The sequence below is a fragment of the Candidatus Limnocylindrus sp. genome (genome assembly GCF_040397235.1).
Classification (GTDB): Bacteria; Chloroflexota; Limnocylindria; order Limnocylindrales; family Limnocylindraceae; genus Limnocylindrus.
Genome location: NZ_JBBAWH010000001.1, coordinates 157,551 through 214,570 on the forward strand (window position 1 = coordinate 157,551; position 57,020 = coordinate 214,570).

Below are 57,020 nucleotides of genomic sequence, written 5' to 3' on the forward strand. Positions count from 1 at the left end.
GCCGCCGACGCCACGCTGGTTGACCTCGTCATCGCGGCCGGACTTGGCACCTCAAAGAGTGAGGCGCGTCGACTGATTGAGCAGGGGGGCGTGAGCGTCAACGGCGCACCCGCGCCCGATGGAGCCGCCGCCGCCTCCTCATTTGCACCGCTGGCCGACGGCTCGCTCCTGCTGCGCAAGGGGCGCCGCGACTACCGTCTACTCCGCCGCGCCTAGCGCCCGACCCCTAGGGGGACTGCGCTCGCCTCGCCTATACTCCCCGCATGTCAGGACATTCAAAATGGTCAACGATCAAGCGCGCCAAGGGGGCGACTGACGCGAAGCGTGCCGCCCAATTCACGAAGGTTTCGCGCGAGATCACCATCGCCGCCCGCATTAGCGGCCCCGATCCAGCCGCGAACCCGCGCCTGCGTTTGGCGATCGACAAGGGGCGTGGCCTCAACATGCCGAACGACAACATCAAGCGTGCCATTGAGCGTGCCGCCGGCCTCGGACAGAGCGACGCCTATGAAGAGATTGTCTACGAGGGGTATGGCCCGGGGGGCGTTGCCGTGCTCGTCGAGGCGGCAACCGACAACCGCAACCGCACGGCATCTGAGGTGCGCAGCCTCTTCACCAAGTCTGGCGGCGCTCTGGCCAGCAGCGGCGCCGTCGCCTGGCAGTTCGAGGCACGCGGTGTCATTGAATGCATCGGCTCGTTTGAGGCGGTAGGGGAGGCAGCGATTGAGGCTGGGGCGGCCGATGTCGAGGCCGACGAGGGCTCTATCTTTGTCTACTCCGACCCGCATGAGATTCACTCGGTTCAGGGTGCCCTTGAGGCCGCCGGCATCAAGGTGAAGAGTGCTGAGTCGGGCATCATCGCGAAGTCTACGGTCGAAGTCTCTGCGGATGATGCCCGTAAGAACTTCAAGCTGATTGATGCCCTTGAAGAGCTTGATGATGTGCAGCGGGTCACGGCGAACTTTGAGGTGCCACCCGAGGTCTTCGCCGAGATCGCTGGATGAGCATGCGTGTCCTGGGACTTGACCCGGGAACGGCAACCTTCGGCTGGGGCGTTGTAGATGCGGGTGGCGCCCGTCCGACACATGTCGCCCACGGCGCACTCCGCACTGCAGCAACGCTGACACTCGGTGCTCGACTGAGCATCTTGAGAGATGGCGTCACCGCACTGATTGAGGAGCACCGACCAGATCGCATTGCCATTGAGCGCATCTTCTCGCAATCCAACGTGCAGACAGCTATCGCGATCGGCGCCGTGCGCGGCGTGGCCTTGCTCATCGCCGCGGACCACAACATTGAGGTGGTTGAGGCCACACCGTCGGAGATGAAGCGTGCAATCGCTGGTGAAGGTCGCGCGACCAAGGCGGCGGTGACGAAGGCGATTACGAAACTTCTTTCGTTGCAGACTGCGCCGACCCCAGATGACGCGGCTGACGCACTCGCCTTGGCACTCTGGGGCGCTGGTGCGCGCAAGATGGAACATCGCTCCGGCTCTTCGCGCCTAGATCGCTCTGCGGCTGCGGCAGTCGCCGCCGAGAGTGGATTTGATCGAGCGGTGCGCGCCGCCCTGCGCGCTGGGAGGTCGTAGCCATGTACGCCCACATCCACGGCTCCGTGCTCTGGGTCGAGGACGACGCCGTGGTGATCAGCGCAAACGGCCTCGGACTACGCATCCGCACGCTGCCAGCCGTCCTAAGCACCGCAACCGAGGGTGCTGTCCTTGAGCTCTATCTGCACCACATCGTGCGCGAGGACAGCGAAGCACTCGTAGGCTTTCCCACACGTGACCAGGCGCGGCTATTCGCCACCCTGCTTGATGTGACCGGTGTGGGTCCAAAGGTTGCGATTGCGCTCCTCGCCACGCACGGACCAGATCTCCTCCGTCGTGCGCTGGTTGATGGTGACGAAGCGCTCGTCGCTAAGGCCCCTGGGGTAGGGAAGCGACTCGCCGCGCGCATCATTGTCGAACTCGGTGACCGCATGAGCAGAGAGGCTTCAGCGGAGACTGAGGTTGGCGCAAAGGGCGATGCGGATCGCGACCTGCAAGGCGCCCTCCGAAGTCTTGGCTTCCCAGCTCGGGAGGCGAAAGAGATGGCAGGTGCCGTCTCTGCCAACGCTGCACTCACCACTGCGCCGCTCGCAGATCGACTCCGCGCAGCCCTCAAGGAGCGAGCATGAGCGACGAGTCGCGCACCGACGCCGCGGAGCTGAGCGCCGAAGCCACGCTGCGTCCCGCATCGCTCGGGGAGTACATCGGCCAAGTGGAGGCGAAGCGCTCGCTCACCACGCTGCTACAGGCGGCACGCGAACGCGGAGAGGCTGCCGACCACCTCCTGCTGCACGGGCCCCCAGGGCTCGGGAAGACCACCCTGGCAGCGATCGTCGCCAAGGAGCTCGGGGTCGAGATCCGCTTCACCTCAGGGCCGGCCATTGAGCATGGCGGACAGATGGCGGCGATCCTCACCGACCTGACGCCACGACAGGTGCTCTTCATTGATGAGATCCACCGCCTCGGCCGAGCGGTCGAAGAGGTGCTCTATCCCGCAATGGAAGATCGCTCTATTGACATCGTCATTGGCAACCGTGGCTCGGCGCAGTCGCTGCGACTCGACATTGCACCGTTCACCCTCATCGGCGCCACCACTCGTGTCGGCATGCTCTCTTCGCCGCTGCGCGATCGCTTCGGTGCCGTGCAGCGCCTCGACTTCTACGACGATGCCGATCTTGCTGCAATCGTCCGCCGCTCCGCCGGCATCCTCGGGATCGAGATCGCCGGTGATGCCGCCGCGCTGATTGCGGCGCGCAGTCGCGGCACGCCACGCGTCGCGAATCGCCTCTTGCGCCGCGTTCGCGATGAGGTGCAGGTCGCCGGCTCCTCCAACATCACCGTTGAGGCGGCGGCGCAGGCACTGCAGGGGCTGCAGATTGATGAGGCGGGCCTCGATGCAACCGATCGTAAGCTCCTCACCGTCATGATCGAGAAGTTCAATGGGGGACCAGTCGGCGTGGCTGCGATGGCGGCACTGCTCGGTGAATCCACCGACGCGCTCGAAGATGTCTTTGAGCCGTACCTGCTGCGAATCGGGTTCATTGACCGCACGCCACAGGGTCGCGTCGTGACCGAAGCGGCCCGCGCCCATCTCGGCAAGGATTCGGCCTCACTCTGGGGGAAACGCTGAACCGATCAGAGCAATTCGCTGCGCTCTCTGATCCAACCACGCTGCCTGCGCGCGCCGGTGGTGCGGCACAGTTCACGATTACCGCGCACGACAAGTCATCGCGCGCTCGAGCGGGCGAGCTGCGTTTAGGTCACGGTGTCGTGCAGACGCCAGACTTCATGCCCGTCGGCACGAACGCCACGGTGAAGTCACTCGATCCAGAAGAGCTGAAGGCGCTCGGTGCCCAGATCATCCTCGCCAACACCTATCACCTCTACCTGCGCCCAGGCCATGAACGGGTGCAGCGTTTCGGTGGCCTTCACGAGTTCATGCAGTGGGATCAACCGATCCTGACCGACTCTGGTGGATTTCAGGTGGTCTCTCTTGGTCCACTGATGCGCATCAACGAAGAGGGTGCGCGCTTTAGCAGTCATCTCGACGGCTCCATGCACCTCTTTACGCCTGAGCGATCTATTGAGGTGCAGCAGGCGCTTGCCCCCGATATCGCCGTTGCATTTGATCAGCCGGTGATGCCGGAGGGGAGCACCGACCGTGAGGTTCGACGAGCGATGGATCGCACGCATCGTTGGGCGGTTCGCTCGTTGCGAGCGCACAACCGCCCGGATCAGGCGCTATTCGGCATTGCGCAGGGTGGAATCAACCCAGAGCTGCGCGCCGAATCTGCCACCTACATCCGCTCACTCCCGTTCGATGGGATCAACCTTGGCGGCCTGGCGGGGGACGAGACGCCAGAGCAGCGCAACACCGCGATCGACGCCACCGTTACCGCGCTTGAGGGGGATCTTCGCGTTCGCTACCTGATGGGTCTCGGATCACCAGTAGATCTCCTTGAGGCCGTTCTTCGCGGCGTTGACCTCTTCGACTCCGTTTTGCCCGCCCGGGTTGCCCGCAATGGGCAGGCCTGGGTCACTGGGGGGCGCCTCAATCTGCGCAACGCGCGGCACCTTGATGAGCAGGAGCCCGTCGATGCCCAGTGTGACTGCAGCACCTGCAGGCGCTTTAGCCGTGCCTACCTGGCGCACCTCTTCCGAGCCGAGGAGCTGTTGGCATACCGCCTTCTCACGATCCACAACCTGCGCCATATGAGCGCCTTCATGGGGGAGGTTCGGAGAGCCATCGCGTCGGGTACACTCGCCGCTGAACTGCCGCGCCTTCGGGCTGCGGCTGGGGGGCCAGGGACCCCCCGACTTGGAGCCGGCGACGAGCCGGGCGCCGTGCCAGAGCGCGGTGCGATGCAGCCGCGGTACGCCGCGGCAGGCAGACTGCGAGGAGCTCAGCAGAAGAGGGCTGTAGCGTCGGAAGATAAGGAGTAACCCATGGCAGAGAAGAGCGAATCCAAGAAGAGCGCAGCCGTCGAGCCAAAGGAGGAGGGGAAGCCCTCCACTGAGCGCAGTCGCGCAGTTGAAGCGGCGATCCTCACCATTGAGAAGCAGTTCGGTCGCGGTGCGATCATGAAGCTCGGCTCACGCGAGCGACTCGCGATTGATTCCATCCCAACCGGAGCGATCTCACTCGATATCGCCCTCGGTGTTGGTGGCCTACCGAAGGGTCGCATCAGCGAAATCTTCGGGCCAGAATCGTCGGGTAAGACCACGATCGCCCAGCACATCATTGCCGAGGCACAGCGCCGCGGTGGCGTGGCCGCATTCATTGACGTCGAGCATGCGCTCGATTCAGCGTATGCCGCACAGACTGGTGTGAACGTGAACGAGCTGCTTGTCAGCCAGCCAGATACCGGCGAGCAGGCACTCGAGATCGCCGAAACCCTGATCCGTTCAGGCGGCGTTGACATCGTTGTCATCGACTCAGTTGCGGCACTCGTGCCACGCGCTGAGATCGAGGGGGAGATGGGTGACTCGTTTGTCGGTATTCAGGCACGCCTCATGAGCCAGGCACTTCGCAAGCTGACCGGTGCAGTAGCCCGTTCCAACACGGTGCTGCTCTTTACGAACCAGCTGCGCGAGAAGATCGGCGTTATGTACGGCAGCCCAGAGACGACCCCGGGCGGTCGTGCGCTGAAGTTCTACGCGTCGGTTCGACTCGACATTCGACGAATTGAGACGATCAAGAACGCTACTGAGGCGATCGGCTCGCGCGTACGCGTCAAGGTCGTAAAGAACAAGGTTGCCGCGCCTTTCCGCATTGCGGAGTTCGACATCATGTACGGCGAAGGAATCAGCATGGCGGGCGGCCTGCTCGACGTTGGTGTTGCAGCCGATGTGATCTCCAAGACCGGCGCCTGGTTCAACTATGGCGACGTGCGCCTCGGCCAGGGTCGAGAGCAGTCGAAAGAGTTCCTCAAGGCGAACCCTGAAGTTGCCGCAGAGATCGACGCGAAGCTTCGCTCAGTCTCCACGACGCTTGAGATTCCCGCCGCCGTCGCTCCCGAAGCGGAGTAACGGTGCGTCGTGGCGCGTCGCCGCGACCCTGAAGCGCAGAAAACCCGCCGAGCAGCGGCAGAGGCCTCCGATGTATTGGAGGCGGCTGCACGCTCGCTCAGCGGCGCACCGCGCTCGCGGAAGAGTCTTGAAGAGCGCCTGATCACCGCCGGGTACCCGGAAGAACATGTGCGCACCGCAGTTGCGCGCCTCGTTGAGATCGGCCTGATTGATGACGAGCGACTCGGCCAGGCGCTGCTCGATTCGCGTGACCGATCGCGACAGCGTGGCGATCGTGCGCTTCTGCAGGAGCTGAAACGACGTGGCATCGACGAGGAGCTCGCGCAGCGACTGCTGGCACAGCGCGCAGCGGGGGAGGCGCAGAGTACTGAACAGGTCTGGGGCGCCACGCTGCGGGTTACCGATGAGCACGCAGAGGGGGCCGAAGAGCGCGCCGCACGCGCCGCTCTGGCCAAGTTGCGCCTGCGTGGCGGTGATGCCCGCTCCGAGGTGCAGCGACTGGCTCAGGGGCTCGCCCGACGGGGTTTCCCGGGCGCCCTCTCCTGGCGCCTCGCCCGGGAACGCGTGGAGTCGGAGACTCGAACCGCGCTGTCGGAGGGGGGCACCGAAGAGGAGTAGCCTCGCCACGCTCAGCGCCACGGGCGTTTGACCGATCTGGCGGGTAGGCGTAGCCTCTCCTCTCCAGCCTTTGGCTGGGCATTTGACCTATTTACCGCGAGCCAGGCCGCGGGGCCAGCCTGGCAGGAGAGCGTCATGACTGATCTAAACGGGATCGCCCCCGTGTTGTTTGCTCTATTCGGCGTAGGGATCGGGCTCGCGCTGCGTAGCGTGATTGCCGCCGCCGCCATCCGTGCCGCAAACCGACGAGCCGCCGCCATCCTCGAAGAGGCGCGCCAGCAGCAGAGCTCCCTGGTGATTGGCGCAAAGGGAGAGATCTCACGCCTGCGAGCCGAGGCCGAACTCGCCCAACAGGCCGACCGTGAGGCGGCGACAGCAGAGGGTGAGCGCCTTCGCCTTCGCGAAGTCACCCTTGGTGAGCGAGAGAGCTTCTTTGCCGGTCGAGAGGTCGCCATCGCTGAGCGCGAGCGCACCCTCGTTGATGAGTCTGTTGCCCTTGATGTGGCTCGCGCAAACGTCAATACGCGCCTTGCAGAGGTCGCCGGGCTCGACCCCGAGGCCGCTCGGACCGAGGTCCTCTCGCGCTTCACCGAAGAGGCTGAGCGCGAGACGAAGCGACTGCAGGCAACCCTGGAGCGACGCGCCCAAGAGGATGCGGCCGACCGGGCACGCGACATGATCCTGACGGCGATGCAGCGCGTTGCAGCGGACCACAGTGCTGAGCACTCCGTGACCCACGTAAAGCTCGCGAGCGACGAGATGAAGGGCCGACTGATCGGTCGTGAGGGGCGCAACATCCGTGCCCTTGAGGCGGCCACCGGCGTTGAGCTACTCATCGATGAGACACCTCTGCAGGTCACGCTCTCATCGTTCGACCCAGTTCGTCGCCAAGTGGCGCGTGTCGCCCTTGAGCGCCTCATGCAGGACGGGCGCATTCATCCGATTCGCATCGAAGAGATTGTTGCGAAGGCGCAGGGTGAAGTTGATGCTGACTCGCTCAAGAACGGTGAGACTGCCGCACTCAAGGTTGGTGTCACTGGCATTCCAACAGAGCTGCTGCGCATCCTTGGTCGGCTGCAGTGGCGCACCTCGTTCGGTCAGAACGTCTTGCTGCACTCGATTGAGACCGCGCAAGTCGCAGGGGCCGTCGCAGGCGAGCTCGGCATGGACATTCGCGCCGCAAAGGTCGGCGGCCTGCTCCACGACATTGGCAAGGCGCTCGACCATGAGATTGAAGGAACGCATGCGGCGATCGGCGCCGACCTGGCGCGTCGCCACGGTATGCCAGAGGGGATCGTCAATGCGATCGCTGCACACCATCAGGAGGTGGAGTGCACCGCGCGTGAGGCCCCGATTGTGCAGGTGGCGGATGCAATCAGTGCCGCACGACCTGGCGCACGTGGCGACCAAGGCGAGGCTCATCTCCGTCGCCTCGAGGACCTTCAGCAGATCGCACTCGGGTTCGAGGGCGTTGAGAAGGTCTACGCGGTGCAGGCCGGCCGAGAGGTGCGCATCTTGGTTCGCCCTGATCAGGTCAGCGACGAAGAGGCGCGCACGATTGCCCGCGAGGTGGTCAAGCGCATCGAAGAGCAGCTTGCCTATCCGGGTCAGATTCGTGTCACGGTGATCCGAGAGACACGGGCGGTTGATTACGCCCGATAGCATGCCGACCCTACCGATCCTCGCGATCGGTGGTCCTACTGCGGTAGGGAAGAGCGCCGCCGCGCTTGCGCTGGTCGACGCTCTCGACGCTGCGGGGGTGAGTTCAATCTTGGTGTCGGCAGACTCACGCCAGGTGTTCCGTGGCTTCGACATCGGCACCGACAAGATCAGCGCCGAAATTCGTGCCGTTCGCCCGCATGCATGCATCGATATTGCTGAGGCGAGCGACGCATTCACCCTGTATGACTGGCTCGACGCAGCCCGCGCCGCCATCGCTGGCCACGCCCAGGCGAGTGGGGGAGCGGGGATCGCCATCGTGGTTGGCGGCACCGGCCTCTACCAGCGCGGCCTGCTGAAGGGCTTCCTCTCGGGTGGCGCTCGGCCAAGCAACCCCCTGATTCGCGAACAGCTTGAGTTGCAGTTCTCGAATGTTGGCCGCGAACCGCTCGACAAGGAACTCCGCGAACGGAATCCAGCGGCGGCAGACGCCGTTGCCACTGCGAGTGCTCGGCGCCTGATTCGAACGCTGGAGATCGTGCGCCTCGGCGGCGATCCGCTCGCCGAAGAGGAGAATCCGTGGGCTGCGCCAATGGCGTACGTGCAGATTGATGACACCGATTTTGAGCGACACCGCGCCGCCATCACAGCACGTGTTCGGGCGCAGTTTGATGGTGGCCTCGTGGAAGAGACTACACAGCTAGCAGCACGTCTTCCAGCTGAAACCCCAGCACTTTCTGGGATCGGCTATCGCGAGGCGCAGGCGTATATCGATCAAACAATGGATCGCGAGCGCGCCATCGGCACTGCTGCGACCCGGACGTGGGCGTATGCCCGCCGTCAGCGCACCTGGTACCGCGGTGAGGAGCTGATCGAGACGATCCCAACGGATGGGCGCCCAGCAGCAGAGATTGCGCAGAGCCTCCTACCGCACGCGCTGCGGATCGCGGTACGCTAGAGGGACAGTGACAAAGAAACTCGCACCGATTGACCTGACGCCTGCGCCAGAGCGTGCCTTTCTCATCGCAGTGGACACCGGTAGCGATGCTGGTTGGCCGGCCGAAGATAGCCTTCAGGAGTTAGCGAGCCTGGCTCGAACGGCAGGGGCTGAAGTAGTTGGCGCCGAATGGCAGCAGCGCCGACACCCCGACCCCGACACCTATGTCGGCGCTGGCAAGGCGAACGAGTTGCTCGCCGCCAAGGTTGAGACGGGCTTCACCGTGCTGATCGCCGATGACGAACTCTCACCCACGCAGCAGCGTGGCCTCGAGGAGGTGCTCGGCGTGAAGGTCATTGACCGCAGCCGACTGATCCTTGACATCTTTGCCTTGCACGCCAGAACGCGCGAGGGTCGCCTACAGGTGGAGCTGGCACAACTGGAGTATCAGCTGCCGCGACTGACAAAGCTGTGGACGCACCTTTCGCGGACGGGCGGCGGCATCGGCACCCGCGGCCCCGGTGAGTCTCAGCTCGAGACCGACCGCCGCCTGATTCGCGATCGCATCTCCGTGATGAAGGCGCGCGTCGACCAGGTGCGCCGCAGCCGCGAGACGGGTGCGAAGAGCCGCACCACACGCGGTGAGCCGACCGTTGCCATCGTTGGCTACACGAACGCTGGGAAGTCGACGCTCCTCAACAGCCTGGTCGGGAGCAGCGTGGTGCTCGCGGAAGATCGGCTCTTTGCCACCCTCGATCCCACCAGCCGTAGGGTCCGCTTGCCTGGTGGCCTCCATGCCATCGTTACGGACACCGTGGGGTTCATCCATAAACTGCCGCACCAGCTGGTCGACGCATTCCGCGCCACCCTCGAAGAGGTCGCCCGCGCCGACCTGCTCCTTGAGGTTGTTGACGCCTCAGACCACCACGCCCTGGAGCACCGCGCCACGGTGCAGGCCGTCCTCGACGAACTCGGCGCCGCTGAGAAGCCCCGCATCATTGCCGCTAACAAGATCGACGCGGCGCAGATGCACGCGCGTGACATTGACCCCGCGGCGCTTGGCGTTTCAGCGGCGACGGGGCTCGGCCTCGGTCCGCTCCGCAGCGCCCTCGAAGAGGCGCTACAGAGCCAAGGGACCCCTGTCGACCTCCGCCTCCCATACACGGCGGTGGGGGAGGTTGAGGCGATTCGCGCCCGGGGCGGCATCCAGGTGGCCTACGACGAAGATGCCCTCCATGTCACAGGTTTTGCCACCGCCGAGCTGGCCAGCGAACTGAAGCGGCTGAAGCGCAACTCGACGGCGAAGCTGCTCTAAGCCGGAACCCGAGCCCGCGCACACGTCAGCGGGGTAGTTACAGGAGGCGGCTCCGTGCCTGGGCCTCTCCTATCTTGGTTCCGATAATGATAGTTATGTGACGAAGCAGGCTGGGCGCCGAGCACGAAACCTCGCTATCCTCCACCCATGCGGATTGAGTTCATCGCCCAGGCCGGAGTTAAGATCCACACCGCGCACGGCTCGATCCTGTGCGACCCCTGGTTCAATCCTGCGTATTACGCCGGTTGGTTCCCATACCCCCGAAACGACAAGCTCGACCACGCCGCCCTCGGGGCCACCGATTACCTCTATATCAGCCACCTGCATCGGGATCACTTCGACCCTGAGTGGCTGAAGGCCTACTGCAACAAGGATGCTGTGGTCATCCTCCCCGCCTACCCGCTCCCAGAGCTCAAGGAGGCTCTACAGGGGCTTGGATTCCACCAGTTCATCGAGACTGCGTCGGGCGTCCCTGTGCAGCACGGCGGTCTCAGCATCGTCGTAGAGGCCCTGACGGCCCCGACAGACGGCCCCATTGGTGATTCCGCGCTGCTGATCGACGACGGCGTGGAGCGTCTCCTGAACCTCAACGACAGCCGCCCCACAGACCCCGATCGCCTCCTCGTGCAGGGAGCGATCGACATCTGCCTGCTGCAGTTCAGCGGTGCGATCTGGTACCCAATGGTCTACGACATGCCGGCGAAGGCGGCTGAGGCCCTCGCGAAGAAGAAACGCGCCGCGCAGTTCACCCGAGCCGCCCGCTACGTGGAGATCATCTCGCCCCGTGTGGTGATCCCCTCTGCGGGACCTCCCTGCTTCCTCGATGACGAGCTCTTCCGCTGGAACGACGTGCACGACGCTGAGGATTCGATCTTCCCCGACCAGCGCTTCATGGTTGAGCGCTTGCAGGCTGAGGGCCAAGCGGCTGCTCTTATGCTCCCAGGGAGCGTCGGCCAATTCAACGCTGATGGCGTCTTCGACGTGCAGCACCTGCAGGGCGATCTGTCTGTGCAAGATGTCTTTGCAGATAAAGAGGTGTATTTGCGCAGATACGCAGCCGACATGGCTCCTGTCATTGCAGCCGAGAAGGCATCGTGGGTTGGACCCCGGAGCGACCTGGTACCTGAGCTGGAGGCCTGGCTGGAGCCGCTCATGGCGCTCGGCCCGCGTGTCTGCGACGGCATCGGCACTGCGATCAAGATCCAGACGGACGACGAGGCGATCATCCTCGACTTCCCTGAGCGGTCGGTCGTTGCTGACGATGGCCGAGAGGTGGACTTCCGGTTCACGATCCCCCGCTACCTGCTGGACCACCTGGTGCGCACACGCACGGATGACTGGGTCAACAGCCTCTTCCTCTCGCTGCGCTTCTCAGCGTGGCGTAAAGGTGCCTATAACGACTACGTCTATACCTGGTTCAAGTGCCTCTCCACGGCAAGGATCCAGTACGCCGAAGGCTTCTATGCCGAGAATGGCCCAACCGAGGGGACGTTTGATCTGACCGGTTGGCAGATCCAGCGCCGCTGTCCGCATATGAAGGCCGACCTCACCCGCTTCGGAACCACGGATGGCGAGACGCTGACCTGCAGCATCCATGGGTGGCAGTGGGATCTGGCAACGGGGCGCTGTTTGACCTCCGATGGCCACCCCCTCTTCTCGCGACCCGAGAGCGAGCAGGCGAAGGTGCTCGCCGCCGCGGCTGCGACGCAACCGCCGCCAGGACCCGATGCCGCCGCCGGCTCACCAGACGGAGCCTAGCCCCCTCCCCTCCTCTCGCGACACACTCGCTACGAGGCGGCTGCGAGTCCTCGGGCCAGTGCCGCAGCAAGCTCAGTCGAACGCCCACCGCCCATCACCAAGACCACTGTCTCGGATGTAATGCTGGGGAGTAGGGCTGCGGCAGCTTCCACTACGGTCCCGGGTGCTGTTGCTGGCGTGCCCATGGCCGCGATCCGTTCGGCAAGATCGGAGGCCGAAACGCTGGTCGTATCAAGGTCACGCACGGCGAAGATCTCTGCGACAACAACTCGGTCTGCAGCACTGCACGACTTCGCGAGGCTCTCAAGGAGTGCGGCGGTGCGGTGGTAGGTGAGCGGCTCAATGGCGAGTACGAGCGTGCGACCCGGATATCGCTGACGAACCGTTTCCAGCGTGGCGTCAATTGCGGTTGGATGATGGCCGTAGTCGTCGAGGACGATAATCGAACCGTGGTCATAGCGCACCTCCATGCGGCGACCTACACCGCCAAAGGTGGCGAGTGAGCGCGCAATCCCATCGGCGCTGCCACCCGCACTGGCTACAAGCGCGGCAACGCCAAGGCCATTTGACGCGTTGTGTGCGCCAAGGAGCCCGATCGGCAACTCACGATTGAGAAGATCGCGAAGTGCTGGAGCTGCGAGGGCGGCGCGGTCCGAGAGGTGTCTTATAGTGATTGAGAAGGCCGCCTCCCCGCGTGACGTTACCGTCGCGATCACGTCTGCCTGCGGTGCGCCAGGCGTCGCTGAGGCTGCGAAGGTGTAGATGTTGCGGTGCTCTCCGGCAGCGAGTAGTGCTACGAGTTCAGCGCCACCCTGATCCCCACTGTTGATGAACACGGCGCCGCTCTCGGCTGGATAGGCCGCCCAGCGTGCAAAGGTCTCTACAGCGGCGCGACGGTCGGCAAAGATGTCGGGATGATCCCAATCCACATTGAGAACCAGTGCGCGATCAGCGTTGTAGGTGTCGAAGTTGCCGCCGTACTCGTCAGCCTCAACGACGAAGCCAGGGTCGGCACCGATATGTACGGGCGAACCGGCAGGTGTGCCCAGCTCTATGCCGAGTGGGCCGCCGACAAAGGCCGATGGGTCAATGCCAGAGCGGACGAGCGCATCGAGAACCCATCCAGTAGAGGTCGTCTTGCCGTGCGTTCCGGCAACGCCGATCATTAGCCCGCCGCGTGTCGCAGCAGCGTCAGCGATTACCTGCTGCACGGAGACCGCATGCGCCCCAGCGGCTCGTGCGAGCAGCACCTCAGGATGATTCGGCTGGGTGCTCGTAATCGCCTTGGAGATGGCGACCACGCTCCCAGCGTTCAGTGCTGCGCAGGCCTGCAGGACTTCGGGACTGGCCGAAGAGCCAACCGGAATCCTGGCGTGCGAGAGGATCGTCGCCGACTCCCCTGCCAGGGCCTGGTCGTACCCTGAAACACTCAGCCCGAGCGCCTTAGCGTGCAGCGCCGCCGCAAGTGCGGCGGTACCGCCAACCCCAATGATATGGAGGCGCGATCCAGACTGGAGTGGCGCCCCTCCACGTGAGGGCTCTAACCCAGCAGCGATATCGCTAATCGAGCGCGTCACAGGCTACCGATAGTTCTCAAACTGCAGCGGCCGCTCAACATCGAGGTCCTTGAGGCTCGTCATCACCTCTTGTAGTTCGTCGCGTGACTTTCCGGTGACGCGCACCGCCTCGCCCTGGATCTGGGTCTTTACCTTTGGGAACGTTTCGCGAATGAACTTGGCGATCTTCTTCGCAGCGACATCGTCAAGGCCCTTGCGCAGCTTGACGTGCACGCGAAGCGTATCCCCGCCTGCCGCCTCAGCCTTCCCCCAGTCGTAGGTTCGAAGGTCAATGCCGCGCTTCACCGACTTTGATTCGAGGATGTCACGCAGCGCCTTCAGGCGTAGGTCGCCGTCGACGCGGATGATCAGCTCCCCCTTCTCCTCCTTGATTTCGGCGGTGGCATCGCGAAAATCGTATCGCGTGGCGACCTCACGCCTGGTCTGGTCGAGGGCGTTCTTGAGTTCTTGCTCGTCATACTCCGAGACGACGTCAAACGAATTGTCGGCTGGCATGCACTACCTCCTTGATGATTTCTGCACCTGCCCCGTACTGAGGAAGTCATAGGTTTCGGCTCCAGTGCCGCTCCCAATTCCTCTTATGGTACGCCCGTTGAGGGCGATAAGTAGAACAGAGGGATCGCCGCTTCGGATCTCGATGCGCTTCTCCCCCGTAAAGATTAACCGCGTACCAGGGGCGATCGTCTTCCCCGAAACGCCAATCGTCGGGTCGAGTTGGCCATCAGTCCATACGCGGATCCAGGTTGAGGAGGCGCCGCCAGTGACGCTCACCATGACGCCACGGAAGGAGACGTCCACAGTGCGGGTAGCCTGGCCGAGCGCACCGTCGGCGGCGGTGACGCTGAAGCTCAAGGTCCAGCGCCCCGCTGGGAGGGAGATGCCGCCAGTGGCCGTCCCACTCGCGTCACTCGTAATCGTTGCGGCGATAAGCCCCCCTGGGGTATCTGTTGCCGTGATTGCAACCTCAGAGTTCGGGGCCGTGAGGAGCGAGATCGGCACGTCACCGTTCTCAACAGCGAGATTGGTCGAGGGCTGCGTCACGGTGACTTCAGGGGCGACCTTATCGGGAAGGGCGACCACGAACACTCGCTCCGCTGTGGTGCTGGACTCACCGCCCGTGCCCGGCTTAACCGCGTGCGCCACGACCTCTGTGCGGCCGGTGCCGAGTGGAACAAGAAGGCTCCAGAGGCCACTCTCGTCAGCCTCAGTTGTCAGCTGCGCCCCAGCGCTCGTGTCAATCACGATACTGGCGCTTGCATCGGCAGTCCCCCTGATTTCGTACGAGAGCGTCCCTGCTTCAAGGTTGCTGAGCGCTTCGATCGGATAGGTAATGGCGATGGAGGGCGGCAAGATAAATCGCAGGAGCTGGAGCACCATGAAGCCGCTGATCACCAGCACCGCGAGCCCTAGCCCGCCCATCGCCAGCACCCCTCGCGTCGAGCGGATGACGCCTGGGCGCAGCGCGACGAGGCGACCCATTGCCGATGTTGTTCCTTGCGATGGTGTCGGGGCGGGTGCTCCTTCAGGGGTTGGGGCTCCCTGCCACCCCGCTGCGACCGTGGCCGGGTCAAGCCCGAGGTAGGCGGCGTAGGTACGAAGTTGCCCGAGTGCGTAGACGCGTGGCGGAAGCTGACTGTGGTCCTCACGTTCAAATGCATCTAGAATTGGGGCGCGAATCTTTAGCGTGGCAGACGCCTCAGCGATGCTCACGCCACGCCGTTCGCGAGCCTGGCGCAGCCGATCACCAATCTTTGGGGCTTGTGGTGCTCCCTCTTCGTTCAGGCCTGGTGCTTGGGGGCTGAGGTGGATCGGATCGCTCATCGCTTAAGACTCCTCCCCTAGCTCCCCCGCTGCGTTCACCCCACCCTCACCGCGACCGGTGGCATTGTTTGCGTCCGCGGCGATCTTATCGCGGTTCACCACCCGGGCGGTTGAGCCATCGAACGATCCGATATAGCCCTTCTCCTCAAGCTGGTCGATGATTCGAGCGGCTCGCGCGTAGCCAATACGTAGACGGCGCTGCAGCAGTGAAGCAGAGGCACGATCGTGTTCGGCAACAACCTGCACCGCCTCATCGAAGAGTCTGTCTGCCGGCTCGTCGTCGCGTCCACGATCCGTCCCTCCGCCGCCACTTCGCTCGGCTGAAGCGACGATACCCAGTTGGTAATCTGGCAGCCCTTGATCGCGCCAATGGGTAACCACGGCGTTGATCTCGCGATCTGAGACGAAGACTCCCTGCATACGCGTGGGCTTTGGGGCATCGAATGGCTGGAAGAGCATGTCGCCGCGGCCGATCAGATCTTCAGCGCCCGGAGCATCAAGCACCGTTCGCGAATCAATCTGGCTCGCCATGGAGAAGGCGACTCGGCTCGGAATGTTAGCCTTGATCAGCCCTGTGACCACGTTGACCGACGGGCGTTGCGTGGCGAGGATTAGATGGATGCCAGTGGCACGGGCTTTCTGCGCGATCCGCACGATTGCCTCTTCCGTCTCTCGACCATCTTGCATCATCAGGTCGGCCAGCTCGTCAATGATGATCACGATGGAGAACATACGATCGTTGACATCCTCGCGGCTGGCGTTATAACCCTCAAGGTTCCGTGCGGCGGCGCTCGCAAACATGCGGTAGCGATTCTCCATTTCGAGAACCGCCCACTTCAGGGCAGAGGCAGCCTTATCCGATTCGGTGATCACCGGAACAAGTAGATGCGGTAGGCCGTTATATCCAGATAGTTCAACGCGCTTCGGGTCGACCAAGATCATGCGTAGCTCCTGCGGAGTACGGGCAAAGAGGAACGAGGCGATGATGGCGTTGACCATGACGCTCTTCCCTGAGCCCGTCGCGCCTGCAATCAAGAGGTGCGGCATGCTGGCGAGGTCCCGGATCTGTGGTGCTCCACCAACGTTCTTACCGAGCGCAAACGGGATTGCCTGGCTCGGTGTCCATGCGCCCGCCTTATCGATCGGCGTGAGTAGTGGTTTAAAACGAATCGCCTCAGCTTCGTGATTCGGGATCTCAATACCAACCACGGCCTTGCCAGGGATCGGTGCTTCGATGCGGATTGAGTGAGCGCTCAACGCCATTGCCAGGTCATCGCCAAGGCCTTCGATGCGGCTAATCCGCACATTCGGCGCAGGTGTCAGCTCGTACTGCGTAACGACCGGTCCTGGATTGGCCGTGACGGAGGTGATCTCAATGCCAAGATCGCGCAGCTTCTGCACGATGATCGCGGCGTTCGTCTGATGGATGCTTGCGTTTGGGCTGACAGACTTTCCGGGAGCATCCAAAAGGCTCGTGGAGGGTAGTTCCCACGAGACTGCCCCATCCGCTCTAGTCCTGGCAGCATCCGCTGCACTTCCGCTTGTAGAGCCGCCCCGTGGTCCTCGTACGGGGGCACCGGCCCGTACGTTTACGTCGTCTGCTTCGGCAGTGGTTTCTGTGGTCAAGACGGGTGCAGCAGTGTCCGTTGCGGCCGCAACGTCGATCACCGGTTGACTCGCCACTTCAGCATGAACTCGAGCAGCTTCGGCGGCACGTGCAGCCTCACGCTCCTGCATGATGCGCTCGCGTTCCGCGGCAAGCTTTTCGACCCCTTCGCCGAGCGCCTCCGCCCCCACCTTCGCCCCCGCAAAGAGGGTGGCGAAGAGCTTCCGCACCGTAGATTCAGCGAGGACCAGCCCAACGCCGATCAGGATCCCGGTCCATGCTGCAAAGGCGCCGATGCCGGTGAGTAGGCTCGCAGCGCCGCCGCCAGCGATGCTCCCGATGCGGCCGCCATGGGTCGGGAAGACGATCTCAACGAGGGCAAGAAGGCCGACAAGCGCAAGCAGCGACAAGGCGATGCGCAGAGGGACTCGTGAGGCGGTAGCGGCACGGCGTTCGATCCAGACGGCGAAGCCGATGAGGAGTACTGGGACCAGCCAGCGCCCGGCGCCAAACCATGGCGCGAGCACGTCGCGCAACACGTCGGCGAGGGCCCCGCGTCCGGGGAGTATCAGGCCGACAGCAAAGATGACGCCAGTGACCGCAAAGGCGAGCGAGAGCAGCGTGCGGAGGGCTGAGCGTGATGCCAGCGGGCCGCGGCGTGCCTCGCGCCCCGTGCTCTCCCCTCCCCGTTTTGCCATCGCTTAAACCTCAACCACCACAGGGACCACGAGTGGGCGACGTCGAGTCTCCTTGCCGAGGAATCGCGATACCGATTCACTCAGCTGCGCCTTGATCAGTCCCACCTCTGCCCCACGGTCGCCCTTGTGCTGGATTGCCTTCAAGGCGATCGTGATCGTCTCTTCAACGAGCTTGTTGTCTTCATCACCGTTGAGGAATCCGCGGGTGACGAGTGCCGGGCGACCGACAGGCTTGCCGGTACGCGCATCAATCGTTGCGATCACGACAACGATGCCATCGTCAGCAAGGGTGCGTCGATCGCGGAGGACGATTTCGCTGATCTCGCCCACCGAAGAACCATCAACAAAGACAGAGCCATGTTCAACCGGTTTGCCACGACGCGCGCTGCCGTCTGCAGAGAACTCGACCGGCGTGCCGTTATCGATGATGAATACCGCGGAGGGTGGTACCCCCATTTGTGTTGCAAGTCGCCCGTGGGCCACCTGCATGCGCATATCACCGTGCATCGGCACGAAGTATTTCGGTTTGGTGAGTGCGAGCATCATCTTCAGCTCCTCTTGCGAGGCGTGACCTGAGACGTGCACCTGTGCGATGGAGTGATAGATGACGTTGGCGCCGGACCTGAAGAGGTTGTCAATCGTTCGACCGACCGCCTCTTCGTTGCCTGGAATCGGTGATGCGGAGACAATGACGGTATCGCCGTTCTGAATCTCCACGTTGCGATGCTCCCCGTTCGCCATCTTCGCGAGTCCGGCCATCGGCTCGCCCTGCGCGCCGGTGGTGGCGATCACGAGCGGCTCCTTCGTGCGGCGCGCAATCTCCTCTTTGGCAAGGAGTGGGGTCGGGAATTTCAGATAGCCAAGGTCGCGTGCGATCTTGACGTTCTGCTCCATTGAGCGACCGACGACGGCAACCTTGCGATGGAACTCGGCCGCTGCGTCAAGCACCTGCTGGATACGTGCAATGTTCGAGGCGAAGGTCGCAATGATCACTCGGCCAGGTGCGCTGCTAATGATCCCCTTGAACGCCTGGCCAACGACCTGCTCACTTGGCGTGTACCCGGGAGCCTCAGCACGTGTGCTATCTGAGACCAGCGCAAGCACGCCCTGTGCGCCGAACTTTGCCAGCATCGCAAAGTCTGCCGTCTTTCCATCGGCTGGAGTCTGGTCAAATTTGAAGTCGCCGGTGTGGATCACCGTTCCAACAGGTGAATGGATTGCGTAGCCCATCGCATCTGGGATGGAGTGACCGACGCGGAAGGGTTCGATCGTGAACGGTCCAACCTCAAGCCGGCCGCCTGGATCGAGCGGGCGCAACGGGTTTGTGGTGACCTTGAACTCCTTCAGCTTGTTGGCGAGGAGTCCGCGTGCAAGGGTGCTGGCGTAGACCGGCACGCCAGGGAGTTCAGGGAGGATGTGCGGGAGCGCGCCGACGTGATCCTCGTGTCCGTGGGTGATGAGGACCGCCTTCACGGCACTGCGGCGTGCACGCAGGTAGCTGATGTCAGGAATGATGATGTCGACGCCGAGGGTGGTCTCGTCGGGGAAGGCGAGGCCGCAATCGACGAGGATGATGGTGTCCTCGTACTCGTAGAGGTAGAGGTTCTTCCCAATCTCCCCCATGCCGCCGAGCGGGATCAGGCGAAGTGCTGGTCCGCTCGCAGCCGCCTTATGGGGGCGGCGGGTCTCCTGGGGACGCCTCGCCTCAGCTGGTCGGCGTGCCGGTTGCGGGCGTTGGGTCATTCAGCCTCCCCTTGCGTCCTGGGACGGGGCCGAGTCGGCACCGAATCCACCTCGCGTAGGGTAGCCTCCCCCGCCCCTTCGCGAGCATCCGCGTTGAGGTGCTCCCGCAAGGCCGCCATATCGCGCTCCAGTGTCGGTCGCAAACTCCCGTTGTGCAGCGCAGCTGCAGGGTGGTACAGGGGGAAGAGCACGGCACCTCCCTGCTGGCCACCCTCTGTCTGTGTGTACGGACGTCCATGCACCTCTGCAATCTTCGCGCTGGGCGCAAAGACAGCAAGAGCGTGCCTCCCAAGGGTGGCGATGACCCGCGGCTGCAGCGCTTGCAGCTGCCGCGAGAGGAGTGGCGCGCATGCGTTGATCTCAGATCGTTGTGGGTTGCGGTTCTCTGGTGGTCGACACTTCACCGTATTCAGGATGAACACCTCCTCGCGCCGGAGGCCGATGGAGGCCAGCAGGTCATCCAGGAGGCGGCCAGCGGCACCCACAAATGGGCGACCAGCTACGTCCTCTCGTGCCCCAGGAGCCTCCCCAACAAAGACCAGCGCTGCCGTGGGGCTCCCCTCACCAGGAACCGCCTGTGTTCTCGTCGCCGAGAGCCCGCACGCCGTGCAGGTGGAGGCGTCGCGGGCTACCGAGGCGAGCTCGAGGGCGACCCTGTCAGGCGTCGTGGTTCGCTCCATGGACCAGGTTCATGCTGACCAAGAGCTCAGCAATCTGCACGGCGTTCGTTGCGGCGCCCTTGCGCACGTTGTCGCTCACCACCCAGAAGGCGATCCCATGCTCAACGCTGGCGTCGGTGCGAACACGCCCAACATAGATCTCGTCGCTGCCGGCCGCATCTGCCGCCAGTGGGTAGGAGTTGCTCGCAGGGTCATCAACGACCGTCACCCCCTGCATCGCAGCAAATGCGGCGCGAGCCTGGTCGGGGCTGAGCGCCCGTGCTAGCTCAACATGCACCGCCTCGGAGTGACTCCGCTCGACCGGCACACGAACAGCGGTTGCAGAGATACGTAGGTTCGGCAGGTCGAGAATCTTTCTACTCTCGTTCACGACCTTCGTCTCCTCTTTGGTTGAGCCATCCGGGAGGAATAGATCAATGGCTGGGATGGGGCTCGCCACTACGGCGTGGGGGTAGATCGTTGAGGCGGGTACGCCGCCGCTCACCACGGTGGCGCGTTGCTGGACAAGATCCGCTACGGCCTTTGCGCCCGCTCCTGAGACCGCCTGGTAGGTGGCAACAACGACCCGCTGCAGTCCGGCCGCATCAGAGAGCGCCTTGAGTAGCGGTGCAAGTTGCATCGTCGAACAGTTTGGATTGGCAATGATGCCGTTGTGTGTGCTGAGTGCCGCAGGGTTCACCTGGGAGACAACCAGCGGAACACTCGGATCCATCCGCCAGGCGCTGGAATTGTCGACAACGACGCAGCCTCGCGCCGCCGCCTCTGGCGCGTAGGTCAAGCTTGCGGCGCCACCGGCGCTAAAGATGGCGATATCTACGCCGCTGAACGAATCGGGGTGAACCTGCTGCACTGGAATATCTGCGCCACGAAAGCGCACGGTTCGGCCACCGCTCGTCGCGGCAAGTGGAATGAACGTGCGCACGGGGAAGTTGCGCTCTTCAAGTACGGCGATCATGGTCTGCCCAACGAGACCTGTGGCGCCGAGCACGGCGACCACGTAGCCCTCTGGGTTCGATGCGTTGCTCATGCTGCCCAGTATACGACTGAGGACCTGCGGGTTGACCGCAAGTCCTCAGTTGTTTTTCTAGAGCCTAGGAGCACGGTTACTCCTGAGGTGTGGCCTTGTGACGCTGCATGGCGGCGCGGCGTGACAGGTTAACGCGACCCTGGCGGTCAACTTCCGTGACCACAACCATGATCTCGTCGCCAACGGCAACCTCGTCCTCGACGGTGTTCACACGATAGTCGGCGAGCTCGCCGATGCGTACGAGACCCTCCTTGCCTGGCAGGATCTCCACAAAGCAGCCGAAGCCCATGATGCGAGTGACCTTACCCATGTAGAGCGCGCCGAGCTCAACCTCTTTGGTGATCCCATTGATCGCATCAAGGACGCCCTTGGTGCGCTCTGGGTCAGCCGAAGCGATCTGCACGGTGCCGTCGTCCTGCACGTTGATATTGACCTGGAAGTCATCCTGCAACTTGCGGATGACTGCACCACCCTTACCAATGATGTCGCGGATCTTCTCCGGATTGATCTTGATCGTGGTGATGCGTGGAGCGAAATCAGAGAGCTCTGGTCGAGCTGTGCTGATGATCGCGTCCATCTTGTCGAGGATCTCAAGTCGCGCCGTGAGCGCATCCTTGAGGCCGGTGCGAATTATCGCCCCGTTAATCCCCTGCACCTTGATGTCCATCTGCAGGGCGGTGATCCCTGTGCGGGTTCCCGTCACCTTGAAGTCCATGTCGCCGAAGGCATCCTCTTTGCCGAGGATGTCCGTAAGGACGACGAACTCGCCGTCTGGCTCCGACATCAGGCCCATTGCGGCACCGGCCACCGACGCCTTGAGCGGCACGCCGGCATCAAGGAGTGAGAGGCTCGAGCCACAGGTCGAGGCCATTGAGGTCGATCCGTTGGAGGTCACGCACTCCGAAACAACTCGGATTGCGTATGGGAACTCCTCGATCGATGGGAGCACTGGGATCAGTGCGCGCTCGGCAAGGGCTCCGTGCCCAATCTCGCGTCGCCCTGGGCCACGCATCGGCTTGTTCTCGCCGGTGCTGTACGGCGGCATGTTGTAGTGATGGATGTAGCGCTTCTCGGTGATCGGCGATATCGTGTCGAGACGCTGCCCCTGTGCCACTGGGCCGAGGGTTGCCACGCTCAGGGCCTGTGTCTCGCCGCGGGTGAAGAGGCCCGAGCCGTGTGCGCGAGGAAGGAGACCAACCTCTACCGAGATCTTGCGGATCTCATCGACCTTACGGCCGTCGAGGCGAATCCCCTCCTTCATCGTGAGGTTACGCGCGGTCTTCTTGTGCATCCAACCGAAGAGGTTCTTGCCGACGCGCGCCTTACGACGTGCTGCCTCGAAGAGCGCCTTTGGCTCGCCCTTGCCGCTGCGTGCAGCTCGGATCGAATCTGCAATCCCCTCCTTGAGCGCCGCGAGGCGACCTGGGAGATCGTTTGCGAGGATCAGCAAGAGCTCAGCTGTCGCCTCAGCGTCTGCTGCGGCTCGATGGTTCGGGGTTGTCGCTGCGCCATAGACGCGTGCGAGATCTCCGAGCTTGAACGATTCGCTCTCTGGGTACGCCTCCTTGAAGAGGACGTAGGTGTCGAGGTAGCTCCCCTGCTCGGTCGCGAAGGTGCGACCCTTGCCGAGCGCCTCGTCGAGGAAGGCGACGTCAAAGCCAAGGTTGTGTCCGACAAGCATTGCACCCTTGGCGAACTCAGCAATCTTCTCGGCTGCCGCCTTCGGCGTCAGGCCACCCTTAATGTCCTTGTTCGTGATGCCGTGCATCTGGGCGCCAACGATGCCGTTACCGGCGTCAACGAAGCTGCTCCAGCGGTCGGTGATCTTGCCACCCTTGACCTTCACTGCGGCAACTTCGACGAGATCCGAAATCTTTGAATCGAGACCGGTCGTCTCAGTGTCAACGATCACGAAGGTGCCGCCGTTCGCAGCTGCCTCAGCAAACGCGAGCACGCTGTCGGTGCTTGGCTCGATATACGGAACGCGCTTCTCCTTGCCGACATTGGCGCGCAGCTCCTCTTGCAGGGCAACGAGCGCCTTGATCGCGCCGTGTCCGAACTCGATGGCCTCAGCCATCTTGTCTTCGGTGATCAGGTTTGCGCCGGCCTCGACCATCATGATCGCGCTGACTGTTCCTGAGACCACCAAATCGAGGTCGCTCTCCTTGAGCTGCTCGAAGGTTGGGTTGATCACAAAGGCACCGTTCACGATGCCGACGCGCACTGCGCCGATTGGCCCAAGGAATGGGATCTCGGAGATCGTCAGCGCCGCAGAGGCGGCGAGCGTTCCAAGAATGTCTGGGTCGTTCTCCTGGTCCGCGCTCAGCACGGTGATCACAACCTGAACGTCGTCCTTGTACCCCTCTGGGAAGAGTGGTCGGATCGGTCGGTCGGTGAGACGAGCGGAGAGCGTTGCGTTCTCAGAGGCTCGCCCTTCGCGCTTGATGTATCCGCCTGGAATCTTCCCTGCGGCATACATGCGCTCTTCGAATTCAATCGTGAGGGGGAAGAAGTCGAGGCCTGGTCGTGGCTCGCTGCGGTTTGCAGTGCCAAGGACCACGGTGTCGCCGTAGCGAACGGTGACTGCGCCACCGGCGAGGCGGGCCATTCGGCCGGTCTCAATCGTGAGGGTCTGACCGCCGAACTCGGCGGATACGCTGGTAATGTTGCTCATTCTGTTCTCCTGTCAGGCCGCTGGCGGTTCTTCCGTCAGCGTGCCATGTAGTCCCAGCCAGTGGCCGGGGGGTGGTTAGCGACGAAGTCCGAGCTTCTCGGAGAGCGCGGCGTAGCGCGCTGCATCTTCACGCTTAAGGAATGTCAGCAGTCGACGTCGCTGACCGACGAGCTTCAAGAGCCCGCGGCGCGAGTGGTTGTCCTGCTTAAAGGTTTGCAGGTGCGCCGTCAGTCCCTGAATTCGCTCCGTGAGGAGTGCGATTTGAACGTCTGCGGACCCGGTGTCAGTACCGTGGCGCCCGTTGTCTGCAACGATGCGTGCGGTTGTTGCTTGGTCTAGTGGCAAGTGGTAGTTCTCCTTACATCGGAGGTGCTCCAAGGGCACCCCTCATCTCTTCATCACATCTTGGATGTGCATAGGGTAGCAAATCTACGCTTAGAGGCTCCCGCCGAGCAGGGCGACCCGTATTGGACCCCCGTCAAAGCGTTGATCTGCGGCTTCTGGCCGCAGGAGGGTGATGGTCAGCCTGTCTGCATCGACGCGCACGGTGGTGAGCCGGCCAACGAGGGGGAGCCGCCCCTCTGGGCGTCCAGCCACCCCTACGCGAGCCCGATACTCACCTGGAGGTGGTGCGGCCGCCACGTTGGGCTGCAGGCGCACCTGGTCGCCCTGAAGGGTGCCGACCAGGGCATAGGGTCGACCGAGCAGGCGAGCTGCCCCTGCGAGGTCCCCGCCCGCGATGGCATCCCTGATGCGGGTGCTCCGGATGGGGGCTCCGCCAGCGGTCGCCTCGGCCACCGGATGGACTTGCAGGCCGTGGGCGGCACCCCAGGCGCGAACGTTTGGCAGCGTCCCCTGACGGCTCTGCCCGAAGGCAGATTCTGGGGAGAGGACGATGCTCTTCGCCGCCGTCACCGCTACGAGACGTTCGATGAAGCGCTTCCAGGGGGTGTCGCGCGTCTCCGGGGTAAATGGCAGGTCACACCAGAGGTCGACCCCCGCCCCCGCCATACGGAGCTCGAGCTCCCCTGCATCTAGCAATTGGAGGGGGGTTACACCCCGAATCAGCTGATCGGGGTGTGGGGTGAAGCCGATATGCACGCGCTGGAGCCCCGCCGCCCGGGCAAGTCGCTCAGCGGCGGCGAGGAGGCGCACATGCCCTCGATGCAGCCCATCAAACACCCCAAGAGTCAAGACTGACCCAGGGGCACCTTCCACTGACGCGACTTCCGACACTAGATCCTCCCATCCAATCACCCGCTTCACAGGCGCGGCCCTACCAGCGCGTTTGATTCGATGAAGACACGCTCAGGCTGAGCGCCGAATGCCGTACGCCGCCCGAATGCGGCGATCGCACCGTGGACGTGGAGTCGCAGAGGGCTCCCCTCTGCCGTCTGCTGGCCGGCACTGTCCAGCATGCCAAGCGGGAGTGCAATGCCGTCGCGCAGCAGTGCCGCACCCTTCTCGCCAACCTCCGTTGATGCAATGTGGTCGAGTCCAGCGTCGAGCGGCAAGAGCAGGTCGCGAAGCTCGCCCGCCAGCGCCGCGGCGGCGATCTGCTGCATGGTGTGCGCCTCCCCTACTGCAAAGACACCAGAGCCCACACGCCGCAGTGCAACAAGGTGTGCCCCACTCCCCACATCGCGACCCAGGTCACGGGCAATGGCGCGGATGTAGGTGCCAGAGCTCACGTCGAGCCTCGCATGCATAAGCGGCTCTTCAGCGTGAGAGTCGTCCCAGCCAAGCATGTCAAATCGCCTGATCTCGATCGGGCGCGGCGCCAGTTCCACCACCTCCCCTGCACGCGCGCGCTCGTAGGCGCGTACACCATCTGTGCGCTTGGCAGAGTGCGATGGCGGCACCTGCTCTAAGGCGCCCCGATAGCGCGGCAGCAGTGCGCTGATCGCCGCCTGCGAAGGGGGTGCTCCAGCAAGGTCCAGGCGTTCGCCATCGAGATCATCGGTTGTGGTCCCTCCGCCAAACGAGAAGGTGGCCTCGTAGCGCTTCTCGCCGCCCAGATGCAGGCTCGCTAGGCGCGTTGCGCGGCCAAGGACGAGCACCAAGAGGCCTGTGGCGAACGGATCGAGTGTGCCGCCATGGCCGATGCGGGGTTGGCCCGCCATTCTGCGGATTTTAGCCACGATGTCGTGGCTGGTCGGACCATTCGGCTTGTCGACGAGAAGGATCCCGTCAATGCCGGGAGTGCTCGGCCGTCGCCGCGCCATTCGCTCAGCCCGCTACAGCGTGCGCGCGAAGCTCCGTCACGCGCGACAGCACTAGGGTGGCCGCCTCGTTCACGGGGCGCTCAATCGTGGCTCCGGCGGCACGCGCATGACCGCCACCACCGAATGAGCCAACGATGGCGGTGGCGTCGGGGCCCTCCCCTTTCGTGCGCACAGAGATGCGCGCGGTGGTTGGGCCATCCTCTTTGAAGAAGATCGCGACATCAGCCTCTGAGACCTGCGCGAGTGCATCAACGATCCCCTCGCTCATCTCGAGCGTTGCGCCGGTTTCGGTGAGGTCAGCCAGCATCATCGTGGCGAAGACGGTGCGGCCACTATCAGTGGACTTCAAGCTCGCCAACACGCGCGCGTGCAGTTGCACCTGCGCGAGTGGCTTTGAGCGGTAGATCTTTCGTGAGATCTCACTGATCGGCGCGCCGGCGGCAAGCAGGAGCCCACCCACCTCTAGGGTTCGTGGGGTCGTGTTGCCATGCTGAAAAGTGGCGGTGTCCATGATCACGCCGGCTGCGAGTGTCGTAGCGAGCCGCCCCTGGTCTGCAGAGAGATCTGCCTTGAGCGCGAGTGCGATCAAGCTCACCATTTCGCAGGTTGCCGCGGCGCGCGCATCAACCCAGGCGAGTGGCCAGGTCGAATCGTTGGAGACATGGTGATCAATCAAGATCCGTGGCGTAGAGGCTGGCAGCGCATTGATCAGGTCGCCGATGCGTCCGGCTCGCTTCGGATCGGCGCAATCCACCAGCACGATGGCGTCTGGCGACCAACTCGGTGCCTCAAGGGAGACGTCGCCGATTGTTGGAATGACGTCATAGACCGCTGGTGGAGCGTCGGCGCTGATCACAGCGGCCTCCGCGCCGAACTGACCGAGGATAGCCTTTAATCCAAGGGCTGCACCAAGCGCATCGGCATCTGGTCGCTCATGCGGCACGACCCATAGCCTCTTCGCCACTCGAAGCGCTTCCAGCACGTTTGCAGGGACGGCCGCAAGTGCCATCGGCTGCAGTTCGTTGGCTCGGCGCACGAATTCCGCTGCGCGGACGATTCCCTGCTCGCTCATCCCTTACTCCTTCGGCTCTTCTCTTCAACCCCTGTACGTGTTGGGGCTGGAAGCGGCGAGAGGGTCTCTGGTGGGAGCCCTCCATCGGCAATGCTACCGAGTAGCTGCTGAATGCGCGCGCCACGATCGCCGGCCTCATCAAGTTCAAAGTGCAAATCGGGGACGCGTCGAATGCGCAGCCCCTTGCCGATCAAGGTGCGAAGGTGTGATGCGGCACTCTTCAGCGCTGCGAGTGAGGCGACGCGCTGCTCTTCACTACCGATGGTGCTAACAAAGACTTTGGCGTGGCGCAGGTCCGGCGACGTAGAGACGGAGGTAACGGTCACAAACCCGAGCCGTGGATCGCTCAGAGATCGTCCGATATGGGCACTGATCTCTTCTCGGAGAAGCTCGTCGACACGGGGCATCCGCTCAGACATGCTTAGAGGGTCCGCCTCGTCGACTTCTCGCCGATGATCTCCAAGATGTCGCCCTCGAGTACGGTGACCGATGCACCAAGGCCGATGCCGCACTCCTGGCCCTCTCTCACTTCACGAACATCATCACGGAAGCGACGCAGCGACTCGATCACATCAGTCGCAACAAGGTTACCGCCGCGCATGACGCGTACCTTCGCGCCGCGCGTAACGCGGCCCTCACGAATGATCGAACCCGCAATGACGAAGCCCTTACCAGGGAAGAGTTGCTTCACCTCGGCACGCCCTTCGACCACCTCTGACTTCTCAGGATCGAGCATCCCCTCAAGCGCAGCCTTCATATCGTCGGCGAGCTCGTAGATGATCTCGTAAAGGCGCACGTCAACCTTGTTGGTTTCAGCCATGCGGCGCGCACCTGGGGTGAGCGTGGTGGTGAAGCCGAGCACGATTGCATCAGATGCTGAGGCGAGCAGGATGTCGTTCTCGGTGACCTCCCCCGCGGCCGAGAGGAGCACGTTGATGCGCACCTCATCGCTCTGCAACTTCTCGAGCTGGTGTTCGATAGCGCCGAGTGATCCGGCCACATCGGACTTCAGAATGACGCGGACCTCTTTACCAGCTCCAGACTGAATGCGCTTATAGAGGTCCTCCATCGTGGCGTGGCCGCTATCGCGCCCAGCGCTCGTGGCGTCGGCGGCGGCCTCAGACCAGGAGCGGGCCTCCTTCTCGTCCACCGCAGTACGGAAGATCTCACCGCTGACGGGGACCTCGGGGAGACCTGAGACGACTACGGCTGTTGAGGGGCCCGCCAACTTGATCCGGCCCCCATCGGTCGACTCCAGCGAGCGGACCTTCCCTGAGATGGCACCGACAACCATGTGGTCACCAACGCGGAGGGTTCCCGTCTGCACGATCACGGTGGCGATCGGACCGCGCCCCTTGTCGCGCTCTGCCTCAATCACCGTGCCCACCGCAAGTCGCGCCGCATCAGCCTTGTAGTCACCGAGATCGGCGACGAGGAGGACCATGTCAAGGAGATCGTCGAGACCGGCGCCGGTTCGAGCCGACACCGCCACGAGTGGGACGTCGCCGCCGTAATCCTCGATCACGACATTCGATTCCGCGAGCTCCGTCTTCACGCGGTCCGGGTTTGCATCTGGCTTGTCAATCTTGTTGAGCGCGATGATGATCGGCACATTCGCCGCACGAGCGTGGCTGATCGCCTCTTTTGTCTGCGGCATCACGCCGTCGTCAGCGGCGACTACGACGATGGCGATATCTGTTACTCGCGCGCCACGCGCGCGCATCGCCGTAAACGCTTCGTGTCCAGGGGTGTCAAGGAAGAGAATTGAACGGTCGCCACGCTGCACCTGGCTGGCGCCAAGGTGCTGGGTAATGCCGCCACGCTCGCCCTCCGCAACGCTGGTCTTGCGCAGCGCATCGAGCAGGCTCGTCTTGCCGTGGTCGACGTGGCCCATGACGGTAACGATGGGGGCGCGCGAGATAAGTGCGGCGCCCGGATCTTCGCTGAAGAATTCTGTCTTTGTTGCAGCTGGTAGGGCCTCGGGGGTCGCCTCTGGCGCGACCTCGTCTTCGTCAGGCTCGGGCTCCTTGACGGTGAAGCCGAGCTCAGTGGCAATCAGGGAGGCAGTCTCGCGATCAATGCCCTGGTTCATGGTGGCAAAGACCCCACTGCGAATCAGTGGATTGATGATGTCCGCGGGGTTTACCTTGAGCAGCGTTGCAAGATCGCCGACCGCGATTGAGGCGGGCAATTCGAGGATGCCGTCATGAACCTGCGCTACGCGTGCTGGCTTCGGTTCTGGTGGTAAGCGATCGGGGCGCGGTGGACGGATGCTCTTACGCTGCTTCGTCATCTGCTACCCCCTTTCGTCTCGTCGGCTTCGTCGCTCAATCAGTATCTGCTCAAGATCTGTGGCCGCAATGCGACCCTTCAGCCCTCGTCGTAGTCCTTCACCGATCAGCAGGTCGTGGGCATGGTCGCCGCTCTGGCAGACCCACGCACCTCGACCGCCAACAGCGCCCGCTCGCACCACTCCATCTGCGGAGGCTCCGTACCGCACGAGCGTCTCCAGCGGCTGTGTCAGCCGACAGGCCACGCAGGTGCGCGCACGAACCGCGGGCGTCTTAGGCCCCCTCGCCCGCTGGGGCCACTGCAGGCACCTCAGCGGCTCCAGTTCCATCACTGGCGATGTCGATTCGGAATCCGGTGAGTCGCGCCGCTAGGCGGGCGTTCTGTCCGCCAGCGCCGATCGCAAGGGAGAGTGCGCGCTCGGGAACCACGACGGTTGCCGACTTGGCCGCCTCATCAACGGTGACCGAGACGACCGGCGCTGGTGAGAGAGCTCGCCCAATCGCCTCAGCTGCATCATCGGTGTGCGCGATGATGTCGATCTTTTCGCCACCAAGGTCTTCGACAACAGCCTGCACTCGTGCGCCACGTTGGCCAACGACTGCGCCGACCGGATCGAGTCCGACCTGCTTCGTTGCAACAACAATCTTGGTGCGGCTCCCCGGCTCACGAGCGATCGAGGTGATCTCCACCGTGCCCGCAGTCAGCTCAGGAACCTCAAGTTCAAAGAGCTTCTTGACGAAGTTCTTATGCGTACGCGTCAGAAGGATCTCTGGGCCACGAAGGGTTGTTCGCACTTCCAGTAGGAGTGCCTTGACGTTTTCGCCGATGCGGAAGGTGTCGAGCTGCGACTGCTCCGTTGCAGGCAGGTATGCCTCCGCCTTCCCCACGTCCAAGACGAGGTTGCGGCGATCGACGCGCATCACGACGCCGGTAAGAATCTCACCCGCACGCTCGGCGAACGACTGCATGGTCAGGTCGCGCTGGATCTGGATGAGGCGCTGCTGGAGCGCCTGGCGAGCCTGGGCCGCAACGATGCGACCCATATCAGCATCCATCTCTTCGAGTTCGATGAGGTCTCCAGCGACAGCACCTGGCCTCGTTGCCTGGGCCTCTTCTGGCGTCCACTCTGCGCCGGGGACGAGTACCTCTTCTACGACTCGGCGGGCCCGATAGACCCGCATTGCCCCTGATTCAGGATCAAGGCGCACGTGGATGTCGGATGAGGTGTGTCGGCGATTCAGAGCGACCGCGTAGGACTCCTCTGCCGCCTGCAACACCGCAGCTCGATCAATACCGCGCTCAGCGCCTAGCTGAATGAGGGCGATCACAAGCTCTTTGCTCACGTCACGCCTCCCCTCTGTACTTGCGACCCCGATAAAAAAGACGTGGGGGTCACCCACGTCTCTCGTCCGGCGGCCGTTGTTACACGAACTATACCACGGGCATGAAGAGCCTAAAACCGGCGTCCCCACGAGCCCTCTTGGCGCGCCTCAAGGCTGCGCAAAGACAGCGGCCCTAGCTCTTCGGGTAGTGGGCCTCTACATAGCGATCGAGGATCTCCAGGAATTCGGCGACGATCTTATCCCCGCGCAGGGTGGTGAGCAGGGCGCCATCCTGAAAGACGGGCGCTACCGGCTCCTCGAACGTGCCCGGAAGGCTGATCCCGAGGTTCGCATGCTTCGACTCCCCTGGCCCGTTAACCACGCAGCCCATCACCGCGACCTCGAGGCTCTCGACCCCTGGATGCAGCGGGCGCCACTCTGGCAGGCGCGCCTTGAGGTACGCCTGGATCTCTTGCGCCATCTCCTGGAAGAAGGTGCTCGTCGTGCGCCCACACCCCGGACACGAGGTGACCTGCGGCGAGAAGGCGCGGAGGCCAAGCGACTGCAGGATCTGCTGCGCCACCTCAACCTCGAGCGCGCGGTCCGCACCTGGCTCTGGCGTCAACGAGACGCGAATCGTGTCGCCGATCCCCTGGTTCAGCAGATGCCCGAGCGCGGCGCTAGTGGCCACGATCCCCTTCATCCCCATCCCCGCCTCGGTCAGGCCGAGATGCAGCGGATAGTCACAGCGGCCCGCAAGATTGGTGTACACGTCGAACAGATCACGCACGTTTGAGGTCTTGGCAGAGAGCAGAATGCGATCGTGCGGCAGCCCCGTGGCCTCGGCGAGTTCGGCCGACTGCGTTGCAGAGCGCACGATCGCCTCGATCGTTACTGCACGTGCGCTTGCCGGAGTGTCCGCTGCGGCGTTCTCCTCCATCAGTTTCGTTAAGAGGTCCTGGTCCAGCGACCCCCAGTTGACGCCAATGCGCACCGGCTTATCGTGATCAATCGCAACCTTAACGATCGTCTGGAAGTTCTCGTCACGGCGCTTGCTCCCCACATTGCCCGGATTGATCCGATACTTTGCCAGCAACGAGGCGCTCTTCGGGTGAGCGGCAAGTAGCTTGTGACCGTTGTAGTGGAAGTCGCCAACGATGGGCGTCGTGAGCCCCTCATCGGCGAGTCGCTGCACGATCTCGGGGATCGCCGCGGCAGATGCGTCGTTATTCACGGTGACGCGCACGATCTGACTTCCAGCCCGTGCCAGGTGCGCGACCTGCGCCGCGGTGCCCGCCGCGTCAGCGGTGTCGGTGTTCGTCATCGATTGCACAACGATTGGGTGGGCAGAGCCAACCAGCACGCCGCCAACAGAGACGCTCGGAGTTGAGCGACGAACTGGACGAAGTTGGTCTGGACTGTCGGCTGCAGGGCGGGCGACGACGTTCAGCTCGCGGCTCATCGATCTACTCCAAAGAGATTCAGGATGTCCCCGAGGGAGATCCAGGCGAAGAGGGCGAGCATGAGTACTGCACCTCCAGTGACGAGTTGGCGTTCGACGCGGCGACCACGCACCTCACCGAGCAGGCGACGTAGGAAGAGCGCAGCGACACGGCCACCATCAAGTGGCGGGATCGGCAGCAGATTCAGTACGGCGAGGTTTGCCGAGAGCAGTGCGGCGATATGCAAGAGGCCAGAAAAGCCGAGCTGACCTGCGGCCGCTGAGACACCGACGGCAATACCGATCGGGCCGGCAACGCCACCGGTGCCGTCAGATGGATTGAATGGTGACGTAATGAAGGTACCCAGTGCGCCCAGGATCGAGGTGCCGGCATCCCAGGTGCGCGCGACCGCAAGTCCAAGCGCATCAACGATCGGACGAGAGAGCGGCCCGGCGCCATCAATGGATGCAATCTGCACGCCCATGTAGCCCTGCCCTGCCGCCTCAGCGACGGTGCGCAGCGTCATGGAAACCTCGCGCGCCGTTTGGCCAGGAGTCTCCACCGTTACGCGCACGGTCTCCCCTGCTCGCTCAGGCAGGCTTCGGAGCGGTGAATCGAAGCGATCGAACGTCTCTCCCTCGACGCCCAGGATGCGATCACCTGGCAGTAGGCCGGCGGCGGCGGCTGGAGAGTATGGCTGCACATCGGCGAGGAGGATGCTGGCACTCTCAGCAAGTGGCCCAGAGAGGACGAACATCAGCAGGAAGGCAACCACGATGTTCATGGCGACCCCCGCAACCATCACCAACACCTTTGAGGTCAGGGTGGCTCGCTCCCAGCCTGCAGGGTCGGTATCACCCTCTTCGCTGCCAGCCATGCGCACAAAGCCACCGAGCGGGAGGGCATTGATGGTGAGCTCCGTGCGCCGACCGCGTAGCAGCGTGAAGAGGCGTGGCGGGAACCCGATACCAAATTCTGGTACATCGATGCCGCGGAGTCTCGCAACAATGAGGTGGCCCAACTCGTGCACGACGATGAGCGGCACCACGAGGAGCACGAATGCGAGCACAGGTCCGGCGATGCCGGTCAGAATCTCCATCAGGCGGCCCCACTCCAGCGCTCTGCGAACAGCGTCACCTCTTCATGCAGTGCGATCACCTCAGCGACGCTCGCTGGGGCGGAGCGCACGCCAAACCGCTCCACCGCATCGCGCAGCAGCTGCGGGATGCCGCCTAGCGGGAACTCGCCGGCCAGGAAGCGGGTAACCGCCACACCGTCGGCAGCGATCAGCGCGCCTGGAGCGGCACCGCCAGCTCGACCAGCCTCCAAGGCGATTGCCAGCCCTGGGAAGCGCACAAGGTCGGGCGCGGTGAACGTGAGTGATCCGTGCGATACGAGGTCCACGTTCAGGATTGTTGAAGCCATACGCATAGGATAGCCGAGGGCATAACCGATCGGCCCGCGCATATCTGGGCTCCCCATCTGGGCCTTTGTTGATCCGTCAACGAACTCCACGAGACCGTGCACGACGCTCTGCGGGTGCACCACGATCTTGATCTGTGCCATGGGCACGGAGAAGAGCCGATGCGCCTCGATCGCCTCAAGGCCCTTGTTCACCAGGGTCGCTGAATCGATGGTGATCTTCGCCCCCATGCTCCAGGTTGGGTGCTTGAGTGCCTTCACGGGAGTTGCGGCGGCAATCTCGGCGGCGGTCGATTCACGAAACGGTCCGCCACTCGCCGTCAGCCAGAGTGACCGAACGCGATCGAGCGTCTCGCCGACGAGGCACTGCCAGAGCGCCGAGTGCTCTGAGTCGACTGGTCGAAGGCGCTCAAGAGCGTTGCTCCCCTTGCGCTCTGCAGCTGCACGGGCGGCGCGCATCACCACATCACCTCCGGCGACGATCGTCTCCTTATTCGCGATCGCCACCGCCACACCCGCCTCAAGAGCGGCGACGGTTGCGGCAAGGCCGACAACACCAGTCGTGGCGATTAGGGCAACATCTGGTGCGGTATCAAGGACGATGGCCCGCAGATCATCCGCACTGCCGCCGACGAGGCTGCGCGCCTGCGGAGTGGCCGCTACCAGAGCATCATGCTGCTCACCACCGCGGCCTGATGCCAGAGCAACGAGTTCAAACTCCTCGGGGTGCTGCGCAATAACCTCGGCAGCTTGCAGGCCGATCGAGCCGCTTGCACCGAGCAGTGCGACGCGGATGCGGCTCACCTTAGGCTCGCAGTAGCAGCGCGGCGATGAGCGTCACTGGCGCCGCGAGCAGCAGGCTATCGATCCGATCGAGAACGCCACCATGTCCGGGGATCAGATTCGATGCACTCTCGGCGCCTGCAACACGCTTGAAGAGCGATTCAAGGAGGTCACCCGCCTCGGCCGCAGTGGCAATGATCAAACCCCAGACCAGCCCCCAGAGCGGGCGCGCCTCTTCGGGGGTGCCGAGTGTGAAGAGCGGCCCAGCGATCAGCGCACCAACGAGTCCCGCAGCAAGGATGCCGCCGATGAAGCCCTCGAGGCTCTTGCGCGGCGAAAGGACCGGCGCTAGCTTGCGTCGACCGATCGTGCGCCCAACGAGGTAGGCGGCGCTATCTGCCGTCCAAACGATTGCCAAGAGCCACACGATCCAACGTGCCGGCGCGCCTCGATCAAGTGGGTCGAGCGACGCGAGAAGTGGGAGGAGCGTCAGCGGGCTCAACCAAATCACGGCAGCCATCGTTCCAAGAAGTAGTCGCAGCTCAGGTTCCAACCTCTTCTCTGTTGCGCGCACCGCTCGACGGATCACCGTACCTACGAAGATCAGGAGTGCTGAGATGGTCAGCACTCCGCCTAGTACCGGTGAGATGGCGGCGGAGAGCGGGCTGACCAAGATGACGGTGATCCAGAACGCAGAGGCACCGCCAAGCACCTTGGTGAGGATTCGAGCCGCTTCTCGTGCAGCGAGGCTGATGAGGAGAACGGTTACCGCGAGTGTGCCTGCTGGCGGGAAGAGCGCAACGGCGGCGACGGGAAGGATCAAGAGCGAGCCGATCGCCCGCTGGGTCAGCGCCCCGCTGCTCATCGCCCGAACCGCCGGATGCGCTGGGCATAGGCCGCGATCGCCGCATCAAGATCCTCAGCGCCAAAATCCGGCCAGAGTGTTGCCGTCGTCACGATCTCCGCGTAGGCGCTCTGCCACAACAGGAAGTTCGAGAGGCGCTCCTCCCCGCCCGTGCGGATAACGAGATCAGGGTCTGGTGTGCCGACGGTGTAGAGGGCGTCGGCGATCGTACGCTCATCGATGCTCTCAGGGGAGAGGCCAGCGGTCACAATCGTGCGAATGGCATCAACAATCTCGGTGCGACTGCCGTAGTTAAAGGCAACAGCCAACTGGAGCTTTGTGCCACCTACCGTCTTTGCACACGCAGCGGCAATGCGCTCCTGCGCCTGATCTGGCAGCTCGGCGAGTCGACCGAGAAAACGAACGGCCACCCCCTGCGCAAGCAGCTCGGGCGTTTCATCATCGATCACCTTCGCCAGGAGATTGAAGAGCTGCGCTACCTCCTTGTCGCTGCGGGCCCAGTTCTCGCGGCTGAAGGCGTAGACGGTTAGGTGTGGGATGCCGATCTGCACTGCGTGCTTGAGGACGGTGCGCAACGCCTCTGTGCCGGCGACGTGCCCTTCGAGTTCATCGAGGTTCCGACCGCGTGCCCAGCGCCGATTCCCGTCCATGATGATGGCGACATGGTTCGGTCCGCCTTCGGGCGGTGGGGTGCTGTGCACCAGCGGCTGCGCATCAGCAGGTCGCCGAATTTCGGCGTCGGTCACCCTTCGAGAACCTCGCGCTCCTTCGCAGCGGTTAGCTTGTCGATCTCAGCAATCTTTCCATCGGTCAGCTTCTGGAGCGCCTCGAGCTGGCGGCGGGCATCATCCTCGCCGATCTCCTTGGCCTTCTCCGCCTTCTTGACCGCCTCTTGCTCGTCACGTCGAACATTGCGGATCTCAACGCGCGCCTCTTCGGCCCGCTTCCCCATCTGCTTTACGAGGTCCTTGCGGCGCTCCTCTGTCATTGCAGGAACGCGGAGGCGGATAACTCCACCGTCTACCGCAGGGGTCATGCCGAGCTGGGCGTTGTTGAGCGCCTTCTCAATGGCGGGGATCGCCGACCTATCCCACGGCTGAATCACCAGTAGGGTGTTCTCTGGGACGCTGATCCCGGCCATCTGGTTGAGTGGCGTAATCGCGCCGTAGTGCTCAACGGTGACGCGCTCAACGAGCGACGCACTGGCACGCCCTGTGCGGAAGCCGCCCAAATCCTTACCAAAGGCGTCGACCGCCTTGGTCATGCGCTCAGCTGCCGTGCCGCTCATCGCGTACCCCCTTTGCTGATCAGGGTGCCGACCTTCTCGCCGCGCACCGCCTTCAGAATATTCTCGTGGGCGTCAAGGTCAAAGACCACGATCGGCAGGTCATTCTCCATGCAGAGCGAGACGGCGGCGGCATCGAGGACGCGGAGCCCATCAACCAGCACCTGCCCGTAGGTGATCGCTGGATACCGCTTCGCATCGGGATACTTGACTGGATCCTTGTCGTAGACGCCGTCGACCTTGGTAGCCTTCAACACGACCTCAGCGCCAATCTCCACCGCGCGCAGCGCTGCAGCCGTGTCGGTGGTGAAGTACGGGTTCCCCGTGCCGGCCACAAAGATAACCACGCGCCCCTTCTCGAGGTGCCGCACGGCGCGTCGGCGGATGTACGGCTCGGCGACCTCATTCATGTCGATGGCGGTCATCACTCGCGTTGGGACTCCTGCGCGCTCAAGTGCGTCTTGGAGGGCGAGACCATTCATCGCTGTAGCGAGCATGCCGATGTAGTCGGCGGTGGCGCGATCCATGCCAGTAGCGGTTGCTGCAGCCATGCCACGGAAGATGTTTCCGCCGCCGACCACGATGCCAACCTGCACACTGAGCGCCGTCACTGCCTTCACCTGTTCGGCAACGAATGCGACGACTTCAGGATCAACACCGTACTCAAGCTTCCCGAGGAGTGCCTCCCCGGAGAGCTTCAGCAGAATTCGCTGATAGCGTGTGGTTTCGGTCATGCCGCCTCCACCGCCCCAATCATGTGGGGCCTACAGCTCCTCGCCGAGTGCGTAGCGCACGAAGCGCCGCACTCGGATGTTCTCACCAATCGTGGCAATTGCGTTCGTAATCAGCTGAGCAACCGTCTCGTCACCGTCGCGGAACGGCTGATCGAGAAGGCAGACCTCTTCGAACCACTTGCGGAGTTGGCCCTCAACGATTTGCGCCCGCATCGCCTCTGGCTTCTTGGCGAGCGCCTCATCCTCAAGGAGTGCGGCGCGCTTCGCCTCGAGTGCAGCGGCAGGGATCTGCTCCTGGCTGACATAGAGCGGGTGAAGTCCTGCAATCTGCATCGCAATGTCTTTCACCAACTTCTGGAACTGCTCATTGCGCGCCACGAAGTCCGTCTCACAATTGATCTCGAGAAGCACGCCGACGCGGCCGCCGGTATGGATGTACGAAGAGACGAGTCCCTCACGTGCATCTCGACCGGCCTTCTTCGCGGCGGCGGCTAAGCCAGCCTCACGAAGTGCCAGTACGGCCTTCTCAACATCGCCGCCGCACTCTTCGAGTGCGCGCTTGCAATCCATCATCCCAGCGCCTGTGCGCTCGCGTAGGTCTCGTACCGCCTCTGCGCTAATCGCCATGGTGGCCTCCTTACACTGCTGGGGTGGTGCCGACGGCGGGCGCAGGCTCCTCGTCAGGCGAGAAGCTCAGCGTGCCGGTAGCACTCAGCGCGGCAACGAGGTCGTCCTGCACATCTGAAGACTCGGGTGCATCTGCGGCGTTCTCAGCAGCTGCTGCTGCGGCCTCTTGCGCCTCAAGTTCAGGCAAACGTGCGGCGCGAATCGCAGCGCCTTCGATCACCGCATCAGCAACGGCGGTGCAGATCAAGCGAATGCACTTGATCGCGTCGTCATTTACTGGGATCGGATAGGTGAGCAGATCGGGATTAACGTTGGTGTCGGCGGTGCCGACAACAGGGATCCCGAGCTTGTTCGCCTCAATCGCGGCGAGGGTCTCGCGGCTTGGGTCAATGATGAAGACCATGCCTGGGGCCTTGCGCAAACGGCGCATGCCGCCGAGCGCTCCGCGAAGCTTCTCCAGCTTGTCGCCAAGCTTGGACGCCTCTTTCTTCGACATGATGGCGAACTCGCCAGCCTGCTCTCGAGCCTCAAGCTGCTCCATGAGGGTGAGGCGCTTACGAATCGTCATGAAGTTGGTGAGCATGCCGCCGAGCCAGCGCTTGATCACGTATGGCTGGCCGGCGCGGGTCGCCTCGTCCTGAATCGGAGCCTGCGCCTGCTTCTTGGTACCGACGAAGAGAATGGTCTCCCCGTTTGCGCTCGCGTCGCGCACGGCGTCGAGGGCAATTTGCAGGCGCTTCGCACTCTTGGCGAGGTCGAGGATGTGGATCCCGTTGCGCTGCGCGAAGATAAACGGCGCCATCTTGGGATTCCATCGGCGTGTCTGGTGCCCGAAGTGGGCTCCGACCTCGAGGAGGTCGCGCATCGTTACTGGTGCCATAGTTCTCCTTGCACGGTTATTCCACCGCGGGGCGCCGTCACGACCCCGAAGGGCCACCGTAGTGAGGCGTCTTGTTCCGCGTGCGTATTTCGACCCCTTGCGGGGGCGGACGTCCGATTCGGACGCTCGGGAATCCTAGCACGGGGCGCCGAGCCCCTAGGCGACCCCGCGAACGAGGCGGAGCCGCTCGCGCCCGGGGCTGCCGAGCACGAGGAGGAGGTCGATGCGGCACCCCTCTGGGAGGTGGGCACGCTGCCGCCGCAGAGCCCGCATCTTACGTGCCCCCAGGAGCTCTGACGGCGAGGCGGCACCCACGGAGCCACGGCGCCGCACCTCGATGGCAACGAGGAGGCCGCGCGGGTCACGCGCGAGCAGGTCCACCTCAAGTTGCCCGAGTCGGAGGTTGCGCGAAAGGATCACCCAGCCGCTGCGAGCCAGGGATCGCGCCGCAAGAGCTTCGGCCTCACGACCGACGATTGCACGCTGCGCACTGCTGACTGCCACTTCGACATGTTCAGGCCAGCCGCGCACCTATCGCGTACTCCCTAGATTTAGCCTCGAGGCGACAGCCCGAGGCGTGCTGCAACCGGCGCATAGGTGCGGCGATGATGCGGCGTCACGCCGAGCGCATCGAGCGCTGCAAGGTGTGCGGGGGCTGGATAGCCCACATTCGATTCCCAGCCGTATCCGGGGTAGCGCAGTGAGAGTTCGGCCATGAGCTTGTCGCGAAGCACCTTCGCGACGATGGAGGCACAGGCGATCGCATAGACCGACTGATCGCCGCGGACGACCGTCGCGTGTGGTCCGATCAGGTCGCGGAGTTCGCGCGCGCTACTCCCATCGACGAGGGCAAAGTCTGGCGCCGCCCCCCTTCTGCGAGAGAGTTGCGCTACGGCACGAGCCATCGCGCGATGTGATGCTGCGCGGGGGTTGATGCGTTCTACCTCTCGCGCTGAAGCGGCGCCGATACCGATGGCGAGCGCAACGTCTCGGATCTGCTGCGCGAGCACGACGCGGCGCGCTGGCGTCAGCATCTTCGAATCGCGAACGCCTCGGATCGGATCCCCTGCAGGCATCAAAATGGCGCAGGCCACGACAGGTCCGGCGAGCGGGGCAAGGCCTACCTCATCAATGCCGATGACGGCACGTTCAGGATGACCGTGGCGTAGCTCAAGTTCGCGAGTTGGCAGTGTGCGGCCACTCTTGGGCCGCAGGTCGCTCACTCCGGAGCCTTCTCCGATTCCTCAGCGACTGGCGCCTCAACAGGCGCGCCCTCTTCGGTGGCGACTTCGGCGTTCACCTCGGCCGCTTCAGCAACTGGCGCCTCAACGACTGGAGCTTCGGCAACGACCTCGGCTGCAGTTGTAGCAGCGGCGGCCTCTTCAGCAGCAACGGCTGCGGCGGCGGTAGCGGCTACTGCGGCCTCTTCCGTTGCAACCACTGCGGCGGCTGCGGCGATCACGGCGTCAGCTTCGTCCTTGATGGCCTTCTTTGCGGCGGCCTTGACCTGATTCTTGGCAATGTCGGTGGCGCTATCGCGGCGCTCGCGGAGCGACGACTGCTTGCCAACACGATCGCGGAGGAAGTAGAGCTGGGCCCGGTTCGATACACCGTGGCGGACCACTTCAATCTTCTCGATGCGTGGGCTGTGCACCTTGAAGGTTCGCTCGACGCCAACGCCTGAGGCGATGCGTCGGACGGTGATGTTCAAGCCGAGTCCGCCGCCGCGCAGGCGCATGACGGTGCCCTCGAATACCTGAATGCGCTCTCGGTTCCCTTCAACGACCTTTGCCGACACCTTGACGGTGTCGCCGGTCTTGATCTCCGGGAGATCGCTCTTCATCTGGGCGTCGGTCAGCGTGCGGATCAGATCCATAGTTAGTCTCCGTGGTGGCCGACAGAACCTGTCGGCGCGGGCGGTGAGAATAGCACAGCCCCCCTGGGGCCTCCCCTTATGACCCCTCGCTCCCCTTCGCAGGCTTGGCGAGGTCAGGACGCTGGCGCTGGGTGCGGCGGACCGCCTCCTCGTGCCGCCAGGCGGCTACTCCAGCGTGGTTCCCTGAGAGGAGGATCTCGGGGACCCCCACCCCACGGAATTCGGCGGGGCGGGTGAACTGGGGGTACTCCAGAAGTTCCCCAGAGAACGACTCCTCGGAGAGTGACGCGGCATCAATGGCGCCTGGGACGAGACGCAGGATCGCGTCACAGAGGACGATCGCCGCCGGCTCGCCACCGGAGAGGACGAAGTCGCCGATGCTCAGTTCGAGATCCACATAGGCGCGGACGCGGTCATCCACCCCTTCGTAGCGACCGCAGATGATGATCAGATGTGAGGCTGCCGCCAGCGCGCGGACGCGTGGCTGCCGCAGGCGTTTGCCGCCCGCATCGAAGAGGATCACGGTGGAGTCTGGGCCGCGCAGCGCGTCGATCGCATCAACAAGCGGCTCTGGTCGCAGGAGCATCCCCGCCCCGCCGCCATACGGCTCATCGTCGACCGAGCGGTGCTTCCCGATCCCCCAGGTGCGTAGATCGTGGCAGGTGAGGGTGGCCAAACCGCGCTCAAGGGCACGCGCGGGGATGCTGGCGGAGAGCGCCGACATGATCGTTTCCGGGAAGAGTGAGATCACATCAATCTTCAGCACTGCCGGACCTCGCCACTCATGCATCACCTGCTGGGGGCTTCGCGGCACGCTGCTTCGGCCGGCGCGATGCCTTTGCGGCACGCAGCGAGGCGATGCTGCCAGGCGTCTTCTCTGGACCACGCCGACGAACTGGCTTTGCGGTTCGAACCGTGAGCTCTGACCCCGTGAGATCGGCAACGATGCGCCCTTCGCGTGGCGCGAACTCCACGATCACCGACGCAACGGCCGGCAGGTCAATCTCTCCCCCATCTGGCGTTCGTACGACATACACCTCGGCGCCGCCTGCGCGATAGAGATCATGAACTTCACCGATGATTTCACCTTGAGGGTCGCGCACCGTCACTCCAATCACTTCGTCCCAGAGTACGCGGTCTGGTGGGATCTGCACCTGGGCGGCTGGGATCGTGAGGTAGGCACCAACAAGTCGTTCGCCCGCCAACCGACTCTGCACCTCACCGACGCGAATAAAGAGGCCTGGGGAGCTAGGGGTTACCTCGAGGATTGTGAGGACGCGCTCAGAGCCTTCAACAGAGAGACGAGCACCAGGAAGAAAGCGCTGCTCGGGAAGGTCGGTTAGGACCTCGAGACGAAGGGTGCCATCAAGACCGCGAACGCCGCGCACCTGCGCAACGCGCAGGTCCGTCGTTACATCAGCCAATTTCGAGGACGTAGTTCTCTCCGGTGCGATTTGAAACGACCTTCAACAGGCTGCGCATCGCCTTGGCAATGCTGCCGTTGCGCCCGATGACTCGGCCCATGTCCTCTTCATCAACGACAAGGCGCAAGATGATGGAGTCGCCATCCTCTTCGACCTCAACGCTGACACCGTCTGGATTATCGGCAAGGGACTTTGCGACATATTCAACAAGTTGCGCTGCTGCCACTTACGCCTCCTCGGCGGCAGGTGCCGCCTCTGCTGGTGCCTCTTCGACAACGGGTGCAGCTTCAACAGCCGCGACTTCCTCTACCGGTGCAGCTTCGGCGACAGGAGCAGCTTCAGCCGGAGCGGCCTCAGGGGCTGCAGCATCAGCGGTTGCTTCGACAGCGGCCTCTGGTGCGGCCTCAACGACCACCGTTGGCTCATCGACAACTGGACGCGTCCCAGGCTTGGTGTAGCCCGGCGTTGCAGCCTTCGCCAACGTCTTGCCGCCCGTGGCAATTCCGCCGGCGCGCGCCTTGGTGATCAACTTGCCGACCACGTCAGATGGCTGTGCGCCCTTGGCGATCCAGGCATCAACCTTGGCGAGATCAAGCACCAGCGTCATCGGCTCAGTGCGTGGGTTGTAGTGGCCGAGAATTTCCAGTGAGCGACCATCTCGTGGCGAACGGCGATCAGTGGCAACCACGCGATACGATGGCTGCTTAGATGCGCCCACGCGGGTCAAACGGATCCGAACACTCATCCCTGATGCATCCTCCGAGGCGCCGCCCCTTACGGTGCGGCTGGTGGTCCTGGCGTTGCCAGGGGGTCAGTCCGTGAATCCTAGCCGCTCAGCGGCTCGGGCGCATCCCTCCCCGTGGACTAGCGTCGTTTGCCACCCTTTTTCGCCCGCTTTTCACGCTTCGCCGCTTTAGGAGGGATCCGCCCGCCCGCGTGCTTGCCAGGGAGGCCTCCGCCGCCGCCCATCAACCGGCTCGGGTCTCCGCCACCGGCGCGTCGCATCAGGGTGCGCATCTCCTCGAGTCGCTTGACCAGCCGATTGACCTCCTCGATCGCTCGCCCCGCCCCTGCGGCAATCCGCCGCCTTCGCGGCAGGGTCAAGAGGGCTGGGTCACGCCGTTCGGCGGGGGTCATCGAAAGGATGATCGCCTCCGTGCGCTTCAGTTCACCGCTGGCGACGGCGGCCTCGGCCTGCTCGGCCATCCCGCCCATCCCAGGGATCATCTTGACAACCTGGCCGATCGGCCCGAGCGATGCCATTTGGCGGAGTTGGCCGAGAAGATCGTCGAAGGTCATCCCGCCACGCAGTGCACGAGCCTCTACCGCCTTCGCGCGGACCTCGGCATCCGGCGCCGCGAGCGGTCCAATCTCGGCGTCGCGGACGCGCTCGGCCAGCGTTGCAAGATCGCCCATGTCGAGAATGCGGTTGGCAATGCGCTCGGGATGGAAACGCTCCAGTGCATCGGAGCGCTCACCGGTGCCCACATAGACGACCGGGATTCCTGCACCGCCGGCAATCGAGAGTGCGGCACCACCGCGCGCATCTCCGTCAAGTTTGGAGAGGATGAGTCCCGTCGGCTCAGCCACGGTCTTAAATCCTTCGGCGATCGCCAGGGCTGACTGACCGGTGGCCGCGTCGAGAACCAAGAGCCGCTCGCGCGGCTTCGTCGCGTCACGAAGGTCGCGCAACTCTTCCAGGAGCTCGTCGTCGAGGGTGGTGCGCCCTGAGCTGTCGATGATCACAACGTCAAGGCCGAGGCGTCGGGCTGCGGCGATGGCACGCGTTCCAATCTCTGCCACTGGCGTACCGAGTGGTTCGCGATGCATTGGCACCTTGATTGCAGCGGCCAAGGTTGCGAGCTGCTCTGCCGCTGCCGGTCGACGTGGGTCGGCGGCAACGAGCAGCGGACGTCGGCCATCTTTCGCCAGGCGGTAGGCAAGCTTTGCCGCCGTTGTTGTTTTACCCGCACCTTGCAAGCCGAGCAGAAGGATGGTGGCTGGTCGCTCGCGCAGGTCGAGGTCGCGACCAGAGCCACCCAGCGTCTCCGTCAGCGCGCTGTGCAGGATTCCGAGCATGCGCTCGCCAGCGCCTAAGCCGCCGACGATCTCGCTTGCGCGCGCTCGCTCGCCGATGCGCTCCAACAGCTGCGCAACAACGGGCATCGCAACATCTGCGCCGACCAGGGAGGTGCGAATGTCGGCAAGGCCGGCCTCAAGGTCGGCGGCACTGATTCGCCCGCTCCCCGTAAGGCGGCGGAGTGAGGCCCGAAGACTGCTACCGAGCGCGTCAAACATGTCGAGAGTGTACGCTCGCGCGATGAGAGCTCGAAAAGTTACGTCTAAAAGGCGGGCTGGCCTCCAGGATCTAACCCCGCTCGTGCGGAGCGACGTGAACGTGCTGATCAGCGCGCAAGCAATTTCAACTTACGGCTCATTCATCACTAGAGCCGCCCTACCACTCCTCGCCATCATTGGCCTCGGCATCAACGCAGCCGAGGCGGCCGCCCTCGCCGCTGTGGACCTCATTGCGGGCGCGGTCGTCAGTCAGTTCGCGGGGGTGTGGATCGACCGACTCCCCCGTAAGCCCGTACTCATCGGCACCGACCTGCTGCGGGCCCTGCTGCTCGGCACGATTCCACTCGCCGCCGCCCTCTTCGATGGGGTAACTCTCCCCCACCTGATCGCAGTAAGCGCCCTCTGTGGCATGTGCGCAACCACCTTTGACATTGCCGAACGGAGCTACTTCGCCGGGCTCGTCAACTCTTCGGCGCTGCGTGCCGTTCTGGCTCGAACGTTGGGGATTCGTGGCGCAGCGGAGTTCTTCGGTTTTGGCTCTGCAGGGCTCCTCGTTGGCGCATTCGGTGGGCCTGCGGCAATTGGCATCGATGCTTTGACCTACATCGCTTCGGCGGTGCTGATCGGGTTCCTGCGTGTTGCGGAGCCGAAACTGCCGCCCGCATCTGCACGTGCCAGCTTCCGCCGCGAGCTCTCCGATGGCTTGAGGAAGACCTGGTCTGTTGCGATCATGCGACCAGTGCTCATCTCGACCTTTGTGATCGGTCTCTACTTTGGACTCTTCCGATCTTCGTACCTACTCTTTGTCACCAACGGGCTCGGTCTCGGACCAGAGGCGGTCGGGCTGGTGATCGCAACTGGCGGCATTGCCGCCTTCCTCGGCGGAGCGCTGACCGAGCGCATCTCCCGACTCCTTGGCGTTGGGCGCGCAATCTCCATCAGTCTGGGCATCGTGGGTTTCGGCCTGATCCTTGTGCCGCTCGCGCCAGGCGCAACGATCGTTGGGTTTGCCATGCTGGTTGGGCATCAGCTGCTGAGCGACGGTTTTGAGACGGTCTGGGAGGCGAATCAGGCTGCCATCCGCGGGCGAGTCCTACCCGCCGCCTTCCAGGGACGTGCGAACGCCGCGAATGATGGCGTCGGCATCCTCGGTCGGCTGTTGGGGATTATCGTTGGCGGCCTGATCGGTAGCTCTGTGGCCGGGAGTGGCGTTGCGCTCCTCGTTGGCGGCGGCGCCTCTCTAGCTGTCGGCCTTTTTGTCGCATCCTCGCGCCTCGGAAGGATCCAGACGATCTCGCAGATTCCGGCGTCAGGAGCCCGTAGGCGCGCCTAGCAACCCGTCAACGTACGCCTCTGCGGCGAACGGCACCAGATCAGTCGCGCGTTCGCCGGTGCCGATCCAGCGAATCGGTAGACCTAACTCGCGACGTACCGCCAGCGCTACCCCACCGCGCGCACCACTATCGAGCTTCGTAAGGACGATGCCGTCGATTCCCGCCGATGCGTCAAATCCACGCGCTTGGGCAAGCCCGTTCTGCCCCGCCGTGCCATCCAATACGAGCAGCACCTCAACGGTGCGGGTCGGGGCAACTTTCGTTACCACGCGTCGGATTTTCGCGAGCTCATCCATCAGGCCACTCCGCGTTTGCATGCGACCGGCGGTATCAATGATCACGGGAGCAAAATCACGCGCCGCGGCCAGGGTCAGCGCATCGTGAATGGCGGCTGCGGGATCACCACCTGGACGACCCTCGACCACCTCGACCCCTTCGCGCACGCCGAGCGCGCGTAACTGGTCGATCGCTGCGGCGCGGAATGTATCTGCAGCAACGAGGAGGGGTGAGAGTCCAGCGCCTTTCGCTCGAGCGGCGAGCTTCGCGGCGGTAGTCGTCTTCCCTACGCCGTTGACACCAACCAGCAGCACCACATCGGCCTCATCAGTCAGGTTCGCCGGGTCATCGCCGAGCAGGCTGAGCGCGGCGGCCCGCACTCGGGCACGCCCGCTGGCCCCATCGCCATCGCGCGCCGCTTGAATCAGCGCAGTCGTGGCTACGAGCCCAACGTCGCTGGCGAGGAGCGCCTCTTCGATCTCGCGCCAGTCAGGCTCTGGCGCAATGAATCGACGCAAGACGGCGGCAAGGGGGTTTGTGGCTGGGGTGATGGCCTCAGCCACACGCTTCTCATCGTCGGGTGAACTCTTTCGCCAGAAGGCGAGTTTCAACGCGCCGCCTCGCGCTCAGCGCGCGCCTGATCGGCGATGCGCTTCGCCTCATCCAGACGCAGCCCGAAGACGCGGCTTGCCGCATCTTCACCAACCGTCACACCCCAGAGGCAATCGGCCACTTCTACCGTGCCGCGATTATGTGTAATCACCACGACCTGGGTGCGCTCACTCAGCTCGCGAATCGCGTCACCAAATCGCGTCACATTCGCCTCGTCGAGCGCGGCATCAACCTCGTCAAGGACAACAAATGGGAGTGGTCGAACCGCCAGCATGCCGAGGAGGAGCGCCACGCCGGTAAGCGCGCGCTCGCCGCCCGAGAGGAGGGAGAGCTGCTGTCGACGCTTGAGTGGTGGGCGTGCATCGATTTCAACTCCGGGTCGGCGCGACTCGCCGTCATCAGCGAGGCGTAACTGCGCATCTCCACCGCCGAAGAGGAGCTGGAAGTTCGATGCGAACGTGGTCTGCAGTGCAGAGAACTGCTCCGCAAAGGTTGACTCAACGAGCAGATCAAGCTCCCTCATCAGCGTTGCCGCCTTCTCAATCGCACCATCAAGATCGCGCGTCTGGACCTCGAGCGATTCGAGTCGAGCGCGAAGCTCTTGGTGCTCCATCACAATGCTGGCGCCACCAGCCTCGAGCGGGCCGATCTTGCGTCGCAGGCGCTCCAGGGCGCGCAACTCCTCAGGGTCAGGCGCAGCGAGCGGTGTGGCCGTTGCCGAAGAGTGCCGACCCTCCCAGTAGAGAGCAAGGGCTGCCGCCTGCTGGCGTGCGAGCGACTCACGTGCAGCGGTGTCCCCTTCAGCGAGGACCTCGGCGTCATCGGCGGGAGCAGCGGTGCGCAGTGCAACCGGGATTCCGGCGGCCAAGCGAGCGTCTTCAGAGAGGCGGCGACCGAAGGCGGCAAGGTCTCCACTCAACTCTTCAATGAACCGCTCGCGCTCAAATTCAACCGCCTGTGCATCGCGTTCGAGCGGACGCAGCGCCTCATCGAGATGCTGCTCACGGGTGCGGAGGCCGCGCTTCGCCTCTTCATCTGTGGCGATCTCGCTCTCAATCTCAACCTGTAGGGCCGCCTTCGCCTGCACGCTCTCTTCACGCTGCGTTGCGGCGGCTCGGGCTGCTGTGGCGAGACCAGACTGTTCGGCGAGCTGGGCGCGAAGATTCGCGACGCGCGTCTCAAGTGCGCCGCGCTCCTCTGCGGCTCGAGTGATCCGAGCAGATGCACCGGCAACGGTGGCATCGCCACGTGCGCGCGCGAGCTCCCAGGTGCGCAGGGCGGCTCGATCTGTCTCAACAGCGGTGGCGAGATCAGCACGGCGGGCGGTCAGCTCTCCCACGCGGGCTCGCCACTGCGTCGTGGCGTCGGTGGCAATCGCCTGTTCAGGGGTGAGGGCGATCTCATTCAGTCGCGCCTGGGCGGCGGTGACGGCGGCGTCGAGCCTACGGATGCGCTCCGCGCGCTCAGATGTGCTGCGACGGACCGCATCACGTCGGCGCTCGGCCTCGGCGCGTGCCGATTCAGCGGCCCGGAGCGCTGCCCGTGTGCTCACCTCCGCGTCACGCCCCTGCGTGAGTCGTGTCTCTGCTGACGTGAGGGCGCCCGCCCCTACGGTGGCATCGCTGCGTAGGGCCGCCGCTGTGGCACGCAGCCGCTCCGTCGCTGCGGCGGCATGACTGATCTCTGAGTCAACAAGGGCATCGTCTGGCTCCGTCTCACGAATGACGACACCACCGTGGCGCACAACGGCGCCGGCGCGCGTCACGATCGTGCCGCCGAGCGGAAGGTCAGCGAGGGCGCTCAGCGCGGCCGCAACGCTTGGCGCAACGAAGACGCTGGCGAGGAGGCGTCCGAGCAGTCCATCGGGATCGCTAATGATCTCGCTGCTAAGGGATGGGAGCGTCGGGTGTGTCGTTGCACCAATCGCGTCAGCGCCATCAATAAGGAGTGCCCCCTGCTCGTCATCAAGCAGGCTCGCACCGCGCTGATCAACAACGAAGCCTCGTGCCAACGCACCAAGGGCGGCGAGAACCGCGGTGCGACCCTCCTCACGAAGTTCAACGCCCGCGAGCAGGCTTCGCCCACCGATCGCATGCGCCGCCTTTGATAGTGCGCGCTCCTGCAGGGCTGCTCGACGCGTTTCAAGCGCAGTGAGCCGGCCAGAGAGCGACGCCGCCTCGGCCTCTGCGGCGCGGGCGGCACGTTCACTCTCGCCAACTGTTGCTCGAGCGGCGGCGGCGCCTGACTCCGCTTCGGCGAGTTCCCGTGACGCGGCGGCGAGACGGGCCGCGGCATCGCTCGCGGCGGTTGCAGCGAGAATGAGCACGCTCTCAGCCGCGGCGGGATCTTCGCTGGCGCCATCTGCAGTAACGGCGGTGCGCTCCGCCCGGAGTCGCTCAAGGCGGGCGGTGAGATCTGCACGCTCCACTTCGCGTGAGCGCTGGGCGCGCGCGGCAGAGTCACTGCTCCCCTCTCCAGTGCCCTCGGTTAGGGCTTGAAGCTCGCGGCGCGCGGCAGAGAGGTCGGCATCAAGGATCTCGAGTGCGGCAACGGCCTCTGCGTCGACGGCAGGCGCCGCAGCGGCGCGCAGTGCCTCAACCGATGCGATCTCTGACTCAGCGACGGCAACCTCCGTCGCAATGCGCTCCACATCGCGCGACAGGGCGGAGGATTCAGCGTCAACGCGGGCGTGTGCCCGCTCAGCAGATTCACGGGCCTCGCGCGCCGCCTCAAGGGCGCGTCGAGCAACGTCGAGATCGGTGCGGGCAAGTCCAAGGCGCTCGCGGCGGCGATGGGCCTCTTCGTCGGCGTTACGGAGCTGTTCGCGAATGGACTGCAGCTCGCTGGTCACCGTTGAGAGCTGGCCGCCGATGCGCACTCGTCGCGAAGCGATCCAGGCGCCTCGTGCGGCTCCGAGCGCGGCGATGCGCTCTACCGCTTCGGTCAGCAGCTCTTCGCGGCCAGCCTCCTGCTTGGCAAGGGTGGCGAGGCGACGCTCTTGTGGTCGGAGGGTGCCGAGGATCTCTTCGACGCGGGCGCGATTATCGATCGCCTCCGTCATCTCGGTTTCCGCCCGTGCACGGCGTCGCTCATGGCGCGCGGTACCGGCGAACTCTTCGACGAGCGCGCGGCGCTCTTCAGCCTTGAGGCTCAGCGCCTGGTCAACAGCACCCTGGCCGATGAAGAGGAGGCCGTTCTCGGCGAGGCCCGCACCATCGAGCAGCTCGTTGAGATCGCGGAGGCGAATCTTCTCGCGATTGAGGAGGTACTCCTGGCCACCACCACGATCAGCGCGACGGGCGATCTCAATTTCGGTGAATGGCAGATCGAAGAGCCCATCCTCATTGGCGATGGAGAGCGATACCTCGGCGAGGCCGAGGGGGCGGCGCCTCTCTGATCCCGCGAAGATGACCTCTTCCACACGCTTCGAGCGAATGCCGCGACCAGCCTCGCCGAGCGCCCAGCGCAGGGCATCCACCACGTTCGACTTACCGCTTCCGTTTGGTCCAACGATGGCGGTGATCCCTGGGGTGAAGGCGATGGTCGTCTTGTCGGCGAAGGTCTTAAAACCGCTCAGTCGCACCTCGCGCAGTCGCAGGCGGCTCACTTTTCACCTCCGGCGGTGATGCCGAGCAGGTCGATGGCCGCCTCAGCGGCGGCGGCTTCAGCGGCACGGCGACTTGGCCCTGATCCGCGCGCTACTTCACTGCCGTCGACGCGCACGACACACTCATACGTGCGGTCGTGCTCGGGACCGGTGGTGGCGACAACGTCGTATCGTGGCAGGGAGCCGTTGCGCGCCTGTGTCCACTCCTGCAGCAGGGTCTTGATCCCCTTGCCGAGTGCGGCGCGAGGCGCGGCGAGCTCGGCGCCCATGTGCCCTTCAATGAATGTGATGGCGGCGGCGAAGCCGTGGCTCAGGTAGATCGCGCCGATGAGCGCTTCGAACGCCGCGGCGAGTGCCGCCGGTCGACGTGCGCCACCGCGCGACGCCTCGCCCTCGCCGAGCATCAGCACCTCGTCGATGCCGATGCGCAGCGCAACCTCGGCAAGTGCGGCGCGTGAGACAACAGCGGCGCGACGCTCAGAGAGGTCCCCCTCCTCGGCTGCGGCGTCGTCGGCATAGAGTCGGGCGGCAACGACGGCGCCGAGGATGGCATCGCCGAGAAACTCGAGGCGCTCATTGTCAGCACCGGCCCCAGCTTGGTGGCGGCGCGAAGGGTGTGTGAGGGCCAGCGCTACGAGCGCCTCGCCACCTGCCGGGATGCCGAGACGTTCATGCTGTGCTGAGGTCATCGAGAGTGGCGCCACTTCGAGCGTCATTGGGGGGAGTGGTGGCACGCCCCACTGGCTGCACCGCGCAAGGCTCGCGCCTCACACTGGCGGCCAAGGGGCCGCCCCATCTCAGCCCTTCTTCTCGACGATGGCGTTGACGGCGTCCTGGACGGTCTTGATCTTGCCAAGCTCTTCGTCAGCAATGGTCACGCCGAACTTCTCCTCGAGGCCCATCGCAAACTCAACAAGGTCGAGGGAGTCTGCATTGAGGTCTTCGATGAAGGCGGCCTCAGGCTTGACCTTCTCCTTCTCAACACCGAGCTGCTCAACGATGTAGGCCTGGAGCTCCTGGAAGATCTGATCCTTGTCGGTCATGAGTTACTCCCTCCGTCTATCTCCGCCGTGACGGCAACCTCGCGAAGCGCGGTGCCGAGTACGCCGTTGACCAGTTTGCGGGCCGGTTCGCCGCTATACGTGCGAGCGAGCGAGGTCCACGCAGCGATCGCCTCGGTCGGCGCCGCCGTGCGGGAGTGTATCACCTCCCCTAGGCCGCACCGCAGGAGGGAACGGTCAATCCGGGCCATTGTTGCAAGGGGGAAGGCGGTGGCGAGGCGCTCAATTGTGGCATCAATTTGCGGGCGGTTTGCCTCCACCACCTCGAGAAGCGGCCAGGACCAGAGGAGCGTCTCCTCAGGGACCTCTCCAGCCGCAACGCGCCGCTCCAGCACCATCAGCGCCGTGCGCATCCCGAAGTCCGACTCATAGAGGGCTGTGAGTGCATCGCGTCGACCCGCCGTATGGGCACGCGCCGCCGCATCCTTCGGCGCAGCCGGGGCTCGCCGGGTTGCCACCTTACGCCGGCCCGACGGGGAGACCGTCGGGGGCGGAGATGTTGCTCTCAGCGAGCGACGAGGCGATCTGCTCGGTGACTCGCTCGCGCACCGCTCGCGCCGCCGTCGCACAGGCGAAGTAGACCATGCGCGAACGGGCACGGCCATGTGTGATTGCCACGGTTCCCTGCACCCCCAAAAGAATCGCTGCGCCAATCCGCTCGTAGTCGAGCTGAGTGCGAATTCGCGCGATTGAACCGCGCATCAGCAGCGCGGCGATTGGGCCGAATGGGAGGCGACGAAACTCTGCACGGAACATGTCGGTGATGGTGCTCGTTACCCCTTCAACAAGTTTGATCGCAACATTGCCGAGCACCGCATCGCAGACCACCACATCGGCCTCATCGGCGGCAAGGTGGCGCCCCTCAACATTCCCCGTGAAGTTCAGCGACGACTGATCGAGGAGCTCGGTGGCGCGTTGGATGCGCGCATCGCCCTTCCCCTTCTCCTCGCCGATAGAGAGGAGTGCCACGCGTGGATTAGCAACGCCAAGGACGCGCTCCGAGAAGATCTGACCCATATGCGCGTACTGATACAGATTCTCTGGGGTTGAATCTGGGTTCGCTCCAACATCAAGCAGCAGCAGCGGCTTCTCGCGCAAGAGGAACTGCACGGCGATGGCCGGTCGAATCACTCCCTTAATGCGGCCGATGATCAGGACCCCTGCCGCCATCCCGGCGCCGGTGTGCCCAGCGGTGACGACCGCATCGGCGAGCTTGTCGCGTACAAGTGTTGCTGCAACGACCATCGATGCGTCTTTGCGTTCACGCACGGCGATCGCGGGGTTCTCTTCCATAGTGATCACACCTGGGCCGTGAACAATGGAAACATTCGACGGGAGATCGCCACCGGCGATGGTGCGAATGATCTGCTCATCACCGACGAGGGTCAGGTGGTCACTGGGATTCTCTTTGGCCCATCGCAGGCCGCCAGGAACAACTTCGGTGGGACCGTGGTCGCCACCCATCGCATCGAGGGCGAGGCGGACAGTGCCGCCCGACGCGCTCATTGCGAGTTAGGCGTCGGCGACGTCCGCGTCCGGCGCAGGTCGGCTGATGACCTCGCGGCCGCGATAGGTTCCGCACTCTAGGCAGGCATGATGCGCACGCTTGACGGCGTTGCACTGTGGGCAGCGATCCATAGTTGGAAGCGTCAAGGCATGGTGCGAACGTCGGTCACCCTGACGCGCGTGCGACTTCTTCCGCTTAGGTACGCCCATGTTTTTTGACCTCGCTCGTTGGCGCCCGACTGGGCGCGCCTTGGAGGGGAATCCTACCCGATCGGCGCGCCTTCGTCCCCTTCAGGGGGGAGGAGGGCCGCAAGGCCAGCCAAACGAGGGTCTAGCCCCCGCTCAGGACAGGCGCTGGCGGGGTGCTCCGCGCCGCAAAGTCCGCAGCGCTCTGGGCAGGGTGGCGTACAGAGCAGCACCAGGCGACGTGTGAGATCGAGCGCCTCCATGGCGAGGCGACCAACGTCGACGCTGTTCCCCTTGCCGATGAGGAGGGCCCCCTCCGTCGCGTGCCGGGACTCAAGGGCCTCCTCGTCGATTGGGGCGCTCAGCTGCGCTGCTGCGGGGGCGAGGCAGCGCCCACAGGCTCCCTCCTGGCTGCCGCGCACGGTTCCAACAATCCGCACGCCGCGATTCGTTCGGTCGATCCGAACCTGGACCGCAGCCTTGAAGTGCTCATCTCCGACTCGGTCCTCGGCCGTAAATGGATCCAGGGTGAAGGTGCCCCCCGCAGACTCGGCGAGAAGCGGTGAGAGATCAACGGGATAGAGGGGCGGCGCCAACGCCGCCGATTCGCTCTCCACCAGTTACGCCTTCGACGCTCGTCGTCGTGCGGCGGCGGTAAGGACGGGGACCACGGCGGCTGGCACGAGTCGGTCGAGTGGTCCGCCGTACCGCGCAACCTCGCGAACGAGCCGGCTTGAGGTTGAGGCGTGTTCAGGCGCCGTCATTAAGAAGGCGGTCTCAATCTCAGGGGCGAGCAGACGATTGGCGTGTGCCATACGCAGCTCGGCCTCAAAGTCGGAGCCGGCGCGGAGACCACGAATAATGAGGGTTGCCCCCGCTTCGGCAGCGACGCGGACGGCGAGGTTAGATGCGGAGAGGATCTGCACTCGTGCGCTCGCAGCGCCGAGCTCAGCGTCAATCACGCTCCGGAGAAGAGCGGTGCGCTCATCAAGCGTGAGGAGTGCCTCTTTGTCAGAGTTCGGCAGGATTGCAACGACGAGGCGATCAGCGATCGCAAGGCTGCGACGGATCAGGTCGATATGGCCAAACGTCACGGGATCGAAACTGCCCGGATAGAGCGCCACTCGTTCACTCATTGCCAACCTCCGCTCGCGTTGTCTCAGTGCGCTCCAGCAGATCTACGCAACTGTCGCCGTAGATCAGCGTCCGCACACATCGTAGTCCTTCAGGGAGCGCTAGGGGAAGGTTGGCCGGTCGCGTGCGCCCGGTGAGCGCAAGGAGCCCCTCGTCGGCGAGCGGGCCACCAGGGGCTGCACAGCGCGCCAGGACCCCCTCCGCCAGCGCGGCGTCGTCGTAGGGGGGATCGGCAACGATCAAATCGAAGGAGGCGCCTGGCGCATCAAGAGCCAGCAGCACATCGGCGCCCTGGAGTGTTGCCCGCTCCGTGAGCTTGAGCCTCGACAGATTCGCTTGAATGATAGCCACGGCATCGCGAGAGCGCTCAACAAAGAGCGCGTGAACGGCGCCGCGGCTCAGCGCCTCAATGCCGACCGCGCCACTCCCCGCGCAGAGATCAGCGAATCTTGCCCCAACGATCCGTGGCTCAAGCACCCCAAAGAGCGACTCGCGCACTCGATCGGTCATCGGACGGGTACCGGCTGGCGGCACGGCAATGCGTCGACCGCGATGGTCGCCCGCAATGATTCGGAGGGTTCCCCCCTGCGCGGTCATACTGGCGCGATCTCGGTAAGTGCCGCGCCGGTCACCCGACCAATCGGCCAGCCGCGTGCATACGACTGAACGAGGAGCGCCGCCTCGCCCTCTGCCTCGCCGCGCTGATCAAGCAGGCGCTCGGCCTCCATTCTCGCAACGAGGGCGAGGGCACGGTCCTCGGCGCGTGCCAGCGTTGCGATGCGCAACGGCGGGAGGCCACTCTGCGACGTCCCGAGGACACTCCCCTCCCCGCGCAGCGCGATGTCTTGCTCTGCGAGCAGGAACCCGTCACGGGTTGACTCAATCGCCTGAAGCCGCGCAGCGGCTACCTCGTCATCACTGTCGCTCACCAGAATGCACCACCCCTTATCACCACCGCGGCCGACACGACCGCGCAGCTGATGCAGCGTGGCCAAGCCAAAACGCTCCGCCTCGAGGATCACCATGACACTGGCGGCTGGCACATCAACGCCCACCTCAATCACCGTGGTGCCGACGAGCACGTCGGTTTCGCCAGCAACAAATGCCTGCATGGCGACGGTACGCTCAGCGGCGCGCTGTTGCCCGTGAACGACGCCAATACGGCGATGCGGCAGGCGCTCGCGCAGTAGTTCCGCCTGGGCCTCAACCCCCGTTGCGCTACCGGCGTCGAGATCGTCATCAAAGGTGGTCCCCTGCTCCGGCTCGCCGCCTGAGTCGGCATCGGCAATGCGTGGGACGACCACAAAGGTCTGTCGGCCAGCCTCTGCCTCCTCATCCACAAAGGTCCAGACACGCTCCAGATCGGCGCTAGTGCGAATCGCGGTGCGGATCGGCTGGCGCCCCGCGGGGAGCTCTCGCAGCTCCGAAGAGGCAACGTCGGCATAGAGGAGCTGCGCGATGGTGCGCGGGATCGGCGTTGCGGTCATCAGGAGCAGGTGTGGCTCACGTGATGCCTTGGAGAGGAGCTTCGCCCGCTCCTCCACACCGAAGCGGTGCTGCTCGTCAACGACGACGAGGCCGAGTGAGGCGAACTGCGTCCCCTCAGCGAAGAGGGCGTGCGTGCCGATGACCAGCGCTGCGCGGCCACCAGCAGCCGCTGTGCGCGCCGCTCGGCGTTCGGCGACAGGCGCTCCGCCCAACACCAGCGCCACCTCAATGCCGAGTGGGGCGAGGAGTCGCTTCGCCGTCGCAGCGTGCTGACGGGCCAACAGTTCCGTCGGTGCCAGGAGGGCGCTCTGATGCCCAGCGGCCGCCGTGGCGGCAGCGGCAACGAAGGCGACGGCGGTCTTGCCGGTGCCCACATCGCCCTGCAGGAGGCGCAGCATCGGCGACCCCGTCGCAAGGTCGGCAAGGATCTCGTCAATTGCACGCCGCTGATCACCCGTCCACGGTGTCTTGCTTTTTGAGGTGGCTCCGCCGATACCGCCCAAGATTGCGGACTCGATCGTGGCTCGTTCCGCTTTGGTTGGCTTAATGCTGAATGCACCACCACCGGCGCGCCGCCGACTGCGATGCACGAGCGCGATCTGCACCGCGAGCAGCTCATCAAAGGCGAGGCGGCGGAGTGCCGTATCTCGAAGGTCAAACTCCTCTGGCCAGTGCAGCGCCTCAATTGCCTGCGCGAGCGGCAGGAGCCCGTTACGTGACAGCACCCCCTCTGGCAGCGGATCAACAAGGTCGGCGCCGAACTGGTCCAGGAGTGCCCGTACCGCCCGACGCAGGCTCAGCGCCGTTACGCCACGGGTCAGCCGGTAGATGGGAACAATGCGGCCGGCGCTGACTTGGTCTCCCCCGCCAACCGGACTGAACTCTGGCGCTTCAAGTTGCTTCGTCCAGCCCATCGCCTTCACGCGCCCGGTGGCGACAATCGTCGTCCCAACCGTCAGTCGTCGCTCAATGAACCGCCGCCCGTACCAGATCGCATCGACCGCCCCTGAGTCGTCGACGAGCGTCGCGATCGTGCGTTGCACACCACGACGCCAGGTCTTCTCTACTCGCAGGTCCGTCACGCGCGCTGAGATCGTGACGCTAGTTCCTCCAGCAAGATCCGCGATCGGCGTGATCTCGCGGCGATCTTCATAGCGGCGTGGCAGGTAGGTCAGCAGGTCGGCAACGGTGGTGACACCAAGTTTCGCTAGGCCTCGAAGAAGACTCGAACCACCAGGGAGGGCGAGCCCTTTCAGTGGGAGTTCGCCCGGATCAACGGTCACTCCAAGCTCACGAGCACCCGTTCGATTGGCTGGCCGCCGCGCTGAAGGTCAACCTCAACCCCAGCGATAGCGCCACGCACCGCGCTCACAAATTCGGTAGCCTGCTCGTCTGAGACGTCGGCACCAACGTAGAGGGTGATTAGATCTGCCGACTGCCCTGCGAGCGCCGCAACGATGGACTCAACGTCGCTGCTCCCTGTTGCGATGATCCCGTCAACTGGGTCGAGCGCCATGATCTGTCCGGCCTTGACCGATACGCCACGAACAACGGCGTCGCGCACCGCCGCAACGACGC

The 57,020-nt window shown here is 64.1% G+C and carries 58 protein-coding genes (2 of these 58 cut by a window edge); 13 read left to right on the forward strand and 45 right to left on the reverse strand.

What is annotated here, in order from left to right:
• The 12 genes from tyrS to AC3LB0_RS00880 form a co-directional block, all read left to right on the forward strand.
• On the forward strand, positions 1 to 216 hold the 3' end of the coding sequence (gene tyrS / locus AC3LB0_RS00825) for a tyrosine--tRNA ligase (protein ID WP_488649279.1). The gene continues 1,092 nt to the left of window position 1, outside the view; the window shows 216 of its 1,308 coding nt (coding positions 1,093-1,308); the start codon falls outside the window, past its left edge; the stop codon is at positions 214 to 216.
• A 47-nt stretch (positions 217 to 263) separates the two neighbouring features.
• The gene (locus tag AC3LB0_RS00830) at positions 264 to 1,004 is read left to right on the forward strand and encodes a YebC/PmpR family DNA-binding transcriptional regulator (RefSeq protein WP_488649280.1); all 741 of its coding nucleotides are present in this window, start codon (positions 264 to 266) and stop codon (positions 1,002 to 1,004) included.
• Positions 1,001 to 1,588: a crossover junction endodeoxyribonuclease RuvC gene (gene ruvC, locus AC3LB0_RS00835; protein WP_488649281.1), complete on the forward strand. Its 588-nt coding sequence runs from the start codon at positions 1,001 to 1,003 to the stop codon at positions 1,586 to 1,588. The genes AC3LB0_RS00830 and ruvC overlap by 4 nt, the downstream gene beginning before the upstream one ends.
• A 2-nt stretch (positions 1,589 to 1,590) precedes the next feature.
• Complete coding sequence (gene ruvA, locus AC3LB0_RS00840) at positions 1,591 to 2,178, forward strand: Holliday junction branch migration protein RuvA (protein ID WP_488649282.1); 588 nt, start codon at positions 1,591 to 1,593, stop codon at positions 2,176 to 2,178.
• On the forward strand, positions 2,175 to 3,179 hold the full coding sequence (ruvB, locus tag AC3LB0_RS00845) for a Holliday junction branch migration DNA helicase RuvB (RefSeq protein ID WP_488649283.1): 1,005 nt from the start codon (positions 2,175 to 2,177) through the stop codon (positions 3,177 to 3,179). Before ruvA ends, ruvB begins: the two co-directional genes overlap by 4 nt.
• 77 nt (positions 3,180 to 3,256) lie before the next feature.
• The gene (gene tgt, locus AC3LB0_RS00850) at positions 3,257 to 4,492 is read left to right on the forward strand and encodes a tRNA guanosine(34) transglycosylase Tgt (RefSeq protein WP_488649427.1); all 1,236 of its coding nucleotides are present in this window, start codon (positions 3,257 to 3,259) and stop codon (positions 4,490 to 4,492) included.
• Between the two features lie 3 nt (positions 4,493 to 4,495).
• Positions 4,496 to 5,578: a recombinase RecA gene (gene recA / locus AC3LB0_RS00855; RefSeq protein ID WP_488649284.1), complete on the forward strand. Its 1,083-nt coding sequence runs from the start codon at positions 4,496 to 4,498 to the stop codon at positions 5,576 to 5,578.
• A gap of 9 nt (positions 5,579 to 5,587) precedes the next feature.
• Positions 5,588 to 6,196, forward strand: coding sequence for a regulatory protein RecX (locus AC3LB0_RS00860; protein ID WP_488649285.1), 609 nt, complete (start codon positions 5,588 to 5,590; stop codon positions 6,194 to 6,196).
• Between the two features lie 135 nt (positions 6,197 to 6,331).
• A complete protein-coding gene (gene rny / locus AC3LB0_RS00865; protein WP_488649286.1) occupies positions 6,332 to 7,858 on the forward strand; it encodes a ribonuclease Y in 1,527 nt (508 codons plus the stop codon).
• A gap of 1 nt (position 7,859) precedes the next feature.
• A complete protein-coding gene (miaA, locus tag AC3LB0_RS00870) occupies positions 7,860 to 8,813 on the forward strand; it encodes a tRNA (adenosine(37)-N6)-dimethylallyltransferase MiaA (RefSeq protein ID WP_488649287.1) in 954 nt (317 codons plus the stop codon).
• A 7-nt stretch (positions 8,814 to 8,820) separates the two neighbouring features.
• Positions 8,821 to 10,107, forward strand: a complete 1,287-nt coding sequence (gene hflX / locus AC3LB0_RS00875; protein WP_488649288.1) for a GTPase HflX — start codon at positions 8,821 to 8,823, stop codon at positions 10,105 to 10,107.
• 147 nt (positions 10,108 to 10,254) lie between these two features.
• Positions 10,255 to 11,865, forward strand: a complete 1,611-nt coding sequence (locus tag AC3LB0_RS00880; RefSeq protein ID WP_488649289.1) for a Rieske 2Fe-2S domain-containing protein — start codon at positions 10,255 to 10,257, stop codon at positions 11,863 to 11,865.
• Between the two features lie 29 nt (positions 11,866 to 11,894).
• Here the strand turns inward: AC3LB0_RS00880 and AC3LB0_RS00885 are convergent, their stop codons facing one another.
• The 33 genes from AC3LB0_RS00885 to AC3LB0_RS01045 form a co-directional block, all read right to left on the reverse strand.
• Positions 11,895 to 13,442, reverse strand: coding sequence for a glutamate ligase domain-containing protein (locus AC3LB0_RS00885; protein ID WP_488649290.1), 1,548 nt, complete (start codon positions 13,440 to 13,442; stop codon positions 11,895 to 11,897).
• Between the two features lie 3 nt (positions 13,443 to 13,445).
• Entirely contained in the window at positions 13,446 to 13,937 is a 492-nt protein-coding gene (locus AC3LB0_RS00890) for a YajQ family cyclic di-GMP-binding protein (protein ID WP_488649291.1), read from the reverse strand.
• Between the two features lie 3 nt (positions 13,938 to 13,940).
• On the reverse strand, positions 13,941 to 15,263 hold the full coding sequence (locus AC3LB0_RS00895) for a helix-turn-helix domain-containing protein (RefSeq protein ID WP_488649292.1): 1,323 nt from the start codon (positions 15,261 to 15,263) through the stop codon (positions 13,941 to 13,943).
• 3 nt (positions 15,264 to 15,266) lie between these two features.
• Positions 15,267 to 17,567, reverse strand: a complete 2,301-nt coding sequence (locus tag AC3LB0_RS00900; RefSeq protein WP_488649293.1) for a DNA translocase FtsK — start codon at positions 17,565 to 17,567, stop codon at positions 15,267 to 15,269.
• Between the two features lie 3 nt (positions 17,568 to 17,570).
• Entirely contained in the window at positions 17,571 to 19,310 is a 1,740-nt protein-coding gene (locus tag AC3LB0_RS00905) for a ribonuclease J (protein ID WP_488649294.1), read from the reverse strand.
• Entirely contained in the window at positions 19,307 to 19,990 is a 684-nt protein-coding gene (locus AC3LB0_RS00910; protein ID WP_488649295.1) for a uracil-DNA glycosylase, read from the reverse strand. Before AC3LB0_RS00910 ends, AC3LB0_RS00905 begins: the two co-directional genes overlap by 4 nt.
• Positions 19,968 to 21,017, reverse strand: a complete 1,050-nt coding sequence (locus AC3LB0_RS00915) for an aspartate-semialdehyde dehydrogenase (protein ID WP_488649296.1) — start codon at positions 21,015 to 21,017, stop codon at positions 19,968 to 19,970. Before AC3LB0_RS00915 ends, AC3LB0_RS00910 begins: the two co-directional genes overlap by 23 nt.
• A gap of 76 nt (positions 21,018 to 21,093) precedes the next feature.
• Positions 21,094 to 23,691, reverse strand: coding sequence for a polyribonucleotide nucleotidyltransferase (gene pnp / locus AC3LB0_RS00920; protein ID WP_488649297.1), 2,598 nt, complete (start codon positions 23,689 to 23,691; stop codon positions 21,094 to 21,096).
• A 75-nt stretch (positions 23,692 to 23,766) separates the two neighbouring features.
• On the reverse strand, positions 23,767 to 24,036 hold the full coding sequence (gene rpsO, locus AC3LB0_RS00925) for a 30S ribosomal protein S15 (RefSeq protein WP_488648738.1): 270 nt from the start codon (positions 24,034 to 24,036) through the stop codon (positions 23,767 to 23,769).
• A 90-nt stretch (positions 24,037 to 24,126) separates the two neighbouring features.
• A complete protein-coding gene (locus AC3LB0_RS00930; protein WP_488649298.1) occupies positions 24,127 to 24,957 on the reverse strand; it encodes a hypothetical protein in 831 nt (276 codons plus the stop codon).
• Positions 24,954 to 25,916 carry a tRNA pseudouridine(55) synthase TruB gene (truB, locus tag AC3LB0_RS00935; protein WP_488649299.1) on the reverse strand — a complete coding sequence of 321 codons (963 nt, stop codon included), beginning with the start codon at positions 25,914 to 25,916 and terminating at the stop codon, positions 24,954 to 24,956. The genes AC3LB0_RS00930 and truB overlap by 4 nt, the downstream gene beginning before the upstream one ends.
• Before the next feature lie 4 nt (positions 25,917 to 25,920).
• Positions 25,921 to 26,988: a DHH family phosphoesterase gene (locus AC3LB0_RS00940; RefSeq protein ID WP_488649300.1), complete on the reverse strand. Its 1,068-nt coding sequence runs from the start codon at positions 26,986 to 26,988 to the stop codon at positions 25,921 to 25,923.
• Entirely contained in the window at positions 26,985 to 27,407 is a 423-nt protein-coding gene (gene rbfA, locus AC3LB0_RS00945; RefSeq protein ID WP_488649301.1) for a 30S ribosome-binding factor RbfA, read from the reverse strand. The genes AC3LB0_RS00940 and rbfA overlap by 4 nt, the downstream gene beginning before the upstream one ends.
• 2 nt (positions 27,408 to 27,409) lie before the next feature.
• On the reverse strand, positions 27,410 to 29,281 hold the full coding sequence (gene infB / locus AC3LB0_RS00950) for a translation initiation factor IF-2 (protein WP_488649302.1): 1,872 nt from the start codon (positions 29,279 to 29,281) through the stop codon (positions 27,410 to 27,412).
• Between the two features lie 3 nt (positions 29,282 to 29,284).
• Positions 29,285 to 29,524 (reverse strand): YlxR family protein, encoded by a 240-nt coding sequence (locus AC3LB0_RS00955; protein WP_488649303.1) that lies wholly within the window; start codon positions 29,522 to 29,524, stop codon positions 29,285 to 29,287.
• Positions 29,525 to 29,552: 28 nt separating this feature from the next.
• The gene (gene nusA, locus AC3LB0_RS00960) at positions 29,553 to 30,623 is read right to left on the reverse strand and encodes a transcription termination factor NusA (protein ID WP_488649304.1); all 1,071 of its coding nucleotides are present in this window, start codon (positions 30,621 to 30,623) and stop codon (positions 29,553 to 29,555) included.
• A 172-nt stretch (positions 30,624 to 30,795) separates the two neighbouring features.
• On the reverse strand, positions 30,796 to 32,064 hold the full coding sequence (ispG, locus tag AC3LB0_RS00965) for a flavodoxin-dependent (E)-4-hydroxy-3-methylbut-2-enyl-diphosphate synthase (RefSeq protein ID WP_488649305.1): 1,269 nt from the start codon (positions 32,062 to 32,064) through the stop codon (positions 30,796 to 30,798).
• Positions 32,061 to 33,143 carry a M50 family metallopeptidase gene (locus AC3LB0_RS00970; RefSeq protein ID WP_488649306.1) on the reverse strand — a complete coding sequence of 361 codons (1,083 nt, stop codon included), beginning with the start codon at positions 33,141 to 33,143 and terminating at the stop codon, positions 32,061 to 32,063. Before AC3LB0_RS00970 ends, ispG begins: the two co-directional genes overlap by 4 nt.
• Positions 33,143 to 34,270, reverse strand: coding sequence for a 1-deoxy-D-xylulose-5-phosphate reductoisomerase (locus AC3LB0_RS00975; protein ID WP_488649307.1), 1,128 nt, complete (start codon positions 34,268 to 34,270; stop codon positions 33,143 to 33,145). Before AC3LB0_RS00975 ends, AC3LB0_RS00970 begins: the two co-directional genes overlap by 1 nt.
• A 1-nt stretch (position 34,271) precedes the next feature.
• Complete coding sequence (locus AC3LB0_RS00980; protein ID WP_488649308.1) at positions 34,272 to 35,114, reverse strand: phosphatidate cytidylyltransferase; 843 nt, start codon at positions 35,112 to 35,114, stop codon at positions 34,272 to 34,274.
• The gene (gene uppS, locus AC3LB0_RS00985; RefSeq protein ID WP_488649309.1) at positions 35,111 to 35,860 is read right to left on the reverse strand and encodes a polyprenyl diphosphate synthase; all 750 of its coding nucleotides are present in this window, start codon (positions 35,858 to 35,860) and stop codon (positions 35,111 to 35,113) included. Before uppS ends, AC3LB0_RS00980 begins: the two co-directional genes overlap by 4 nt.
• Positions 35,857 to 36,402: a ribosome recycling factor gene (gene frr / locus AC3LB0_RS00990; protein WP_488649310.1), complete on the reverse strand. Its 546-nt coding sequence runs from the start codon at positions 36,400 to 36,402 to the stop codon at positions 35,857 to 35,859. Before frr ends, uppS begins: the two co-directional genes overlap by 4 nt.
• A complete protein-coding gene (pyrH, locus tag AC3LB0_RS00995; protein ID WP_488649311.1) occupies positions 36,399 to 37,133 on the reverse strand; it encodes a UMP kinase in 735 nt (244 codons plus the stop codon). Before pyrH ends, frr begins: the two co-directional genes overlap by 4 nt.
• 30 nt (positions 37,134 to 37,163) lie before the next feature.
• Positions 37,164 to 37,760: a translation elongation factor Ts gene (tsf, locus tag AC3LB0_RS01000; protein WP_488649312.1), complete on the reverse strand. Its 597-nt coding sequence runs from the start codon at positions 37,758 to 37,760 to the stop codon at positions 37,164 to 37,166.
• A gap of 10 nt (positions 37,761 to 37,770) precedes the next feature.
• Positions 37,771 to 38,640, reverse strand: a complete 870-nt coding sequence (rpsB, locus tag AC3LB0_RS01005; protein WP_488649313.1) for a 30S ribosomal protein S2 — start codon at positions 38,638 to 38,640, stop codon at positions 37,771 to 37,773.
• 156 nt (positions 38,641 to 38,796) lie between these two features.
• Positions 38,797 to 39,144 (reverse strand): YraN family protein, encoded by a 348-nt coding sequence (locus tag AC3LB0_RS01010; RefSeq protein WP_488649314.1) that lies wholly within the window; start codon positions 39,142 to 39,144, stop codon positions 38,797 to 38,799.
• A 47-nt stretch (positions 39,145 to 39,191) separates the two neighbouring features.
• Positions 39,192 to 39,863 (reverse strand): ribonuclease HII, encoded by a 672-nt coding sequence (gene rnhB / locus AC3LB0_RS01015; RefSeq protein ID WP_488649315.1) that lies wholly within the window; start codon positions 39,861 to 39,863, stop codon positions 39,192 to 39,194.
• Entirely contained in the window at positions 39,860 to 40,516 is a 657-nt protein-coding gene (rplS, locus tag AC3LB0_RS01020; RefSeq protein WP_488649316.1) for a 50S ribosomal protein L19, read from the reverse strand. The genes rnhB and rplS overlap by 4 nt, the downstream gene beginning before the upstream one ends.
• 76 nt (positions 40,517 to 40,592) lie before the next feature.
• Entirely contained in the window at positions 40,593 to 41,282 is a 690-nt protein-coding gene (gene trmD, locus AC3LB0_RS01025; RefSeq protein ID WP_488649317.1) for a tRNA (guanosine(37)-N1)-methyltransferase TrmD, read from the reverse strand.
• Positions 41,283 to 41,298: 16 nt separating this feature from the next.
• Positions 41,299 to 41,940: a ribosome maturation factor RimM gene (rimM, locus tag AC3LB0_RS01030; protein WP_488649318.1), complete on the reverse strand. Its 642-nt coding sequence runs from the start codon at positions 41,938 to 41,940 to the stop codon at positions 41,299 to 41,301.
• Positions 41,933 to 42,166 carry a KH domain-containing protein gene (locus tag AC3LB0_RS01035; RefSeq protein WP_488649319.1) on the reverse strand — a complete coding sequence of 78 codons (234 nt, stop codon included), beginning with the start codon at positions 42,164 to 42,166 and terminating at the stop codon, positions 41,933 to 41,935. Before AC3LB0_RS01035 ends, rimM begins: the two co-directional genes overlap by 8 nt.
• Positions 42,167 to 42,685 (reverse strand): 30S ribosomal protein S16, encoded by a 519-nt coding sequence (gene rpsP, locus AC3LB0_RS01040; protein ID WP_488649320.1) that lies wholly within the window; start codon positions 42,683 to 42,685, stop codon positions 42,167 to 42,169.
• A gap of 119 nt (positions 42,686 to 42,804) precedes the next feature.
• Complete coding sequence (locus AC3LB0_RS01045; protein WP_488649321.1) at positions 42,805 to 44,238, reverse strand: signal recognition particle protein; 1,434 nt, start codon at positions 44,236 to 44,238, stop codon at positions 42,805 to 42,807.
• 22 nt (positions 44,239 to 44,260) lie between these two features.
• On the opposite strand from AC3LB0_RS01045, the gene AC3LB0_RS01050 reads away from it, so the two are divergent.
• Positions 44,261 to 45,571 (forward strand): MFS transporter, encoded by a 1,311-nt coding sequence (locus tag AC3LB0_RS01050; protein ID WP_488649322.1) that lies wholly within the window; start codon positions 44,261 to 44,263, stop codon positions 45,569 to 45,571.
• Here the strand turns inward: AC3LB0_RS01050 and ftsY are convergent.
• The 12 genes from ftsY to AC3LB0_RS01110 form a co-directional block, all read right to left on the reverse strand.
• Positions 45,548 to 46,459, reverse strand: a complete 912-nt coding sequence (ftsY, locus tag AC3LB0_RS01055) for a signal recognition particle-docking protein FtsY (protein WP_488649323.1) — start codon at positions 46,457 to 46,459, stop codon at positions 45,548 to 45,550. The two genes, AC3LB0_RS01050 and ftsY, sit on opposite strands and share 24 nt — an antisense overlap.
• A complete protein-coding gene (gene smc / locus AC3LB0_RS01060; RefSeq protein ID WP_488649324.1) occupies positions 46,456 to 50,067 on the reverse strand; it encodes a chromosome segregation protein SMC in 3,612 nt (1,203 codons plus the stop codon). The genes ftsY and smc overlap by 4 nt, the downstream gene beginning before the upstream one ends.
• Entirely contained in the window at positions 50,064 to 50,801 is a 738-nt protein-coding gene (gene rnc / locus AC3LB0_RS01065; protein ID WP_488649325.1) for a ribonuclease III, read from the reverse strand. The genes smc and rnc overlap by 4 nt, the downstream gene beginning before the upstream one ends.
• A gap of 63 nt (positions 50,802 to 50,864) precedes the next feature.
• A complete protein-coding gene (acpP, locus tag AC3LB0_RS01070) occupies positions 50,865 to 51,110 on the reverse strand; it encodes an acyl carrier protein (protein WP_488649326.1) in 246 nt (81 codons plus the stop codon).
• Complete coding sequence (locus AC3LB0_RS01075) at positions 51,107 to 51,586, reverse strand: transcription antitermination protein NusB (protein ID WP_488649327.1); 480 nt, start codon at positions 51,584 to 51,586, stop codon at positions 51,107 to 51,109. The genes acpP and AC3LB0_RS01075 overlap by 4 nt, the downstream gene beginning before the upstream one ends.
• A 1-nt stretch (position 51,587) precedes the next feature.
• Entirely contained in the window at positions 51,588 to 52,634 is a 1,047-nt protein-coding gene (plsX, locus tag AC3LB0_RS01080) for a phosphate acyltransferase PlsX (RefSeq protein ID WP_488649328.1), read from the reverse strand.
• Positions 52,635 to 52,640: 6 nt separating this feature from the next.
• Positions 52,641 to 52,844 carry a 50S ribosomal protein L32 gene (rpmF, locus tag AC3LB0_RS01085; protein WP_488649329.1) on the reverse strand — a complete coding sequence of 68 codons (204 nt, stop codon included), beginning with the start codon at positions 52,842 to 52,844 and terminating at the stop codon, positions 52,641 to 52,643.
• Between the two features lie 53 nt (positions 52,845 to 52,897).
• Positions 52,898 to 53,437, reverse strand: a complete 540-nt coding sequence (locus tag AC3LB0_RS01090; RefSeq protein ID WP_488649330.1) for a YceD family protein — start codon at positions 53,435 to 53,437, stop codon at positions 52,898 to 52,900.
• 3 nt (positions 53,438 to 53,440) lie between these two features.
• Complete coding sequence (gene coaD / locus AC3LB0_RS01095) at positions 53,441 to 53,956, reverse strand: pantetheine-phosphate adenylyltransferase (RefSeq protein WP_488649331.1); 516 nt, start codon at positions 53,954 to 53,956, stop codon at positions 53,441 to 53,443.
• Positions 53,949 to 54,551 (reverse strand): 16S rRNA (guanine(966)-N(2))-methyltransferase RsmD, encoded by a 603-nt coding sequence (rsmD, locus tag AC3LB0_RS01100; RefSeq protein WP_488649332.1) that lies wholly within the window; start codon positions 54,549 to 54,551, stop codon positions 53,949 to 53,951. Before rsmD ends, coaD begins: the two co-directional genes overlap by 8 nt.
• A complete protein-coding gene (locus AC3LB0_RS01105) occupies positions 54,548 to 56,725 on the reverse strand; it encodes an ATP-dependent DNA helicase RecG (protein WP_488649333.1) in 2,178 nt (725 codons plus the stop codon). The genes rsmD and AC3LB0_RS01105 overlap by 4 nt, the downstream gene beginning before the upstream one ends.
• Positions 56,722 to 57,020, reverse strand: partial view of a DAK2 domain-containing protein gene (locus tag AC3LB0_RS01110; protein ID WP_488649334.1) — the 3' portion only. It continues 1,402 nt past the right edge of the window; the window shows 299 of its 1,701 coding nt (coding positions 1,403-1,701); its start codon lies beyond the right edge, outside the window; it ends in the stop codon at positions 56,722 to 56,724. The genes AC3LB0_RS01105 and AC3LB0_RS01110 overlap by 4 nt, the downstream gene beginning before the upstream one ends.

Excerpts from the sequence above, each read along its gene's own strand:
- pnp (WP_488649297.1), bottom strand. The coding sequence starts at position 23,691 with ATGAGCAACATTACCAGCGTATCCGCCGAGTTCGGCGGTCAGACCCTC.
- infB (WP_488649302.1), bottom strand. The coding sequence starts at position 29,281 with ATGACGAAGCAGCGTAAGAGCATCCGTCCACCGCGCCCCGATCGCTTA.
- truB (WP_488649299.1), bottom strand. The coding sequence starts at position 25,916 with ATGGCGCGGCGACGGCCGAGCACTCCCGGCATTGACGGGATCCTTCTC.
- rbfA (WP_488649301.1), bottom strand. The coding sequence starts at position 27,407 with ATGTCTGAGCGGATGCCCCGTGTCGACGAGCTTCTCCGAGAAGAGATC.
- rplS (WP_488649316.1), bottom strand. The coding sequence starts at position 40,516 with ATGGATCTGATCCGCACGCTGACCGACGCCCAGATGAAGAGCGATCTC.
- miaA (WP_488649287.1), top strand. The coding sequence starts at position 7,860 with ATGCCGACCCTACCGATCCTCGCGATCGGTGGTCCTACTGCGGTAGGG.
- AC3LB0_RS01050 (WP_488649322.1), top strand. The coding sequence starts at position 44,261 with ATGAGAGCTCGAAAAGTTACGTCTAAAAGGCGGGCTGGCCTCCAGGAT.
- AC3LB0_RS00940 (WP_488649300.1), bottom strand. The coding sequence starts at position 26,988 with ATGAGCGAGCAGGGAATCGTCCGCGCAGCGGAATTCGTGCGCCGAGCC.
- rpmF (WP_488649329.1), bottom strand. The coding sequence starts at position 52,844 with ATGGGCGTACCTAAGCGGAAGAAGTCGCACGCGCGTCAGGGTGACCGA.
- rpsB (WP_488649313.1), bottom strand. The coding sequence starts at position 38,640 with ATGGCACCAGTAACGATGCGCGACCTCCTCGAGGTCGGAGCCCACTTC.
- acpP (WP_488649326.1), bottom strand. The coding sequence starts at position 51,110 with ATGACCGACAAGGATCAGATCTTCCAGGAGCTCCAGGCCTACATCGTT.
- plsX (WP_488649328.1), bottom strand. The coding sequence starts at position 52,634 with ATGAGCGCGTCGGGCGGCACTGTCCGCCTCGCCCTCGATGCGATGGGT.
- recA (WP_488649284.1), top strand. The coding sequence starts at position 4,496 with ATGGCAGAGAAGAGCGAATCCAAGAAGAGCGCAGCCGTCGAGCCAAAG.
- frr (WP_488649310.1), bottom strand. The coding sequence starts at position 36,402 with ATGAGCGGCACGGCAGCTGAGCGCATGACCAAGGCGGTCGACGCCTTT.
- AC3LB0_RS00890 (WP_488649291.1), bottom strand. The coding sequence starts at position 13,937 with ATGCCAGCCGACAATTCGTTTGACGTCGTCTCGGAGTATGACGAGCAA.
- coaD (WP_488649331.1), bottom strand. The coding sequence starts at position 53,956 with ATGAGTGAACGAGTGGCGCTCTATCCGGGCAGTTTCGATCCCGTGACG.
- rsmD (WP_488649332.1), bottom strand. The coding sequence starts at position 54,551 with ATGACCGCGCAGGGGGGAACCCTCCGAATCATTGCGGGCGACCATCGC.
- AC3LB0_RS00880 (WP_488649289.1), top strand. The coding sequence starts at position 10,255 with ATGCGGATTGAGTTCATCGCCCAGGCCGGAGTTAAGATCCACACCGCG.
- AC3LB0_RS00915 (WP_488649296.1), bottom strand. The coding sequence starts at position 21,017 with ATGAGCAACGCATCGAACCCAGAGGGCTACGTGGTCGCCGTGCTCGGC.
- ruvA (WP_488649282.1), top strand. The coding sequence starts at position 1,591 with ATGTACGCCCACATCCACGGCTCCGTGCTCTGGGTCGAGGACGACGCC.
- AC3LB0_RS00895 (WP_488649292.1), bottom strand. The coding sequence starts at position 15,263 with ATGAGCGATCCGATCCACCTCAGCCCCCAAGCACCAGGCCTGAACGAA.
- AC3LB0_RS00980 (WP_488649308.1), bottom strand. The coding sequence starts at position 35,114 with ATGAGCAGCGGGGCGCTGACCCAGCGGGCGATCGGCTCGCTCTTGATC.
- AC3LB0_RS00905 (WP_488649294.1), bottom strand. The coding sequence starts at position 19,310 with ATGACCCAACGCCCGCAACCGGCACGCCGACCAGCTGAGGCGAGGCGT.
- AC3LB0_RS01045 (WP_488649321.1), bottom strand. The coding sequence starts at position 44,238 with ATGTTTGACGCGCTCGGTAGCAGTCTTCGGGCCTCACTCCGCCGCCTT.
- rpsP (WP_488649320.1), bottom strand. The coding sequence starts at position 42,685 with ATGAGTGTTCGGATCCGTTTGACCCGCGTGGGCGCATCTAAGCAGCCA.
- AC3LB0_RS00970 (WP_488649306.1), bottom strand. The coding sequence starts at position 33,143 with ATGGAGATTCTGACCGGCATCGCCGGACCTGTGCTCGCATTCGTGCTC.
- ruvC (WP_488649281.1), top strand. The coding sequence starts at position 1,001 with ATGAGCATGCGTGTCCTGGGACTTGACCCGGGAACGGCAACCTTCGGC.
- AC3LB0_RS00900 (WP_488649293.1), bottom strand. The coding sequence starts at position 17,567 with ATGGCAAAACGGGGAGGGGAGAGCACGGGGCGCGAGGCACGCCGCGGC.
- rny (WP_488649286.1), top strand. The coding sequence starts at position 6,332 with ATGACTGATCTAAACGGGATCGCCCCCGTGTTGTTTGCTCTATTCGGC.
- ruvB (WP_488649283.1), top strand. The coding sequence starts at position 2,175 with ATGAGCGACGAGTCGCGCACCGACGCCGCGGAGCTGAGCGCCGAAGCC.
- ispG (WP_488649305.1), bottom strand. The coding sequence starts at position 32,064 with ATGAGCCGCGAGCTGAACGTCGTCGCCCGCCCTGCAGCCGACAGTCCA.
- pyrH (WP_488649311.1), bottom strand. The coding sequence starts at position 37,133 with ATGACCGAAACCACACGCTATCAGCGAATTCTGCTGAAGCTCTCCGGG.
- AC3LB0_RS00830 (WP_488649280.1), top strand. The coding sequence starts at position 264 with ATGTCAGGACATTCAAAATGGTCAACGATCAAGCGCGCCAAGGGGGCG.
- tsf (WP_488649312.1), bottom strand. The coding sequence starts at position 37,760 with ATGGCGATTAGCGCAGAGGCGGTACGAGACCTACGCGAGCGCACAGGC.
- AC3LB0_RS00910 (WP_488649295.1), bottom strand. The coding sequence starts at position 19,990 with ATGGAGCGAACCACGACGCCTGACAGGGTCGCCCTCGAGCTCGCCTCG.